Source organism: Streptomyces sp. NPDC001070 (assembly GCF_053598835.1).
Genome location: NZ_JBSFLB010000008.1, coordinates 177171 through 233501, shown reverse-complemented (window position 1 = coordinate 233501; position 56331 = coordinate 177171). Strand labels below are relative to the sequence as shown.

At 74.5% G+C, this 56331-nt stretch carries 46 protein-coding genes and 1 pseudogene (1 of these 47 cut by a window edge); 25 read left to right on the top strand and 22 right to left on the bottom strand.

Features of this window, described 5'->3' with window-relative positions; genetic code table 11:
• Positions 1–164: 164 nt before the first annotated feature.
• Together ACWDAS_RS12990 and ACWDAS_RS12985 are read left to right on the top strand one after the other, a co-directional pair.
• Positions 165–491 carry a hypothetical protein gene (locus tag ACWDAS_RS12990; RefSeq protein WP_450389191.1) on the top strand — a complete coding sequence of 109 codons (327 nt, stop codon included), beginning with the start codon at positions 165–167 and terminating at the stop codon, positions 489–491.
• Between the two features lie 21 nt (positions 492–512).
• A complete protein-coding gene (locus ACWDAS_RS12985; protein ID WP_450389190.1) occupies positions 513–1640 on the top strand; it encodes a DUF6745 domain-containing protein in 1128 nt (375 codons plus the stop codon).
• Here ACWDAS_RS12985 and ACWDAS_RS12980 read toward each other — a convergent pair.
• Together ACWDAS_RS12980 and ACWDAS_RS12975 are read right to left on the bottom strand one after the other, a co-directional pair.
• On the bottom strand, positions 1616–2539 hold the full coding sequence (locus tag ACWDAS_RS12980) for a carbohydrate kinase family protein (RefSeq protein WP_450389188.1): 924 nt from the start codon (positions 2537–2539) through the stop codon (positions 1616–1618). The two genes, ACWDAS_RS12985 and ACWDAS_RS12980, sit on opposite strands and share 25 nt — an antisense overlap.
• A gap of 32 nt (positions 2540–2571) precedes the next feature.
• A complete protein-coding gene (locus tag ACWDAS_RS12975; RefSeq protein ID WP_450389187.1) occupies positions 2572–3117 on the bottom strand; it encodes a PadR family transcriptional regulator in 546 nt (181 codons plus the stop codon).
• Between the two features lie 97 nt (positions 3118–3214).
• Between ACWDAS_RS12975 and ACWDAS_RS12970 the strand changes: the two genes are divergently transcribed.
• The gene (locus ACWDAS_RS12970; RefSeq protein ID WP_450389186.1) at positions 3215–3784 is read left to right on the top strand and encodes a hypothetical protein; all 570 of its coding nucleotides are present in this window, start codon (positions 3215–3217) and stop codon (positions 3782–3784) included.
• Positions 3785–3874: 90 nt separating this feature from the next.
• On the opposite strand, the gene ACWDAS_RS12965 is transcribed toward ACWDAS_RS12970, so the two are convergent.
• Genes ACWDAS_RS12965 through wecB form a run of 4 tightly spaced genes read right to left on the bottom strand, consistent with a single transcriptional unit; the run spans position 3875 to position 9570 of the window.
• Positions 3875–6037 carry a glycosyltransferase family 1 protein gene (locus ACWDAS_RS12965; RefSeq protein ID WP_450389184.1) on the bottom strand — a complete coding sequence of 721 codons (2163 nt, stop codon included), beginning with the start codon at positions 6035–6037 and terminating at the stop codon, positions 3875–3877.
• Positions 6034–7851 carry a hypothetical protein gene (locus ACWDAS_RS12960; protein WP_450389182.1) on the bottom strand — a complete coding sequence of 606 codons (1818 nt, stop codon included), beginning with the start codon at positions 7849–7851 and terminating at the stop codon, positions 6034–6036. The genes ACWDAS_RS12965 and ACWDAS_RS12960 overlap by 4 nt, the downstream gene beginning before the upstream one ends.
• Positions 7851–8492, bottom strand: a complete 642-nt coding sequence (locus ACWDAS_RS12955) for a class I SAM-dependent methyltransferase (RefSeq protein ID WP_450389180.1) — start codon at positions 8490–8492, stop codon at positions 7851–7853. The genes ACWDAS_RS12960 and ACWDAS_RS12955 overlap by 1 nt, the downstream gene beginning before the upstream one ends.
• Entirely contained in the window at positions 8485–9570 is a 1086-nt protein-coding gene (gene wecB, locus ACWDAS_RS12950; protein ID WP_450389178.1) for a non-hydrolyzing UDP-N-acetylglucosamine 2-epimerase, read from the bottom strand. The genes ACWDAS_RS12955 and wecB overlap by 8 nt, the downstream gene beginning before the upstream one ends.
• A 38-nt stretch (positions 9571–9608) precedes the next feature.
• Between wecB and ACWDAS_RS12945 the strand changes: the two genes are divergently transcribed.
• From ACWDAS_RS12945 to ACWDAS_RS12935, 3 genes are read left to right on the top strand one after another with little or no spacing between them, the layout of a single operon-like run.
• Positions 9609–11063 (top strand): glycosyltransferase, encoded by a 1455-nt coding sequence (locus tag ACWDAS_RS12945; RefSeq protein WP_450389177.1) that lies wholly within the window; start codon positions 9609–9611, stop codon positions 11061–11063.
• 18 nt (positions 11064–11081) lie between these two features.
• A complete protein-coding gene (locus ACWDAS_RS12940; protein ID WP_450389175.1) occupies positions 11082–12341 on the top strand; it encodes a nucleotide sugar dehydrogenase in 1260 nt (419 codons plus the stop codon).
• A complete protein-coding gene (locus ACWDAS_RS12935; protein WP_450389173.1) occupies positions 12341–13498 on the top strand; it encodes a glycosyltransferase in 1158 nt (385 codons plus the stop codon). Before ACWDAS_RS12940 ends, ACWDAS_RS12935 begins: the two co-directional genes overlap by 1 nt.
• Here the strand turns inward: ACWDAS_RS12935 and ACWDAS_RS12930 are convergent.
• Together ACWDAS_RS12930 and ACWDAS_RS12925 are read right to left on the bottom strand one after the other, a co-directional pair.
• The gene (locus ACWDAS_RS12930; RefSeq protein ID WP_450389171.1) at positions 13485–14909 is read right to left on the bottom strand and encodes a hydrolase; all 1425 of its coding nucleotides are present in this window, start codon (positions 14907–14909) and stop codon (positions 13485–13487) included. The genes ACWDAS_RS12935 and ACWDAS_RS12930 overlap by 14 nt on opposite strands.
• 166 nt (positions 14910–15075) lie before the next feature.
• Positions 15076–16107 carry a saccharopine dehydrogenase family protein gene (locus tag ACWDAS_RS12925; protein ID WP_450389169.1) on the bottom strand — a complete coding sequence of 344 codons (1032 nt, stop codon included), beginning with the start codon at positions 16105–16107 and terminating at the stop codon, positions 15076–15078.
• Positions 16108–16335: 228 nt separating this feature from the next.
• Between ACWDAS_RS12925 and ACWDAS_RS12920 the strand changes: the two genes are divergently transcribed.
• Positions 16336–17229 carry an alpha/beta hydrolase gene (locus ACWDAS_RS12920; protein ID WP_450389167.1) on the top strand — a complete coding sequence of 298 codons (894 nt, stop codon included), beginning with the start codon at positions 16336–16338 and terminating at the stop codon, positions 17227–17229.
• A 335-nt stretch (positions 17230–17564) separates the two neighbouring features.
• On the opposite strand, the gene ACWDAS_RS12915 is transcribed toward ACWDAS_RS12920, so the two are convergent.
• On the bottom strand, positions 17565–18020 hold the full coding sequence (locus tag ACWDAS_RS12915; RefSeq protein WP_450389165.1) for a hypothetical protein: 456 nt from the start codon (positions 18018–18020) through the stop codon (positions 17565–17567).
• Positions 18021–18069: 49 nt separating this feature from the next.
• Between ACWDAS_RS12915 and ACWDAS_RS12910 the strand changes: the two genes are divergently transcribed.
• Complete coding sequence (locus tag ACWDAS_RS12910) at positions 18070–18261, top strand: hypothetical protein (protein ID WP_450389163.1); 192 nt, start codon at positions 18070–18072, stop codon at positions 18259–18261.
• Between the two features lie 480 nt (positions 18262–18741).
• Here the strand turns inward: ACWDAS_RS12910 and ACWDAS_RS12905 are convergent, their stop codons facing one another.
• From ACWDAS_RS12905 to ACWDAS_RS12895, 3 genes are read right to left on the bottom strand one after another with little or no spacing between them, the layout of a single operon-like run.
• Positions 18742–19809, bottom strand: a complete 1068-nt coding sequence (locus ACWDAS_RS12905) for a maleylacetate reductase (protein WP_450389162.1) — start codon at positions 19807–19809, stop codon at positions 18742–18744.
• Complete coding sequence (locus ACWDAS_RS12900) at positions 19806–20672, bottom strand: dioxygenase family protein (protein WP_450389160.1); 867 nt, start codon at positions 20670–20672, stop codon at positions 19806–19808. The genes ACWDAS_RS12905 and ACWDAS_RS12900 overlap by 4 nt, the downstream gene beginning before the upstream one ends.
• 11 nt (positions 20673–20683) lie before the next feature.
• Complete coding sequence (locus tag ACWDAS_RS12895; RefSeq protein WP_450389159.1) at positions 20684–22441, bottom strand: FAD-dependent oxidoreductase; 1758 nt, start codon at positions 22439–22441, stop codon at positions 20684–20686.
• Between the two features lie 69 nt (positions 22442–22510).
• Here ACWDAS_RS12895 and ACWDAS_RS12890 point away from each other — a divergent pair, with 69 nt between their 5' ends.
• The 3 genes from ACWDAS_RS12890 (at position 22511) to aroQ (ending at position 24969) form a co-directional block, all read left to right on the top strand.
• Entirely contained in the window at positions 22511–23656 is a 1146-nt protein-coding gene (locus tag ACWDAS_RS12890) for a helix-turn-helix domain-containing protein (RefSeq protein WP_450389157.1), read from the top strand.
• A 61-nt stretch (positions 23657–23717) separates the two neighbouring features.
• Positions 23718–24479 carry a pirin family protein gene (locus tag ACWDAS_RS12885; protein ID WP_450389155.1) on the top strand — a complete coding sequence of 254 codons (762 nt, stop codon included), beginning with the start codon at positions 23718–23720 and terminating at the stop codon, positions 24477–24479.
• A 22-nt stretch (positions 24480–24501) separates the two neighbouring features.
• Entirely contained in the window at positions 24502–24969 is a 468-nt protein-coding gene (gene aroQ / locus ACWDAS_RS12880; RefSeq protein WP_450389153.1) for a type II 3-dehydroquinate dehydratase, read from the top strand.
• A 10-nt stretch (positions 24970–24979) separates the two neighbouring features.
• Here the strand turns inward: aroQ and grpE are convergent, their stop codons facing one another.
• Positions 24980–25675 carry a nucleotide exchange factor GrpE gene (gene grpE / locus ACWDAS_RS12875; RefSeq protein ID WP_450389151.1) on the bottom strand — a complete coding sequence of 232 codons (696 nt, stop codon included), beginning with the start codon at positions 25673–25675 and terminating at the stop codon, positions 24980–24982.
• On the bottom strand, positions 25672–27540 hold the full coding sequence (gene dnaK, locus ACWDAS_RS12870) for a molecular chaperone DnaK (protein ID WP_450389149.1): 1869 nt from the start codon (positions 27538–27540) through the stop codon (positions 25672–25674). The genes grpE and dnaK overlap by 4 nt, the downstream gene beginning before the upstream one ends.
• Before the next feature lie 146 nt (positions 27541–27686).
• Here dnaK and ACWDAS_RS12865 point away from each other — a divergent pair, with 146 nt between their 5' ends.
• From ACWDAS_RS12865 to ACWDAS_RS12855, 3 genes are all read left to right on the top strand, one after another.
• Positions 27687–28532, top strand: coding sequence for an NUDIX domain-containing protein (locus ACWDAS_RS12865; protein WP_450389148.1), 846 nt, complete (start codon positions 27687–27689; stop codon positions 28530–28532).
• 52 nt (positions 28533–28584) lie between these two features.
• Complete coding sequence (locus tag ACWDAS_RS12860) at positions 28585–29094, top strand: O-acetyl-ADP-ribose deacetylase (protein WP_450389146.1); 510 nt, start codon at positions 28585–28587, stop codon at positions 29092–29094.
• A 178-nt stretch (positions 29095–29272) separates the two neighbouring features.
• Positions 29273–29638, top strand: a complete 366-nt coding sequence (locus ACWDAS_RS12855; RefSeq protein WP_450389144.1) for a four-helix bundle copper-binding protein — start codon at positions 29273–29275, stop codon at positions 29636–29638.
• 171 nt (positions 29639–29809) lie between these two features.
• Here ACWDAS_RS12855 and ACWDAS_RS12850 read toward each other — a convergent pair whose 3' ends face one another.
• Genes ACWDAS_RS12850 through ACWDAS_RS12840 form a run of 3 tightly spaced genes read right to left on the bottom strand, consistent with a single transcriptional unit; the run spans position 29810 to position 33512 of the window.
• Positions 29810–31345, bottom strand: a complete 1536-nt coding sequence (locus tag ACWDAS_RS12850) for an ATP-dependent DNA ligase (RefSeq protein WP_450389142.1) — start codon at positions 31343–31345, stop codon at positions 29810–29812.
• Between the two features lie 48 nt (positions 31346–31393).
• Complete coding sequence (locus tag ACWDAS_RS12845; RefSeq protein ID WP_450389141.1) at positions 31394–32530, bottom strand: site-2 protease family protein; 1137 nt, start codon at positions 32528–32530, stop codon at positions 31394–31396.
• A gap of 37 nt (positions 32531–32567) precedes the next feature.
• Complete coding sequence (locus ACWDAS_RS12840; RefSeq protein WP_450389139.1) at positions 32568–33512, bottom strand: AraC family transcriptional regulator; 945 nt, start codon at positions 33510–33512, stop codon at positions 32568–32570.
• A 440-nt stretch (positions 33513–33952) separates the two neighbouring features.
• Here ACWDAS_RS12840 and ACWDAS_RS12835 point away from each other — a divergent pair, with 440 nt between their 5' ends.
• Positions 33953–34603 (top strand): DUF4360 domain-containing protein, encoded by a 651-nt coding sequence (locus ACWDAS_RS12835; RefSeq protein WP_450389137.1) that lies wholly within the window; start codon positions 33953–33955, stop codon positions 34601–34603.
• Between the two features lie 131 nt (positions 34604–34734).
• Positions 34735–36120: an FAD-dependent oxidoreductase gene (locus ACWDAS_RS12830; RefSeq protein ID WP_450389135.1), complete on the top strand. Its 1386-nt coding sequence runs from the start codon at positions 34735–34737 to the stop codon at positions 36118–36120.
• Here the strand turns inward: ACWDAS_RS12830 and ACWDAS_RS12825 are convergent.
• Positions 36107–36961 (bottom strand): alpha/beta fold hydrolase, encoded by an 855-nt coding sequence (locus ACWDAS_RS12825; protein ID WP_450389134.1) that lies wholly within the window; start codon positions 36959–36961, stop codon positions 36107–36109. The genes ACWDAS_RS12830 and ACWDAS_RS12825 overlap by 14 nt on opposite strands.
• A gap of 100 nt (positions 36962–37061) precedes the next feature.
• On the opposite strand from ACWDAS_RS12825, the gene ACWDAS_RS12820 reads away from it, so the two are divergent.
• From ACWDAS_RS12820 to ACWDAS_RS12805, 4 genes are all read left to right on the top strand, one after another.
• Positions 37062–37688 (top strand): GNAT family N-acetyltransferase, encoded by a 627-nt coding sequence (locus tag ACWDAS_RS12820; RefSeq protein WP_450389132.1) that lies wholly within the window; start codon positions 37062–37064, stop codon positions 37686–37688.
• 130 nt (positions 37689–37818) lie between these two features.
• The gene (locus tag ACWDAS_RS12815; protein ID WP_450389130.1) at positions 37819–39669 is read left to right on the top strand and encodes a DUF2264 domain-containing protein; all 1851 of its coding nucleotides are present in this window, start codon (positions 37819–37821) and stop codon (positions 39667–39669) included.
• Positions 39670–39676: 7 nt separating this feature from the next.
• Positions 39677–40108, top strand: a complete 432-nt coding sequence (locus ACWDAS_RS12810; RefSeq protein ID WP_450389129.1) for a PPOX class F420-dependent oxidoreductase — start codon at positions 39677–39679, stop codon at positions 40106–40108.
• A 301-nt stretch (positions 40109–40409) separates the two neighbouring features.
• Positions 40410–41576 carry an MBL fold metallo-hydrolase gene (locus ACWDAS_RS12805; protein ID WP_450389127.1) on the top strand — a complete coding sequence of 389 codons (1167 nt, stop codon included), beginning with the start codon at positions 40410–40412 and terminating at the stop codon, positions 41574–41576.
• A gap of 135 nt (positions 41577–41711) precedes the next feature.
• Here ACWDAS_RS12805 and ACWDAS_RS12800 read toward each other — a convergent pair whose 3' ends face one another.
• The 4 genes and pseudogenes from ACWDAS_RS12800 to ACWDAS_RS12785 all read right to left on the bottom strand — a co-directional run.
• A complete protein-coding gene (locus ACWDAS_RS12800; protein ID WP_450389237.1) occupies positions 41712–41993 on the bottom strand; it encodes a beta-galactosidase small subunit-related protein in 282 nt (93 codons plus the stop codon).
• Between the two features lie 30 nt (positions 41994–42023).
• Positions 42024–42563 carry an AAA family ATPase gene (locus ACWDAS_RS12795; protein ID WP_450389125.1) on the bottom strand — a complete coding sequence of 180 codons (540 nt, stop codon included), beginning with the start codon at positions 42561–42563 and terminating at the stop codon, positions 42024–42026.
• Between the two features lie 290 nt (positions 42564–42853).
• Positions 42854–44755 carry a tetratricopeptide repeat protein gene (locus tag ACWDAS_RS12790; RefSeq protein WP_450389123.1) on the bottom strand — a complete coding sequence of 634 codons (1902 nt, stop codon included), beginning with the start codon at positions 44753–44755 and terminating at the stop codon, positions 42854–42856.
• 216 nt (positions 44756–44971) lie between these two features.
• Positions 44972–45211, bottom strand: a pseudogene (locus ACWDAS_RS12785) (transporter substrate-binding domain-containing protein); the annotation flags it as partial.
• 192 nt (positions 45212–45403) lie between these two features.
• On the opposite strand from ACWDAS_RS12785, the gene ACWDAS_RS12780 reads away from it, so the two are divergent.
• The 5 genes in view from ACWDAS_RS12780 to ACWDAS_RS12760 are tightly spaced (at most 5 nt apart) and all read left to right on the top strand, a layout consistent with a single transcriptional unit that may run on beyond the window.
• Complete coding sequence (locus ACWDAS_RS12780; RefSeq protein WP_450389122.1) at positions 45404–46258, top strand: DUF4132 domain-containing protein; 855 nt, start codon at positions 45404–45406, stop codon at positions 46256–46258.
• Positions 46255–51255 carry a hypothetical protein gene (locus tag ACWDAS_RS12775; RefSeq protein WP_450389120.1) on the top strand — a complete coding sequence of 1667 codons (5001 nt, stop codon included), beginning with the start codon at positions 46255–46257 and terminating at the stop codon, positions 51253–51255. The genes ACWDAS_RS12780 and ACWDAS_RS12775 overlap by 4 nt, the downstream gene beginning before the upstream one ends.
• On the top strand, positions 51252–52421 hold the full coding sequence (locus ACWDAS_RS12770) for an AAA family ATPase (RefSeq protein ID WP_450389118.1): 1170 nt from the start codon (positions 51252–51254) through the stop codon (positions 52419–52421). Before ACWDAS_RS12775 ends, ACWDAS_RS12770 begins: the two co-directional genes overlap by 4 nt.
• 5 nt (positions 52422–52426) lie before the next feature.
• Positions 52427–56293 carry a DUF5682 family protein gene (locus ACWDAS_RS12765; protein WP_450389117.1) on the top strand — a complete coding sequence of 1289 codons (3867 nt, stop codon included), beginning with the start codon at positions 52427–52429 and terminating at the stop codon, positions 56291–56293.
• A protein-coding gene (locus ACWDAS_RS12760) for a hypothetical protein (protein WP_450389115.1) crosses the window boundary here: on the top strand, positions 56290–56331 show its start. It continues 1752 nt past the right edge of the window; only the first 42 of its 1794 coding nucleotides appear in the window; the start codon lies at positions 56290–56292; the stop codon falls past the right edge of the window. The genes ACWDAS_RS12765 and ACWDAS_RS12760 overlap by 4 nt, the downstream gene beginning before the upstream one ends.

Sequence of the window (56331 nt, the reverse complement as noted above, 5' to 3'; positions counted from 1 at the left end):
CCCGGGGTGGACGGACGCGGTGCTCTGCTCGCGAAGAGTTCTACCAAGCCGATCCGACAGCGCCTGCCGCGGGCTGTGCACAGGCGGTCCGGAGGCGTTGTCACACCCCCCGCGTAGCGTCGTGGACATCGGGTCGGCGGGTGCCGACGGGAAGGGAGACACGCATGTACCGGCAGGGGGACGTCCTGATCGTGCCCGTCCCGGAGGCGGCCGTGCCGCCGGGCACGGACCGGCTGCCGCGGCAGCCGAGGGACGCGCGCGGGAGGCTGGTGCTGGCGCTCGGCGAGGTCACCGGGCACGCCCACGCGGTGGTCGGGCCGGGGACGCTGGTGCGGGAGGCCGGGCCGTTCGGGGCCGCGTACCTCCATCTCCCGGACGGCGGGCGGGTGGTGCACGAGGAGCATGCCGCGATACCGCTGCCGAAGGGCTGGTACCGGGTGGTGCGGCAGCGCGAGTACGTGCCCGGCGCGGTGCGCGTCGTGGCGGACTGACGAGGGCGGGGGAGCGGAGCGATGGCGACGGTGGCGGACGTGACGTCGACGGAGACGGCGTTGACGGAGGCGGCGTTGACGGGGACGGTCTCGACGGGGACGCGCGACACGGCGGCGGGCGATACGGCGGCGAGCGACGCGACGGCGGTGTGGCGCGAGATCGTGGCGGCGACCGGACCGGCGGACCGGGCGGCGGCGGAGGAAGGGGTGCGCCTGGCCTACCGGCTGGCGGGGCTGCCCGAGCCGGAGCGGATCGTGTGGGCGGGCTCGCCCCGCGAGGCGGCGGCTCTGGCCGTGCGCCTGACGGCGGAGGGCGCGGCGGGGCGCAGCGTTCGCGACGCGGTGCGGACCCGGCCGTGGGCGGCCGCTCGGGAGCGCGTCGCCGACCGGCTCGGACCGGCCGGCTGGGCGGAGCGCTGGGCCCTGACGGGCGCCCAGTTGTGGGACACCACGGTGTTGCTGACGGAGCGGATACGGACCGGTGTGGTCGACACCGCCTCCGGCACGCCCGGCGGCGAGCAGGCCGTGCGCCTCGCGCTGCTCGACGCCGTGCTCGGGCAGCACGACGCGGCGTGGCTGGCCGCCTTCGACGGCCAGGAGGGCACGGAGGCGCTGGCCGGCATAGCCGCGGTCGCCAGGAGCGCCGGATGGTGGTGGCCGTACGAGCGGGCGGCGGTCGTCGCCGAACGGCCCCTGGAGCTGCACCGGGACGAGGCCGGCCGCCTGGACCGGGGGGACGGTCCCGCGCTGCGGTTCCCGGACGGCTTCGCCCTGCACGCCTGGCGGGGCATGCCCGTGCCCGCCGAATTCCTCCACGGGCTGGCCGGCCTGACCCCGCGCCGCATACGCGAGGAGGAGAACGCCGAGCTGCGCCGGGTGATGCTGGAGCACTACGGCTACGAGCGCTATCTGGAGGAGTCCGGGGCCGAGCCCGTGCAGCGGGACGCGGCCGGGGTGCTGTGGCGGATCGAACTGGAGGGGGACGAGCCGCTGGTGATGGTCGAAGTGGTCAACTCGACGCCGGAGCCCGACGGCACCCACCGCACCTACTGGCTGCGGGTGCCGCCGCGGACCCGGAGCGCCCGGGAGGGCGTCGCCTGGACCTTCGGACTGGAGGAGGACGACTACGCGCCGGAAAGGGAGACCTGAGCCGACTCCAGCGTGGCCGCGTCGATGAGGGCGAGATTGCCCTCCGCGGTGCAGGTGTACGCGCCCGCGATGGTGCCGAGGCGGGCGCACAGGTCGAGGTCCAGTCCGCGCATCCGCCCGTGGAGGAAGCCGCAGAGGAAGGCGTCACCCGCGCCGTTGGAGTCGACGACCGGGGCGTGCGGGACGGTGGCCGGGATGTGCCGGGGCGTGCTGCCCCCGTCGCGCGCGAGCAGATAGGCGCCGCCCGCGCCCGCGGTGGCGATCACGGCCTGGGCGCGGCCGTCGCGCAGGATCCCGCGCATGACGTCCGCGATGCGCTCGCCCGCTCCTGCCGCGCTGAGGAAGACAAGGTCGGAGCGGCGGGCGAACTCCCGCTGGTGCTCGGCCAGCCCGTCCCAGTCGTGCAGGTCGGTCGAGACGGGCAGGCCCAGCTCCTCGATGTCGTCGTAGAGGAAGCGCGTGAAGTGCGAGATCGACAGGTGCACATGCCGGGCCCGGCGCAGGTGCGGCAGGTAGAACTCGCGCGGCATCCGCAGGTCCGCCGGGTCGCGTCCGTCGTAGAAGGACATGCGGCGGCCCGTGGCGTCCACGAGGTTGACCGCCCGCCGGGTGCCGGCGGGGGAGATCAGCGGCTCGAAGTCGACGTCGCCCTTGGCCAGGCGTTCCCTGACCATGGCGCCGATCCAGTCCTCCCCGACGAAGTCGAGGAACTTCACGTCCATGCCGAGCGCGCGGCAGCCCAACGCCACGTTGCCCCCGGTCTGGCCGGGCCACTCCCGGACCGGCTCCACCCCGAGGGAGTCCACGAGCGGTACGGGCAGGCTGTCCACCCGCACCACGGTGTCCACTCCGGAACCGCCCACGACGAGGATGTCGTACGGCGACTCTTCTGTGGTCATGCGCACCTCCAGTACACCACCCCGGCGCCATGCTACGGGCGCTCGGCGCCCTCCGGCTCCCGATCGCGGATGTGTTCGGCCGCCCACGCGGCCCACTCCTGCTGCATCCGGGTGAAGCGAAGCCCCCACTCCAGGGTCAGCCGGCCGTAGAAGGCGAGGTCACCGCCGGTGTCCCAGTCGACCGAGCGCTCGAGCTCCAGCAGTCCCTCGTGGCGCTCCGCGGCCAGGGCCCCCTCGCGCTCCACATAGGCCCGGGCCCGCTCCTGGTCGACCTGGTTGAGGAAGAAGACCCGCAGCAGCGCGTCGCTGCGCCGGTTGCGCTGCGGCTCGACCTCGGTCAGCCAGTGAAGCAGCTCCTGGCGGCCCGCCTCGGTGAGCGCGTACTCCTTGCGTCCGCGCGGCCCCTCGGCGGCGACGGTCACCAGTCCGGCCTCGGCGAGCCGGTTCAGCTCCGTGTAGAGCTGGCTCTGGGTGGCGGGCCAGACGTTGGCCAGGGACGTCTGAAACGTTCTGAGCAGGTCGTATCCGCTCGCCGGATGATCGGCGAGGAGTCCCAGGACGGCGTGGCGAAGGCTCATGACCCGCATCCTAACATTCCACTGTTGACATGTCGCGAGTGGAGCTTCTAGCTTTGACATGTCAGAGATGGAATGTCGAGGGGAGCGGGGTCCGGTCATGGGGTACCTCCGCAGTTTTCTTCCGTGGATCGCCTTCGCGGTCGTCGCCACCGAGATCGACTGGCGCTTCGGGGCGCTGGCCGGCCTCCTGCTGTCGATCGGGCTGGTCGTGCTGGACCGCCGAGCGGGCCGCTCGCCGGACCAGATGGTCATCGAGCTCAGCTCCGGGGTGTTCTTCGCCCTGCTGGCGGCGCTGGCCTTCGCCGCCCCGGACTCGCCGCTCGAGCCCTACAACACGGCGCTCTCCCTCGGCTGGCTCGCCCTCACCGCCTGGGGCTCGCTGGCCGTCCGCCGGCCCTTCACCCTGGGCATCGCCAAGACCATGGTGCCGCCGGAGGTCTGGGGAAACCGGGTCTTCCTCCGCACCAACGTGATCATCACAGCGGTCTGGGCGGTGTCCTTCACCGTCAACGCCGCTCTCCTGGCCGTCCTGCTCGCCGCCGCCCCGCACGCGCTCGCCGCGATCATCGCCGTCAAGGTCTGCGGGTTCGCCGTCCCGGCGGTCTTCACCGTGCGCTACAGCCGTGCCGTGGCCGCCCGCCGGCAGGCCGCGGCCGTCTCCGCCTGACCGCCGCGGGCGGCGCAGAGCCGGAAGGAGACGGGGTCGGCGGTGAGTGATGTGGCGCGGCGCGCGGGTGATCCTCGCGGCCCCGGGGCATCACGGCAGCGGGGCGGTGACCAGCTGCGTCCACGCGGTGCGGACCTTGTCCAGGCCGAAGGACTCCCGCAACCAGTCGCGGGCGCTGGCGCCCGCCTCCTCCCAGCCGTCGGCCGCGAGCGCGGCGATGGCGTCGGCCATGGCGGCGGGGGAGTCATGGATCCAGCGGCGCTCGTAGATCGCGTCGGCGCCCGGCCAGGGCAGCAGGGCGGGGACCGCGCCGGAGGCCATGCCCTCGGCCGGGGCGAGGTGGAAGCTCTCGTCGTCGCTGGTGGAGAGGACGAAGCCGATGCGGCGCAGCCAGCTCGCCACGTCGGGGCCGAAGTCGTCGAAGACCACCGCGTCCTCCAGCGGACCGGACTGCACGCGCCGCAGGATCGCGTCGTAGTGCGCGCGCTCCTCGGGCTTGTTCCAGATCCACCAGTAGTCCCAGGGCATCTTGGACTTCACCGACAGCCGCCAGCGCGGATCCCGGGCGCGCAGCGCCTGGAGCACGTCCAGGCCGAGGTCGAGCCGTTTGCGCGCGGGCGCGATGCCGATCATGCCGAGCCGGTAGCGGGCGTCGGCGGCCTTGGGCCGGTCGAGTTGGCGGTCGTCGACCCAGTTGGGGATCGTGACGAGCTTCGCCTGCGGCCAGCCGGTGCGCTCACGCGTGAGCCTGGTGTAGTGCGGGCTGACGCACACGACACGGTCGACGGCGTCGATGTCGACCTGGGCGGGGTAACCGGCGTACAGCTCGAAGCGGTGCAGCCGCACCAGCAGCCGGGAGCCGCGCCGCTTGTGGCGGCTATACCAGACGGCCGCCGGGCCGCACCACTCCACGACCACGACATCGGCCCAGGCGGCGAGTTCACGGCTCGCGGCGGCGTCGTGCCGGGCCAGCGCCTCCCAGGCGTCGACGCGCACCTCCACCCGCGGGAGGGCCTGGAGGTGGTCCAGCAGCCGCGTGAAGAACTTCAGGTCGTGACCGGCCACGACGACCCGCAGCGGACGGTCACGTCCGCTGAGCGCGGCCGGCGCGGCGGGCAGGGCCCGGTCGACGAGGCCGCGCAGCCGCTCGGCGGCCCGTTCCAGCGAGAAGTGCGCGGCGGCCTCGCGGCAGCGCCGGGCGGCCGCGCGGTACGCCTCGGGGGAGCGGGCGGCGGTGACCACCGCCTCCGCCGCGTCGTCGAGGGTGCCGCGGCCGGGTACGAAGAGCGGGTAGTCGGTGCCGAGCAGCGCCTCGTGCGCGGGGGTCCGGTTGAGCACGACGGGCAGTCCGAGCGTCCCGAACTCCAGCACCTTCGTGGACAGTTCCAGGCTCGCGTCCAGTTCCGGCCGGCGCCAGCCGAGCCCGAGGTCGCAGCCCGCGGCGATGCGCATGGCCTCCTGGCGCGGGGTGCCGCCGTGGTGCACCACGCCGGGCGCGGTGCGCAGTGCCCGCTCCATCCGGGCGTGGAATGCGGGGTGCCGCGGGTCGTCGTGGATCTTGTCACCGACGGTGTGCAGCTCCGCCCTGACCCCCCGCGCGGCCAGCGCGCCCGGCAGTTCCGTCATCTCCAGGGTGTTCCAGAGCGGCGCGAACTTGCCGGTGTACACCATGCGCACGGGGTCACCGGCGGCCTCGTGCCCCGGCACCGGGAAGTCCGGGACGGGGACGCTCGGCGGGTACAGCACGCACTTCCCGCACGCGGCCGGCACCCACGCCTCGATGAAGCAGCGCAACTCCTCGGTCTGGCAGAGCAGATGGCGGGACGCCTCGGCGATCCGGGCCAGCTCCTCGACGGCCTCGCCCGTCATCTCCGCGGCCGACTGCGGGATGTCGGTGAGATAAGCCCAGATCCGCCCGTCGAAGGCGCCGTCGGCGACGATCTGCGTCACCAGCCGGCGGCCGCGCAGCACCAGCAGGTCGCACCACTCGACCTCGTCGAGCTCGCGCAGCACCCGTGAGGCCTGGACGGGGGAGAGCACATGACCGGTCGGCACGAGGGACACACCCGGCAGCTCCGCCAGCGGATCGACCAATCGCCCTGTGCGCACCGGCGCCTTGAGCACCAGCCGGGTCCCGCAGCCGGCCCGCGCCAGCGCCTGCACCATCGACTGCGCCCACACCGCCGAACCGTCGATGAGATTGAGGTCCACGTCCCCGTAGACCATCGCCCTGACCGTGCGCGTGCCCGTCATCGGACCTCCTCCGGGCGGATCGTGAAGAGCCGCCCCGCCCCGGGGGACGGCCAGAGCGTCCCGCGCACGAGGGCCGGGCGGAACCCGTTGACGTGCGGCACAAAGCCGGCGGCGTCCGCGCTGTAGCCCACCGCGTCCGCCCCCGAGCACTCCTGGGCGCACATCAGGTCCAGCAGATGGGCGGACGAGCGTTCCTCCGCGAGGTCCGACCAGTCCGCGATCCACGGCGCGCTCGGCCCGTCCGCCGTGGCCCGAACGGCGACCCCGCCCGCCGTCAGCTCCGCGAAGGCCGTCCCGGGAGCGGGCACCAGCACCTCGGCGGGCCGGTGCCGCTGGGCCAGCACCTGCGCGACCAGACGCGACACCTCGGCGTCGTCGCGCGGATCGGCCAGCACGGCCACCCGCCGGGCGTCCAGCGGATCCGCGGCCCCCGCGATCCGGGCGAGCTCCGACAGCCGGACCCGGGTGGCCCGGGAGGTGAAGATCTCCCGCAGGTCGGCGCGGTCCACGGCCACCGGGTCGAGCCGGGCCGGCTGCACGCCGGTGTCGCCGTCGAGCACGGCGTCCCAGGGGAAGCGGGCCAGGCCCGGCGCGGCGGAGGCGGGGGCGTCCCGCCACAGCACGGCGATACGGCCGAGCGCGTGGGCGGTGGCGAGGAGTTCGGCCAGCCGCCGGTCCAGATCGGGGGCGGTGCCGGTGCCGGTGTGCGCCCACGGCCCGGCGGCGCAGGCACTGAGCTGGACCACGAGCACATCCGGGTCGGTGCGTTCGGCGACCTGCCGGGCATCGTGCGGCAGCACACGGTTGACGACGGCGTCATGGGCGAAGTCGGCCGCCGTCGCGGCGTCCAGGATCCCGGCGACCACCAGCCGGTCGCGGGGGCCGGCCGTGAACGCCCGGTGGGCGAGGTGCAGGTGTCCGCCGGCCGGCTCGGCCGCCCCGGCCGTACCCGCCACCGGGGCGGCGCCCGGGGCGGCGCCCGGGGCGCCCGGGCGGCCGCCCTTGCCGCGGCCGCGCCACATCCCGTACAGCTCGCGCGGCAGCCGTGCCGAGCCGCGCAGCGGTGAGCGGGCCGCCGAGACCAGCGCCCGGCCCACCCGCAGCGAGGTCGAGCCCTGGAGCATGGCGACCCGGGCCTCGAGCACCCCGATCCGCTCCCGTGCGCGCCGCAGCTCGGCCGCGAGCCGGTCGCGTTCGCGTGTCACCGACGCCGCCCGTTCGCCGCCGGTGCCGTCCTGCAGCGCCTCCAGGGCGCGGCGGTCCTCCTCGTGCCGCCGTTCCAGCTCCAGCACCCGGGCCCGCTCCGCGCGGGACACGAACCCGGCCAGCACGTACTCGCCGGCGAGCCGCAGGGCGGTGGCCTCCCCCTCGGGCACGGGCCGCCCCGCCGGGTCGAGGAGCGGCAGCAGCGCCTGCGTGCAGGTGAAGACCGCGCCGCCGTGCAGGTGCTCATAGCCCAGCCCGGCGGCCCGCAGCACCTGGCAGCGGTGCGCCACCAGGGCGTCGAGCAGCCGGTGGTAGGGCAGCTCGGCGCCGGTGTGGCCGAAGACGATCAGCCCCCGGCCGCCGGGCCGCATGCGCCGCAGCGCCGCGAGGCACCCTGCCTCGTCCCCGTGCCGGCCGGGGTCGGGGCCGTACGAGAGCAGGGCGAGCCGTCCCTGACCGACCGGGTCCTCGTCGCCGGGCGAGGAGCGGCACAGCCGCACGCCTTCGGGCAGGTGCAGATACGGTTCGAGGGGGATGCCGCCGCCGGTCGCGTCGACGACCTCGGTCACCCCGTCCAGGTGCGGGTGGAGCAGATCGAGCAGGCGCATCACGAGGTCCTCGCGAAGACGTGGAATCCGACCCTGTTCTCCCGGAAACCGTACGGGGTGAACCCCTGGTACCGCAGACCCAGCGGTTCCACCGCGGAGCGGTACTCGGCGGCCGGGCGGTGCAGGATGTAGTCGCCGCGCGGAACGCGGCCGGGCGCGTCCTCGTCGGTGACGACCAGCCGGCCGGTGAGCCGGACGAGGGAGGCGAGATTGAGCAGCGCGGCCTCCCAGACCGCGTCGTCGAGCACATGGAAGAGCACGTCCACGGCGAGCACCGCGTCGTACAGCCACGGACTGCGCCACGCCGTCAGCTCGGCCACCGCGTAGCGCGGGCCGCCGCCCAGTGTGCGGCAGTGGTCCACGGCACAGGGGCTGGCGTCGATCGCGTCGACCAGGTGGCCGCAGCGGGCCAGGGCCCGGGCGAAATGGCCCTTGCCGCAGCCCGCGTCGAGCACGAGCAGCGGGTCGTTGGCGCGCTCGGAGTCGCCGGTGATGCGCAGCACCTCGGCGACCCGCAGCGCGTAGAAGATCTCATTGCCCGGCCGGTCGAGGCCGATGTGGCCGCCGGAGGCGAGCTCGTCGTGCTCGCGGTGGCGGCTGTCCCAGTAGGCGAGCGGGTCACGCAGGCGCGGATCAGACATGGTGGTCCAGCCACTCGGTGATGACGCGGGCGATGCGGGGCCCGGAGCGCCCGTCCCACAGCGGGGGGCCCTCGGGCGCGGCGGCTTCGCCGTCCAGCGCCTTGAGCAGGGCCGGGACGAGTCCGTCCGGGGTCACGAGGCGGTTGGTGCCGTGGGTGACCGTCACCGGCCTCTCGGTGTTCGGGCGCAGCGTCAGGCAGGGCACGCCCAGCACCGTGGTCTCCTCCTGCACTCCGCCCGAGTCGGTGATCACCGCCGAGGCGCCGCGCAGCAGCCCCATGAACTCCAGGTAGCCGAGCGGCTCCAGGATCCGGATCCCCGGCGTGTCGCCGATCCCCGCCGCCTCCAGCGCGGCCCGCCCGCGCGGGTGCAGCGGGATCGCCAGCTCCAGGTGGGTCGCGGCCTCGCGCAACGCCCCCACGGCGGCGGCCGCGGCGGCCGGGTCGTCCACATTGGCGGGGCGATGCAGCGTCACCACGCCGTAGCGCCCGTGCAGTCCGTGCGCGGCGCGGGCGGCCTGCGGGTCGAACCGCGGCAGATGGGCCATCAGGGTGTCGATCATCGGGTTGCCGACGAAGTGCACCCGCGCGGTGTCCACGCCCTCGTTCGCCAGGTGGCCGACCGCCTCCGGGCTGGTGACGAGGAGCAGGTCGGCGAGCTGGTCGGTGAGCCGCCGGTTGACCTCCTCCGGCATCGTCATGTCGAAGCTGCGCAGGCCCGCCTCGACGTGGGCCACCGGAAGCCCCAGCTTGGCCGAGACCAGGGCGGCGGCGAGCGTGGAGTTGACGTCCCCGTAGACCGTCACCAGGGCGGGGGCGCGGGCCGACAGCTCGTCCTCCAGGGCGGTCAGCAGCGCGGCGGTCTGCCGGGCGTGGCTTCCGGAGCCGACGCCGAGGTCGACGTCCGGCCGGGGCAGGCCGAGCTCCCGGAAGAAGACGTGCGACATCCGCTCGTCGTAGTGCTGTCCGGTGTGCACCACCGACTGCGGCTGCCCGGCGGCGCGCAGCGCGGCGACGACCGGGGCGGCCTTGACGAAGTTGGGCCGGGCACCGACCACATGGACTACCGAGCCGAGCACGGTGCCTCCCGTTCACTTGCCGCGCTTAGGGTGGGATTGTGCGTCGTCGTACTCTTCGTGCCCTGATTCTCGCCGCCTCCGTGGCGGTCCGTCATCTGCGGGACGACCCGGTGCGCGCGGCGGGGCTCGCCCTGCGGATCGCCCCGGGACCGGCGCGGCGGCCCGCCCGGTGGGCGCTCGCCCGGCTGCCCGAGCGCGACCCGCACCGGGCGCGCGGCGGGGCGTCCGCGTACGGGCCGCGGGGCGTGCCCCTCCCGGCCGGGGTGCCGGGGACACCGGTGCCGGGGCGCGTGCTGCACCTGGTGACCAACTCCCTGCCGTACCGCAACGCCGGCTACACCGTGCGGACCCATGCCATCGCGCGCGCCCAGCGGGAGGCGGGCCTGGACCCCCATGTGGTCACCCGGCTCGGCTTCCCCGTGGCGCAGGGCGTCTGGGACGGCCGCCCCGCGCAGGTCGTGGACGGGGTGCCCTACCACCGGCTGCTCCCCGTCCGGATGCCCGCGACCGCGGCCGCCGCTCTCGCCCGCAACGCCGAGCTCGCCGCCCGGCTCGTCGAACGGCTCCGCCCGGCGGTGCTCCACGCGGCCACCGATCACCCGAACGGCCGAGTGGCGCTCGCACTCCGCGAATCCTTCGGGCTGCCGGTCGTCTACGAGGTGCGCGGCTTCCTGGAGGAGACCTGGCTGACCCAGGGACCCGGCCGCGACCGGGACAGCGCGTCGTACCGCGAACGGCGCGCCCTGGAGACGCACTGCATGCGGGCGGCCGACCTGGTGCTCACCCTCGGTGAGGCCATGAAGGAGGAGATCGTCTCCCGGGGGGTCCCCGAGGAGCTGGTGCGCGTCGTGCCCAATGCCGTCGACGACGTCTTCCTCCGGCCCCTGCCCGACGCCCGCGAGCTGCGCGCCCGGCTCGGCATCGCCCCGGACGAGGTGGTCGTCGGCACGGTCTCCACGCTCACGCCGCACGAGGGCATCGGCACCCTGCTGCGGGCCGGCGCCGAACTGCGGCGCCGGGGTGTGCCGCTGCGGCTGCTGATCGTGGGGGACGGGCCGCTGCGGCCCGCGCTGGAACGGCAGGCGGCCGGGCTCGGTCTGGGGGACGGCGCCCTGTTCACGGGCCGCGTGCCGCATACCGAGGTCAGGGCCCACCACGCCGTGCTGGACGTCTTCGCGGTGCCCAGGACGGAGGAGCGCGTGTGTCATCTCGTGACCCCCCTCAAGCCGGTGGAGGCGATGGCGAGCGGTCTTCCCATCGCAGCAAGTGATGTCAGGGCAATGGGTGAACTGGTCGAAGACCAGGTGAACGGAAGGCTAATTCCTTCAGGAGACGTAAATGCCTGGGCAGATACGCTCGAAGTATTGCTCTATAGTCCAAATCGACGACGGATGATGGGCGACGCCGCCCGCGCCCGAGTGGCCCGCGACCGCACGTGGGCGCACATCGCCGGGCGGACGCTCGACGCCTACCGTGGTCTGGGGGCCGTATAGCGCTCGGGACGGTGCGGCATGACGGTGGATCTCGCAGTCGTAGGCCTCGGATACGTCGGGCTGCCCCTCGCCAGAGAGGCGGCGGCGGCGGGGCTGAGCGTCGTCGGGCACGATCTGGACCCGGGGGTGGTGGCCGCCCTCAACTCCGGCCGCTCGCACGTGGACGACGTCTCCGACGACGACCTGCGGCGCATGCTGGCCGCCGGATTCACCGCCACCACCGGCCCGGAGTGCCTGGGGGAGGCCCAGGTCGTCGTCATCTGCGTCCCCACTCCGCTCTCCGGGGACGGCGGGCCCGACCTCACCGCGGTCACCGGCGCCGCCGAGGCAGTCGCCGCCAGGCTGCGCCCCGGCGTCCTGGTCGTCCTGGAGTCGACCACCTACCCCGGCACCACCGACGAGGTCGTCCGGCCGATCCTGGAGGAGGGCTCGGGACTGCGGGCCGGTCCGGACTTCGCCCTCGCCTTCTCGCCCGAGCGGATCGACCCCGGCAACAGGACCCACGGCCTCCGCGACACCCCGAAGATCGTCGGCGGGCACACCCCCGGGTGCGCGGCGCGCGCCGTCGCCTTCTACGGCAAGCTCGTCGACACCGTCGTCCGCGCCAAGGGCACCCGCGAGGCCGAGATGGCCAAGCTGCTGGAGAACACCTACCGGCACGTCAACATCGCGCTCGTCAACGAACTGGCCGTACTCTGCCGCGAACTGGGCGTGGACATCTGGAACGCCATCGACTGCGCCGCCACCAAGCCCTTCGGCTTCCAGGCCTTCCGGCCCGGCGCAGGCGTCGGCGGCCACTGCATCCCGATCGACCCCAACTACCTCTCTTACAAGGTCCGCACGCTCGGCTACGAGTTCCGTTTCGTCGAACTCGCCCGCGAGATCAACCACCGGATGCCGGAGTACGTCGTGCGCCGCGCGCAGGACCTGCTCAACACGGCGGGGAAGCCGCTGCACGGCTCGCGGGTACTGCTCCTCGGTGTCACCTACAAGCCGGACATCGCCGACCGCCGCGAGAGCCCCGCCGTCCCGGTGGCCCGGCTGCTGCGCAGGCTCGGCACCGGGGTGTCCTTCCACGACCCCTTCGTGGACGCGTGGGACGTCGACGGGGACCCCGTCCCCCGGGCCGGCGACCTGACGGCCGCCCTGCGCGAGCACGACCTGACGGTCCTTCTGCAGGATCACAGCGCGTACGACCTCCAGGCGGTGGCCGACCAGGCACGCCTGCTGTTCGACACGCGCGGACGGATCTCCCGGCCGGATGTCGAGGTGCTGTGATGCACGTGCTCGTCGTGACCGTCGTGCACCACCCCGAGGACGCCCGCATCCTGCACCGTCAGATAGCCGCCCTCATCTCCCACGGGCACACCGTCACCTACGCCGCGCCCTTCACCGCGCGGGCGACCCCGCCGCGTCCCGGGGTGGAGGGCGTCGACCTGCCCCGGGCCGCCGGGCGCGACCGGCGCGCCGCCGTCCGCGAGGCCCGGCGCCTGCTCGTACGGCGTGGCCCGGCCGTCGACGCGGTCCTGCTGCACGACCCCGAGCTGCTGCTCACCCTGCCCCGCACGCTGCGGTACTGGCACCGCACCGGCGCCCGGCGGCCGGCCGTGGTGTGGGACGTCCACGAGGACACCGCGGCCGCGCTCGCCATGAAGAACTGGGTGCCGCGCCTGCTGCGCCCGCCGCTGCGCCTCCTCGTGCGCGCGGCGGAACTCGCCGCCGAGCGGCATCTGCACCTGCTGCTCGCCGAGGACGCCTACCAGGGGCGCTTCCGCCGCCCGCACCCCGTCGTGCCGAACCTGGTCACCGTTCCCGTGGGCCCCCCGCCGCCGCCCGGGGACGACCGCGTGGTGTACCTCGGGCAGCTGTCGCGGGCCCGCGGCGCCGAGGAACTGGTGGCCATGGCACGGCTGCTGGCCCCGGACGTCCGCGTGGAGCTCATCGGCGCCGCCGACGGCGACGTCCGCGCCCTGCTGACGGCCGCCGACCGGGACGGCGTGCTGCGCTGGCACGGTTTCCTGCCCAACGACGAGGCGCTGGGCCGTCTGCGCGGCGCCCTCGCGGGCCTGTCGATGCTGCGGGACGAGGCGAACTACCGCCACTCGCGGCCCACGAAGGTCGTCGAGTACATGGCCTACGGCATCCCCGTGGTGAGCACGCCGAACCCCCTCGCCGCCGAGCTGGTCCGCGGGCACGACTGCGGCCTGCTCGTCCCGTTCGGGGATCCCGCGGCGGCCGTGGCCGCCGTCCGCCGCCTGCGCGACAACCCCGAACTGCGCCGCACCATGGGCGCCCGCGGCCACGCGGCCGCGCGCGGCGCGCTGCACTGGCCCGACTGCGCCGGGCACTTCGTCACGAGCCTGGAGGGCTGGGCGGTGGCGGCGGCCACCGCCGCCACCGCGCGGGCCGGAGCGGCGCGGGTCAGCTCACCGTGAGCGAGGTGTCGTCGACGACGAAGGACGTCTGGAGCTGGGAGCCCTCGGTGCCGGTGAACTTGAGGGTCACCGTCTGCCCCGCGAACGCCGCCAGGCTGAAGCTCTTGAGCGCGTAGCCGGAGTCGGCGTTGAGGTTGGAGTAGGTGGCCAGGGTGGTCGTGCCGGCGGTGACCGTGAGCTTGTCGTAAGCCGTGGTCGTGGTGGTCTCGGCGGTGTCCACGTGCAGGTAGAAGCCGAAGGTGGCGGAGGCGCAGGCTGCCGGGACGGTCACCGTCTGGGAGAGGGTGTCGGTGTGCGCGGCGCCGTAGCCGTTCAGCCAGGCCTTGTAGGAGCCGGTACGGGCCGCCTCGCCGGCGTCGTCGGTGATGACGCCGCTGGACGCCGTCCACGTCGTGCCGCCGGACTCGAAGCCGGGGTTGCCGAGCAGTTGGGCGGCGGTGCAGGTGCCGCCGCCACCGCCGGAGCCCGTGCCGCCGGAGAGCCAGGCGGTGGCGTTGAGGGCGAGCGCCGCATTGGTGGCGGTGGAGTCGTTCCAGCCGTCGTAGAGGGTGTTGCCCGACTGGCCCGTGCCGTCGTCGACGGGGGAGCTGTCGCCCCAGAAGGCGACCCGGCCGCTGCCGAACGTGCTGGTGGCGAAGAAGGCGCCGGTGTTGCCGGAGTAACCGGTGCGGTAGAGCAGGCCCTTGACGGAGGAGTTGTCGGCCGGCTTGAGGGTCGCCGTGGTGCCGCTGGCTATGAGGCTCTTGGTGACGTTGCCGAAGGAGCCGTGCAGCACGGGGTCGGTGCTGTCGGCGATCGCCGCCGGGTGGTCGGAGCCGATGCTGAGGGAGTCGACGGAGAAGCCGAACGGGTCGGTGCTGTCGACCGAGTTGTTGCTCATCAGATCGTTGATGATCTCGACGGCGTCCTCGCCGTCGTTGTTGCGGTCGGCCCCGGTGTGGTCGGAGATGAGGAAGAGCCCGCCGCCGTTCTGCACGAACCTCATGACCGCGGTCTTCTCCGCCGCCGTGAGCAGGACGTTCGGTTCGGGCAGCACGAAGGTGTCGAAGTTCTGCAGGTCCGTGGCGCTGGAGGTGCCGTAGGTGATGGAGCCGCCCGAAGGCAGCGTCTTCAGCGCGTAGTCGCCGGTCCTCTGCAGGGCGACGCCCCAGGAGGACAGGGCGCCGGTCCAGTCCGTCTCCGCGGTGGGGGTGGAGTCCTGGCCGAGCGGGTCGGGCTGGCTGGTGCCGATGATCCAGTCGGCGTTGCCGGCTGTCTCCGCGTGGGCGTTGTCGAAGAGCACCCGGTGGGGGGTGGCCGCGTGAGCCGTGGGGGTGGCGGCCGCCTGTAGGGCGGTGGTCGCGAGCAGGGCGCCGAGGACGGCGGCCGCCGAGGCGGCCGTTCCGCGACGCGTCCTGGGGGATCCGAGCATCCGGCAGAACCTCCTGTGTGGGGGTGATCAGAGAGGCGGTGCGGGCGCCAATTCTGCACGCGTAGACCGGGGTTCGCACGCGTCATGGATGACAAACGGTTGAACGGTACATGGCGACTCTGGCGCGCGGCAACGGCCTGCCGCGATCTCCGGGGATCCGGGGCGGTCAGCTCGTGTGCGGCCCGTTGCGGCGCACTCCGTCCAGCTCCAGGACGAAGTCGGCGCCCAGCGCCGAGGACGGGGTCTGCGTGCCGTGCGGCAGCTCCGGCAAGCGGGTCACGATGCGCAGTACCGAGTCCACCGTCAGCGCGTAGCCGTTGGGTGTGGACAGTGCCGCCTGCGCCTCGGCACCGTGCGCGTCGCGGGCCCTGGCCCACACCTGCGCGCGCGTACGCGTCAGCGCCCGCTCGCCCGGTCCCCTCAGGAACCGGTCCACCCCGGCACGGGCCAGCCGCCGTACCGGGGCGATCCCCAGCACCCGCTCCACCAGCGGCGCGCCCGGCAGCCAGGTGTACGTCGAGATGTTCGGGATGCCCGTCGAGTGATAGGCCGTGCTGACGTCGCCCCAGGCGATCGTGGCGACCGTGCGCTCGCCGGTGCGGAAGGACGCCGTCACCCGCCGGTGCCCGAGCGGTACTTCGCGGATCACGCCGTCGACGCGGGTCCGGCCGCCGGCGCCCTTGTCCAGGGCTTCGAGCGCGGTGCGCGCCGTACCGGGGCTCGCGCCGCCACCGGCCACGAAGGCGATGTCGAGGTGCGTCGCGGTGGGCAGCGCGGCGGCCACGGTCGCGGCGAGGCAGTCGGTCGGCACCACGTCGAAGCCCGCCCCGGGCAGCAGGACCACCCCCGCCTCACGGGCCCGGGAGCCCATCGCGTGCAGCGCCTCCAGCACGTCGATCTCTCCGGTGATGTCGAGGTAGTGCGTCCCGGTGTCCAGGCACGCCTGGGCCATCGGCAGCGCCGTGGCGGAGAACGGCCCCGCGCAGTGCGCCACCGCGTCGACGTCCGCGAGCGCCTTGCGCAGCCCGGCCGCGTCGTCGAGGGCGACCACCCGGTGTTCCAGGCCCAGTTCGGCCGCGAGCGGCGCGAGGGCCGTGGCCGACCGCCCCGCGAGCACAGGGCGCTCCCCGCGGGCCACGGCCTCCCGTGCTACGAGGCGGCCGGTGTAGCCGGTGGCTCCGTACAGCAACCAGGTCATGCGCGTGTGCTCCCTCGCTCGGTGCCGCACCCCGCGGCGGGGCGTCCGCAGCCGAACCTACCGGTCGGTCACCGGGTCGTGCGCCGCCCGCGGTGAAAGCGCGGCGCGTCGCGATCGCCCGCGTGCCGTTGAACCGTTCCCGGCCGGCGTCCGTTACCCGGAGTAAAGGGCGCACGTGAGACGGACGTACGCCCCCGCCCCGCACTCGATCCCCGAGGAGCCCATGCCATGACCCCCACCACCTCGCCCCCGGGCGGCCGGACCGCCGCCAAGGTGGCCGCGGCGACCCGGATCGACGCGCGGACCTGGGATCTGACCGTCGCGTCGGCGGCGCTCGGCCGTCCCGTCCCGGTGAGAATCGTCCTGCCCGCGGACTTCGCGCGTGCCGACGGCCGCACCTGGCCCGTGCTGTACCTGCTCCACGGGCCGCAGGACGACCACACCGCCTGGAGCCGTGAGACGGGCGTCGCGGCGCTCACCGAGGGCCGCGACGTCATCCTCGCCATGCCGTACTGCGGCCCCGCCGGCCTCCCGACCCGCTGGCGCGACGGCTCCGACTACGAGACCTTCCAACTGCGCGAACTCGACGAGGTGCTGCGTCGAGACTACCGGGCCTCCGGCGTGCGGGCTGTGGCGGGCGTGTCGACGGGCGGGTACGGCGCGATGGCGCATGCCGCCCGGCACCCGGGGGCGTTCCGCGCCGCGGCGTCCTTCAGCGGCGTCCTGGACACCACCTTCGCCGGTGTGCCGGCCGCCCTGGAAGCCCTCCTCATCAGGGAGAGCCTCTACTCCGAATCGCTGTGGGGCGATCCCGTCCTCCAGTGGGACACCTGGCGCACTTTCAATCCCACGGCGCGCGCGGGGGGACTGCGCGGCACCGCGCTGTACGTGTCCTGCGGCAGCGGGGGCGGTCCCGCCGCGGGCGGCGCCGAGCTGCTGCCGGAGGTGCTGGAGAGCACCCTGTGGCCCGCCACCCATGTCTTCGCCACCGCCCTGGAGCTCAGGGACATCCCGGTGACGACCCACTACTACCAGGGCGGGCGCCATGAATGGTCCTACTGGCGGCGAGAGTTCGCCGCGGCATGGCCGCTGCTGGCCAGGGCGCTGAGCCTGACGGAGTGAACTCCCCGCCGCGTGAGGATGAGACGATGAGAGGGTGAGAAGGTGAGCGGGGTCCCCTAACGAGGGGGGCGCGCTCACTCGATCCGGTGGCGCTGCCCGTTCGGGACGTACCGCCGGCGTGCGAGTCGCGTTGCAAGGGGACATGGACAGCAGCACATCCTCGACCCGCGGATGCCTTCTCCAGGGGCACACGGAGCACCACCGGACGTTCGCCGAACTCACCGGCGCCTACTGGATGGACCCCCCGATCTACTCGGAAGTCCTGGCCGACTGGCGTGCCCGCGGGCGCGCCGTCCCCGGGGCCGCCAGGGCGGACGGCCCGGGGGCGGGCGGGTTCAGCGCCGGCAGTCTGCCGCAACTGCCGCCTGGAACAGGGCGAGTTCCACCGCGGTAGGCGTGTGCAGCGCGCCGCTGCCGTCGGGCGGTACGAGCCACCGCAGGGCCCCCGCGGCCCGGTACGGGGGCGGGACGGCGATCCAGGCGCCTCGGCCGGCGTAACGGGTTCCGGTGCCCACCCATCTGCTGACGGGGTCCGGCGGGAGGAAGAAGCCGACCCGGCGGGCGGCGGTGTCGGCGAGGGTGGGCCCGGGTTCCGAGCGGGGAAGGCGCAGGAGCGCGTCGAGGGCGAGCAGGCCGAGTTCCTCGGGCACGCTGAGCACGTCCCAGAAGCGTCCGGCGGGCAGCAGGACGGTTCCGCTCTCCCCGTGCTCCCATTCCCGTTTGCATGCCCGCGGATCCGCCGCGGCGGCGGCCAGCCACTCCATTGCCTGATTCGGTGCCGCATTTCTCATACGCTCAACCTTGGTAGATATTTCTAACCGGCGGAAGGGGTGGCGGGGCGTGGCGTTTTGGGACGCGAAACGCCTGTTTTCCGTACGCCTGTGCGGCGTTGCGGCGCGGGCCCGTCGCCTCCTGCTCGGCGGGCCGAGCGACGGCGTGGCGCTGGACCGCCTGGTGAGGACGGCGGAACGGCTGGACTACGGCGGCGGTCCGCCCGTGGCGGCGGACCGGGAGGCGCGGCGGGAGGGCTGACGGCATTCGCCGCGCCGGAGGAAGGCGATCACGCCGGGAATTCCCGGACCCTCCCGGGAATGCGTTCGCTCAAGCGGCCGGAAAGCGGAAACGCGTTCGTGTACGTTGTGGAAGAACTCCGGCGCCGCATTCCGAACGCCACGGCCCTGGGCAGCGGTTCGCGTCGCGCGCCGGAAGCCGTCGTCACATCGGCTCCCGGGGCCGCCCGTTGTGCCGGGGGGCCGGGGCACCCGGGGCCGGCCGCCGGGGGAGTTCACCGGAGCCGGGGCCGGGGGGCGTCCCCGCGGTCCGATGCGCCGCGAGGCGGGGAGCGGCAGGTCGTCCCAGCGGCGGGCCGCTCCGGTGATGCGACGGCGCGAGGGCGGTGGCCGCCGCGCCGGGCGCGGACAGGGCACGGGGCCGACGCGCAGGGAGTGCCCCGTGCCGCGTCCGCCCCGTCCCGTGTCCGTCCCGCATCCGCCCTCACGGACGGGGGACCGGTCAGCCCGTCGGCGGCGCGCCTTCGTACGCGGCCGTCAGCACCGCCCGCAGCTCGCCCGCGTCCGCCGTCCGCGGGTTCGCGTACGACGCCGCGCCCACCAGCTCGACCACGCGGTCGATGCCCGCGGCGGGCAGGCCGACCTCGGCCAGCGAGCGCGGTGCGCCGAGCCGCCCGCCGAGGTCCCACAGTTCGCGTGCCGGGTCCTCGGTGGCCAGCGCACGGCGCAGCGCGGCCATCGCGCCGGGCGCCGCGGGGGCGTTGAAGGCGAGGACGTACGGCAGCAGCACCGTGTGGGTCTCGGAGTGCGGCAGATCGAAGGCACCGCCGAGCACATGGGCCAGCTTGTGGTGCAGCCCCATGGTGGTGGCCCCCAGGCACGCCCCGCACAGCCAGGCCCCGTACAGGGCGCGGCCGCGCGCGTCGAGACCGCCGGGGTCCGCGACGACGCGGGGCAGGGCCTCCGCCAGGGCGCGCACTCCCTCCTCGGCCATCAGGGAGACGATGGGGGAGGCGTCGGGGGCGTACAGCGACTCCACCGCGTGGGCGAGGGCGTTGACGCCGCTGGTGCCGGACAGGGCGGGCGGCATCGACAGCGTCAGTTCGGGGTCGTAGACGACACTGCGCGGCAGGACGCGGCGGTCGCGCCCGGTGCGCTTGACGCCGTCCTCCGTCAGCCCCCACACCGGGGTCATCTCGGAGCCCGCGTACGTCGTCGGCACGGCGAGCAGCGGCAGCCCGGTGCGCAGCGCGACGGCCTTGCCCAGGCCGACGGCCGAGCCGCCGCCGACCGCGACCAGGCCGTCGGCGTCGAGCTCCCGGGCCACCGCGACGGCCTCGTCCGCCACCTTCACCGGCACGTGCATCACCGCGCCCGGGTGGATGCCCGCGCAGGCCCCGCCCAGGGACGCGGCGACGGCGCCCGCGGTGTCCAGGCCGTGCCGGCCGGACAGCACCAGCACGCGGCGCAGGCCGAGGCGCTCCGTCTCCTCCGCCACGGCCGTGGTCGCGGCCCCGGCGCGGAAGACGACCCGCATCGGCAGCGCCTCGTGGACGAACTCCGTGCTCATGACGGCTGCAGCACGATGTCGAAGGTCGCCAGCCGGAAGGGGTTCGCCACTCCGTACTCGGCCGCCCGCTCCGGGTCGTCCACCTCGGCGAACTCCTGGACCAGGCTCTTCTTGACCGCGAACACCGCGTCCGACTCCAGGTAGGGGCTGTCCTGGACGAAGATGTGCGTGGTGACCGGCTGATGCCCCTGGGCCGCCGCGATGAAGTGGATGTGCGCCGGCCGGTACGGATGCCGCAGCGTGGCGCCCAGCAGATCGCCGACCGGGCCGTCCGTCGGGATCGGGTAGTGCGCCGGCACGACCGTGCGGAACCGGAAGCGGCCCTCCTCGTCGGCGGTGAACAGCCCGCGCCCGTTGCCCTGCGGCTGCTCGCCGGGCTGCTGGACGTCGTAGAAGCCGTGGTCGTCGGCCTGCCACACGTCCACCTTCGCCCCGAGCAGCGGAGTGCCGTCCACGGACACGACGCGCCCGGTGACCACGCACGGCTCACCCGAGCCGATCATGTCGATCGCGTCGCCGAACTCACGGTCCGGGGAGTCGACCATGTGGAACGGGCCGAGCACGGTGGAGTCGGTGACCCCTTCCCCGGCCGTCTTGCGCTGGTTGATCGTCTCCACGAGCATCGACACGCCGAGCACGTCGGACAGCAGGATGAACTCCTGCCGTGTGTCGGTGCTCTTCTGCCCGGTGCGGGTGAGGAAGTCGATCGCCCACTCCCACTCCTCCATCGTGGGCTCGACGTCGCGGACGAAGTCGTGGAGGTACCTCGTCAGACTGCCCAGGATCTCCCGCAGCCGCGGGTCGGGCGTCCGCGCGAAGCTCTCCACGACGGCCGGAGTGGCGCTCTCTTCGGTGAAGTCCATGGTGCTCCTTGTCAGTCCCGTCCCAGGATGCGCCGCAGCGCCCCGCCGAGCGCGGTCCGCGCGTCGGCCTCGTCCTCGGCCCCGTCCGCCTGCCGGAAGGCGACGTACAGGTCCGGTCGCACGAGCAGGACGCCCGCGTCGCCGGTGCCGCGCAGTCGCGCCCAGTCGCCGTACGGGTCCTCGTAGTCCCGCCCGGGGCCGATCACCGCGGTCGCGATGTCCAGCCCCAGTTCCGCGCCCAGCGTGCGGGCGGCCTCCACCCATGCCTCGCCGCCGATGCCGGTGAGCAGCGCGAACCGGCCGCCGCCGCCGAGGTCGAGGGTGGACAGGGTGCGGGTGCCGGCCGTCAGCCAGGCGTGCGGCACCTTGGCGCCGGGGCGGCTGCTCGGCTGGTGGTACAGCTCGGGGTCGCGGTCGAAGCCGGGGTCGGCGGTGCCGTCCGGGACGACCGCGGCCGACACGTAGCGCTGGTTGAGCTCCACGCCGTGGGCGTTGAACTCGTACCGCTTGAAGTCGATCGCCTCGCGCAGCCGCGCGCGCCGCTTCTCGCCGGCCGGGGTCGCGTCCTTGCGGGCGTCGATGTTGGCGAGCAGCTGTTCCGGGCTCTGCGGGGCGAGCAGGTCCAGTGCCTCGAAGACCGGGGCGGTCTCGCCTATCGACTTGTTGGCGCGGGTGACGATCTGCTTGCCGACGGGCGCCCGTTCGGCGGTGTAGGTCTCGAGCAGCGAGGGCTCCGCGGCGCCGTCCAGGACCAGCTTCAGCTTCCAGGCCAGGTTGTACGAGTCCTGGATGGAGGTGTTGGAGCCCAGACCGTTGGACGGCGGGTGCCGGTGGGTGGCGTCGCCCGCGCAGAAGACCCGGCCGTTGGAGTAGGTCTCGGCGTACATCTCGTTGACCGTCCACGCCGACGAGGAGCGGATCGTCACCGGGACCTCGTCGTCGCCGATGAGCTGGCGGACGACCGACAGGGCGTACTCCTCGGTGAGGTCCGGCGGCGCGGCCTGGACGTCGTAACCCCACACGATCAGCCACTCGTTCCACGGCTTGACGTTGCGGATCAGGCCCGCGCCGATGCCGCCGACGGTCGCGCCGGGGGTCAGCGCCCAGTAGAGCGTGCCGGGGCGGTGGGCGACGTACTTCGTCAGGTCGGCGTCGAAGACGATGTTGATGCTGCCCGCCACGCCCATCTTGCCGCCCATCGGCAGCCCGGCGTCCTCGGCGACCTTGCTGCGTCCGCCGTCCGCGCCGATCAGGTACTTGGCGCGGATGGCGTACTCGTCGCCGCGCAGCCGGTCCTCCACGACGACGGTCACGCCGTCGGCGTCCTGCTCGAAGGACTTGTAGACGGTGCTGAAGCGCAGCTGCGTGCCGCGGGCGACGGCGGCGTCGACCAGCACGGGCTCCATCCAGTTCTGCGGCATGTCGCACATGCGGCTGGGGCTCGCCAGGTCGTGCGCGGCCTGGACCTCGGGGTCGTTGCCCCAAGAGCGCAGCCGGCCCAGTTCCTCGCCCGCGAGGCTGGTGCAGAAGACCGTGTTGCCCATGAGGTGCTGGGGTGTGGCCTTCGCGACGACATCCTGCTCGACGCCCAGGTCGCGCAGCACCTCCATGGTGCGCTGGTTGGTCACGTGCGCCCTGGGGGTGTCGGCAAGCCTGCCGTAGCGGGTCACGACGATATTGGGCACTCCGTACGTGCTCAGCGCGAGTGCGGCACTCGCCCCTGCGGGCCCACTGCCCACGATGAGCACGTCCGTCTCGATGGTCTCCATCAACGCGGCTCCTTGACGGATAATTGAAATGGCAACGAAACGATCGTGAATCAGAGAGAGGCCGCTGGCGTGTCTCAATCCGATACATCCCCGGAAGAGCTGCTGCTCGGCGCCTATCTGCGGGAGCAGCCGAACGCCCGGCCGGTGGTCGCGGCCGACGGCAGGACGCGGATCGTGAGCGTCGAGGCGGCCCGGCGGCTGTCCGACGAGTCGCTCGCGCTGCTGGAGCGCCGGGCCGGCGGGATGGTCCGCGACGGCAGGACCGAGGGCTACGAGCTGCCGCTGCCGGACGGCGGCTGGAGCGCCCGGCTCGACCCCGTCATGGACTCCGGCGAGGTCATCGGCGCCGTCGCGGTCATGTCCGCGACGACGGTCGGGGCCGGCGGGCAGCCCGCCGCCCCCGAGCCGCGGCTGCCCGGTCTCGCGGGCGGGTCCCACTCCTGGCGCGCCGCGGCGGCCCGCGCGGTACGGCTCGCCGACGAGCCGGGGCCCCTGCTGCTGGCGGGGGAGCCCGGTACCGGCAAGACGACGCTGGCCCGCGCGGTGCGGACGGGTGCCGTGGAGCTGGACGCGGCGCAGGTGACCGGGGCGGCGGCCCGTGAGTGGGTGCGTCGACTGGCCGTACGCCCGTTCCCGGGCCGGGCGCTCGTCCGCCATGTCGAGGCGCTGGACGCCGGCGCCGCGGCCGCGCTCGTGGCGCTGCTCGAGCAGCGGCCCTTCACGCCGCTGACCGCCACCCACACCCCGGAGGACCGTACGGGCCCGTGCACGGACCGCCTGCTGGGCCGGCTGGCGGCGCGCTCGGTGTCCGTACCGCCGCTGCGCGAGCGTCCCGAGGACCTTCCGGTGCTGCTCGCCGCCCTCAGTCCGCGCCCCGCCCCGGGCTACCCGCCGCTGACCTGGACCGCCGAGGCCCGGCGCACCCTGGAGCGGCACTCATGGCCCGGCAATGTCGCCGAGCTGGCGGTCGTCGTCCGGACGCTCGCGGAGGAGCGCAGGCTGAGCGGCCCGGTGCGCCCCGAGGAACTGCCGGACGCGGTGCGCGGTGGTGCCGGCGGACGGCGGCTGGGCAGCCTGGAGCGGGCCGAGCGGGACGCGATCCTGGAGGCGCTGCGCACCCACGGCGGCAACAAGGCGCGGGCGGCGAAGGCGCTGGGCATCGCGCGGGCGACGGTCTACCGCAAGCTGCGCAGCTACGGGATCCAAGGAATATAGTTCGAGATTCAACATGTTAGGTTGGGCGACAGGCACTGAACCCCGCAGAAGGAGCTCCCCGATGGCCACCCAGCTGGATGTCCGCCGCGCCGGCCAGCGGTTCCACACCCGCGCCGGCTGGCTCGACTCGCACCACTGCTTCTCCTTCAGCCACCACTACGACCCGAAGAACACCCACTTCGGCCTGCTCCTGGTCTCCAACGACGACGTCGTCGCCCCCGGCACCGGCTTCGACACCCACCCGCACCGGGACATGGAGATCATCACCTGGGTGCTCGACGGCGGCCTCGTCCACCAGGACTCCGAGGGCCACAACGGCGTCATCTACCCGGGCCTCGCCCAGCGGATGAGCGCGGGCACCGGCATCCTGCACAGCGAGAAGAACGACTCCTGGAAGCTGACCGGCGCCCCCGAGCACAAGGACCCGGTGCACTTCGTGCAGATGTGGGTCTTCCCCGACGAGCAGGGCATCAAGCCGGGCTACGAGCAGCTCGACATCAACGACGAGCTCGCCCGCGGCGGCTGGGTCACCGTCGCCTCCGGCATGGACCGCGACCGCGAGCAGCGCGCCATCTCCATCCGGCAGAAGCACGCCGCCCTGCAGGCCGCCCGCATGGCCCCGCAGCAGGTCCTCGCCCTGCCCACCGCCCCCTTCGTGCACCTGTACGTCGCCAAGGGAGAGGTCGCGCTGGAGGGCGCCGGGCTGCTCGCCAAGGGAGACGCCGTGCGCGTGACCGGGGCCGAGGGCCAGCGGCTCACCGCCGGTGCCGAGGGCGCCGAGGTGCTGGTCTGGGAGATGGACGCGGCCGTCACCTTCGGCTGATCACGTGGTAGACCTTGGGGCCATGACCCGTTCTCTCGCCGAGGCGCCGATCATGGTCCTCAACGGTCCCAACCTCAACCTCCTCGGTCAGCGGCAGCCCGAGATCTACGGCTCGGAGACCCTCGCCGACGTCGAGGCGCTGTGCGCCGGGACGGCGGCGAGGCACGGGGGAACGGTCGACTGCCGGCAGAGCAACCACGAGGGCCGCCTGATCGACTGGATCCACGAGGCACGCGAGCACCACGCGGGCATCGTGATCAACCCGGGCGCCTACTCCCACACCTCGGTGGCGATCCTGGACGCGCTCAACGCCTGCGACGGGCTGCCGGTGCTGGAGGTGCACATCTCCAACATCCACCGGCGTGAGGCGTTCCGGCACCACAGCTACGTCTCGGCCCGCGCCGACGGCGTCATCGCCGGCTGCGGCGTCCAGGGGTACGCCTTCGCCGTCGAGCGGATCGCCGCCCTGCTGCAGCCCGGCGTCGGCTGAACCGCCGCGCTCAGGCCTCGCCCGGCTGCCAGTCCGGCCACTCGCCGGGGTGGTCGGCCCAGTGCACCTGCTCCGGGTCCGACACGTCGATGTCAGGGAAGGCGCGCCGCACCCGCAGCTCGAACTCCTCGCGCTCCAGCTGCTCCCATCCGACACCCTGGATGTGCACCCGGCGGTAGCGGTGGTCCGATCCGAGCGGGGCGATGTCGACCCTGTGGCTTGTCTCCATGCCTCCAGGGTGCACCCGCCCCGGTGCCGCCGCAGGTCCGGTGACCACCACTTCGGCCGGGCGCAGCAGGTGCCCGCCGACCCGGTAGCCGGGCCGTACGACCGAGCCGCAGACCAGGCGGTCGGCGCCGGCGGCGCCGACCGAGCCGACCGCCTCGTGCCGTAGCGGGTCGAAGGGCTCGCCCGGCTCGCCGAAGGAGCGCAGGCCCAGCTCGGCCAGATGCGTCTCCAGCACCTCGACCACGGCGCGGAAGCCGCCCGTCACCTCGCCCAGGTCGCGTGCCCGGTCGATCGCGTCCAGCACCGGCAGCAGCCCGTGCAGCACGTTCGCAATGGCGATCTCGCGCACCGCCAGCCGGTCCCGGTGCACGCGTTTGCGGTAGTTGTCGTACTCGGCCTTGAGCCGCTGCAGGTCCGCCGTGCGTTCGACGAGCCGCGCCCGCAGCTCGCCGCCCGGGGGCGGACCGGCGCGGTTCACGCCGTGCCTCCCTCCCGCTTGTCGTCGTCGACGATCTCGGCGTCCACCACGTCCTCGTCGCCCTCCGGCGGTGCCGCGTGCGGGCTCCCCGACTGCCCCGCCGCGGAGCGGTCCGCCTGGGCCTGTGCGTACATCGCCGTGCCGATCTTCTGGGCGGAGGCGGTCAGCCGCTCCGTCGACTGGCGGATCGCAGCGGTGTCGTCGCCCTTCAGCTTCTCCTTCAGGTCCGCCGCCGCCGACTCGACCTCGGACTTCAGATCGCCGGGGACCTTGTCGGGGTTGTCCCGCAGCAGCTTCTCGGTGGAGTAGACGAGACTCTCCGCGTTGTTGCGGGTCTCGGCCTCCTCCCGGCGCCGGTGGTCCTCCTCCGCGTACTGCTCGGCCTCGCGCATCATGCGGTCGATGTCGCTCTTCGGCAGCCCCGAGCCGCCGGTCACGGTCATGCGCTGCTCCTTGCCGGTACCGAGGTCCTTGGCGGAGACGTGCATGATGCCGTTGGCGTCGATGTCGAACGAGACCTCGATCTGCGGGATGCCCCGCGGCGCCGGCGGCAGCCCGGTCAGCTCGAACACACCCAGCTTCTTGTTGTACGCGGCGATCTCCCGTTCGCCCTGGTAGACCTGGATCTGCACCGACGGCTGGTTGTCCTCGGCCGTGGTGAAGATCTCCGAGCGCTTCGTGGGAATGGTCGTGTTGCGCTCGATCAGCTTGGTCATGATGCCGCCCTTGGTCTCGATGCCGAGGGACAGCGGGGTGACGTCCAGCAGCAGGACGTCCTTGACCTCGCCCTTGAGCACACCGGCCTGCAGCGACGCGCCGATCGCCACGACCTCGTCCGGGTTGACGCCCTTGTGCGGCTCCTTGCCGGTCAGCGACTTCACCAGCTCCGTCACGGCGGGCATCCGGGTCGAGCCGCCGACAAGGATGACGTGGTCGACGTCGGCCACATTGATCCTGGCGTCCTTCACCGCCTGGTGGAACGGGCCCTTGCAGCGCTCCAGCAGGTCCGCCGTGAGCTGCTGGAACTGGGCGCGGGTGAGCTTCTCGTCCAGGTGCAGCGGGCCCTCGGCGGACGCCGTGATGTAGGGCAGGTTGATCGTCGTCTCCGTGGACGAGGACAGCTCGATCTTCGCCCGCTCGGCCGCCTCGCGCAGCCGCTGCAGCGCCATCTTGTCCTTGGACAGGTCCAGCCCGTACGCGTTCCTGAAGCGCTCCACGAGGTGGTCGACGATCCGCTGGTCCCAGTCGTCGCCGCCCAGCTCGGTGTCGCCGTTGGTGGCCTTGACCTCCACCACGCCCTCGCCGATGTCCAGCAGCGAGACGTCGAAGGTGCCGCCGCCCAGGTCGAAGACGAGGATCGTCTGGTCGTTCTCCTTGTCCAGGCCGTAAGCCAGGGCCGCGGCCGTGGGCTCGTTGATGATCCGCAGGACGTTCAGGCCGGCGATCTCCCCGGCCTCCTTGGTCGCGGTGCGCTGGACGTCGTCGAAGTACGCGGGCACCGTGATCACCGCGTCCGTCACGTCCTCGCCCAGGTACGCCTCCGCGTCCCGCTTCAGCTTCTGCAGCACCCGGGCCGAGATCTCCTGGGCCGTGTAGCGCTTGCCTTCGATGGTGCCGGACTCGGGGAACCGCCAGTCGGGGTCGCCCATGTGCCGCTTGACCGAGCGGGCGGTGCGCTCCACGTTGGTCACGGCCTGGCGCTTGGCGATCTCGCCGACGAGGACCTCGCCGCCCTTGCTGAAGGCCACCACCGAGGGCGTGGTCCGCGCGCCCTCCGTGTTGGTGATGACGCTGGGTTCACCGCCCTCCAGCGCGCAGACCACCGAGTTGGTGGTGCCGAGGTCAATACCGACCGGACGTGTCATGTCAGCTCGCCTCCTCCCCTCCAGAGTGCGACGTCGGAAGGCGGACCACCAGACGGCCTCCCGCGGTCCCCCGCCGGGCATCCGGCGGGCAATGTTCGCGGAATATTCGCGGGGCACCGGCGGTGCGCGCTGCTAGCGTCGGCGGGATGTCCTCACTGCATGCGGGAGTGATCCTCTTCCACGATCAACAACTCGCCGTACACAGCGACTTGAGCCTGCCGCGAGCGCCCGTTCCGCCGCGCGGCGACCCCGCCGCGGTCGCCCGCGCGGCAGCCCGTACCGCCCTCGGCGTCGACGTCCGGATCGACACCGCGCCCTGCCTGGAGGTGCGCGCGACCGGGGGGACCCAGCTGTACTACAGGGCCGCCGCGCCGCTGCCGCCCGGCCCCGCGCCCGCCCGGCTGCTCAGCCGGTCCGAGGCCCTGCACCTGCCGCTCGCGCCCTGGACGGCCTGGGAGGCCATCCTGCGTTCCTGGGACGGACCGCCCTGGTGGCGGGGCCGCCTCGTACTGGAGGATCCCCTCGGCCGGCCGCCCAGGCGGACCCGGGCCGGCGCCGTGATCATCCGCGACGGGCGCATGCTGCTCATCCGCTACCGCCACCGGCGCGGCGACTACTACGAGATCCCCGGCGGCGGCGTGGAACCGGGGGAGACCCCGGAGGCGGCCGTCCTGCGCGAACTCGCCGAGGAGACCGGGCTGACCGGCACCGTCGGACAGGAGATCGCCCGGGTGGACCGGGTCCACCGCGGCTCGCACCCCGGGTACTACTTCCTCGTCGAGGCGCACGGCGAGATCGGCCCGCGCTCCTCCCTCGACCTGGAGAAGGGCGCCGACCCCGCCTGGGTCCCCGTCGAGGACCTGCGGCACCTGCCGCTGTGGCCCAAGCGGCTGGGCTGGCGGATCGCCCACTGGCACCGGGAGGGCTGGCCGAAGCCGCCCGCCGAGTTCAGCGACTCGCTGCTGGACCTGCGGGTTCCCTGCGACTGGTGACCGCGGCGGAATGCCCGGGCGGCCGCGCGGCGGCGGTGGCAGGATCACCGGTATGGCACACATCACCCTGGTCCGGGGAGACATCACCGAGCAGTCCGTCGACGCCGTCGTCAACGCCGCCAACTCCTCGCTGCTCGGCGGCGGGGGTGTCGACGGCGCCATCCACCGCCGTGGCGGGCCGGAGATCCTCGAGGAGTGCCGCGCGCTGCGCGCCTCGCGGTACGGGCGCGGCCTGCCGACCGGACAGGCCGTCGCCACCACGGCCGGCCGGCTTCCGGCCCGCTGGGTGATCCACACCGTCGGTCCGGTGCACACCACGGGCGAGGACCGGTCGGACCTGCTCGCCTCCTGCCACCGGGAGGCGCTGCGGGTCGCCGACGAACTGGGCGCGCGGACGGTCGCCTTCCCGGCGATCTCCACCGGCGTCTACGGCTGGCCCATGGAGGACGCCGCCCGTATCGCCGTCGAGACGGTCCAGGGGACGGAGACGGCGGTGGAGGAGGTGTGCTTCGTCCTCTTCGACGAGGCGGCCTACGCCGCCTTCGCCGCCCGGCTCGGCTGACGGCGGCCCGGCGCGATCACCCCGACCGCGCCGGACCGCACCGCGTCCAGGACCACGCCTTCCGGGGGCGAGCAACCGCGGAACCGCAGATTCCGCCCCGATGGCGTTCCCGTTGCCGGGGGCGTACGACGGGTGGTGAGGGGCCGGACGGACCGGCCCACCGCGCCGAGGAGGCATCATGCAGCAGCCCGGAACCATGACCGCGATGAGCAAGGAAATGCAGGCCTGCGTGGACGCGTGCATGGCGTGCCACACCATGTGCGAGGAGACCATGAGCTCGTGCCTGCACATGGGCGGCGGCCAGGCCGAGATGCAGATCATGCGCGCGCTCATGGACTGCACGGAGATGACCCGCATGTGCGCGGACATGATGATGCGCCGGTCGCCGATGTCGGCCGAGATGTGCGCGATGTGCGCCAAGGCCTGCGAGATGTGCGCCGAGGCGTGTATGACCATGCCGGACAACCCGCAGATGAAGCGATGTGCCGACTCCTGTCGCCGCTGCGCCGAGACATGCCGGGCCATGGCGGGCGCGACCGCCTGAGCGCACGGGTCCGCCGCACATCCCCGGCCGCCCCTCAGGCCCCCGGTGGCCGCCGGCCGGGAGAGCGGAGGCGACCGTGGACCCTCGCGGGGTGGCGCCGCCGGTCCCCGGGCCGGCGGCGCCACCGTGACCCGTTCGGACCAGACGGCAGGGGTGACGTGGTCCGCGTCCTCAGCGCCGCAGCGCCAGCACCGTCTCGACGGTGTCCGCCGCGTCGGCCGTCTTGTCCTCGCGGTAGCGCACGACGCGGGCGAAGCGGAGCGTGACACCGGCCGGGTAGCGCGTGGAGCGCTGGAGGCCGTCGAAGGCGATCTCCACGACGAGTTCCGGCCGCACCCGTACGACCCACCCGTCGTCGCTGACGGCCAGTTCCCGCAGGCGCTCGGTCTGCCAGGCGAGCATGGCGTCGGTCAGGCCCTTGAACGTCTTGCCCAGCATCGCGAAGGTGCCGTCGGGGCGGCGGGCGCCGAGATGGAGGTTGGACAGCCTGCCGGTGCGCCGGCCGTGGCCCCACTCGGCGGCGAGGACCACCAGGTCGAGGGTGTGCACCGGCTTCACCTTGAGCCAGGCCGCCCCGCGCCGCCCGGCGCTGTACGGGGCGACGAGCGCCTTGGCGACGATCCCCTCGTGGCCGCGTTCCAGAACCTGGTCCGCGAAGTCCCGGGCCGCCTGCCGCGTGGCGGGGTCGCCGGGATCGGCGGCCACCAGCCGGCGCACCCGGCGCGGCTCGGGCGCCACCCGGGCCAGTTCGCAGTGGCGCGCGGCGGTGGACAGCTCCAGCAGATCGCGGCCGTCCACCGACAGCAGGTCGAAGAAGACCGGTGCGACGGGCAGGGTCTCGCGGGCGGCGGCGACGTCCAGGCGCGAGCCGACCCGGGAGGAGGTCTCCTGGAAGGCGCGCGGGCGGCCGTCCTCGCCGAAGGAGATGACCTCGCCGTCGAGTACGGCCTCCTCCACGGCCAACTCCAGTGCCGTGGCCACGACTTCGGGCAGCCGGCCGGTGATCTCGTCCAGGGTGCGGGTGTAGACGCGCACGTCCGCGCCCTTGCGGTGCACCTGGACGCGGATCCCGTCCAGCTTCTCCTCCAGCGCGCACGGGCCGAGCCGGTCCAGGGCCTCGTCCACGTCCTTCGCGGTCTGGGCGAGCATCGGCTGCACCGGCCGTCCCACCTCCAGCCGGAACGCCGCCAGCGCGCCGGGCCCGCCGGCCAGCAGCGCCCGCGCGACGGCCCCGAGCGAGCCGCCGAGCATCACCGCGCGGCGCACGTCCTCCGCGGGCGCCTCCGTCGCCCGGGCGAGCCCCTCGACCGCGAGCGCGTCCAGCGCCCCCTGCCGCAGTTCCCCGCCGATCAGCCCCAGCAGGAAGGCCTGTTCCTCCTCCGTGGCCGCCTCCATCAGCTCCGCCACCAGCCGTTTGCGCGTCGCCGCCGCCCCCTTGCCGGTCACCGCCGCGATGCGGTCCAGCGCCTCGTGCACCTCGCGTACGGTCAGCCGGGGCGCCGTGGCGGGCTCCCGCCGCTCCCGCAGGGTGCTCCAGCCGACCCCGGTACGCCGCTGGGGGAGCCGTCCCGCCAGATACGTGATCACCACGGGCGCCTCCTCGGGCTCCGCGGTGCGCAGCAGCCGCGCCAGCGCCGCCACCTTCTCCGACCGGGCGGACGTGGCCGCGATCTCCCGGGACGTACGTGCGAGCTCCGCGAGCAACATGGCTCCATCGTGGACCGGCCGCGCCGCGGACGCACCCGTCCCGCGGGGTCAGGACGGGGGCCTGCCGCCCGTCATCCGGCGGCGCTGGACGAGCCGGGAGATGTCGCTGCCCGTCACGATGCCCACGGGACGGCCGCCGTCGACGACGATGACGCGGACGCCCCCGGGGCCGGGGCGGAGACGGTCCAGGGCGTCGTTCACGGGTTCGTCCGGGGTGCCGGTCGTGCACTGGGACAGGGGTACGGCGACGTCGCGGACCCGGACGTCGGTGCGGCGCTCGACGGGCACCGACGTGAGCCGCCGCAGGTACACCACCCCGCTGAGGCGGCCGTCGAAATCGAGCAGGGGCAGGACGGAATGGCGGGAGCCCACCGCGACCTCGTCGATGAAACGGTCGACGGACAGCCAGTCGGGGCCGGTGACGACCGGGGCGGACATGGCGTCGCCGAGCCGCACGCCGCGCAGGGCGGAGTTGATGACCGCGCGCTGGCGCTCGGCGCCCGCCGTGAGGGCCATGAACAGCCCGACCAGGGCCAGCCACAGGCCGCTCGGCACCCCGCGGGCGAAGGCGAGCCAGCCGCCGACCACGAAGAGGAACCCGAGGATCTGCCCACCGCGCCCGGCCGCCTGGTCGGCGCGGTCGCGGTCCCCGGTCCGCCACCACAGCAGCGCCTGCAGCACCCGCCCGCCGTCCAGGGGCGCCGCGGGCAGCAGATTGAAGACGCCGAGCAGCAGGTTCGCCCAGCCCAGCCAGACCAGCAGGGCCGCCGGTACCGAGCGGTGGGCGGCCGCGTCCACGCCGATGCCCGCGCCGAGCGCCGCGCCGCCGATCACCAGACTGGTCAGTGGACCGCTGACCGCCACGAGGAAGGCCGCGCCCGCCGAGCCGGGCCGTCCCATGCGTGTCATACCGCCCATGGCCCACAAGGTGACGTCCTCGACGGACAGATGCTCGTGCCGTGCCGTCGCCGCGTGGGCGACCTCGTGCGCGAGCAGGCTCGCCATCAGCAGGATCGCGCCCGCCGCGGCCGCGACCGTGTAGACGGCCGCCGACAGCCCCGGGATCCACGCGGGCAGGGTCACCCGGCCGAGTCCCCACGCGAGCAGCACGACGAGGACGGGGACGCTCCAGTGCATCCGCAGCGGCACCCCGAACACCCGTCCGACCTGGACCGAACCGTTCATGACTCCTCTCTCCAGTGTCACCCCGCGCGGGCCGGTGTCACCCCTTCCGGGCCGCGCCGAGACGGTGCTCCCGGGGGCTGACGCCCCGTACCCGCTTGAAGGCCGCGCTCAGCGCGAAGGGGCTGCCGTAGCCCACCCGGCGGGCGACCGCCCCGAGCGTGGCGTCCGGCTCGCGCAGCAGATCCGCGGCGAGTGCCAGCCGCCAGCCGGTCAGGTACGCCATCGGCGGCTCGCCCACCAGCTCTCCGAAGCGGCGGGCCAGCGCCGCCCGCGACACGCCCGCCTCGGCGGCGAGCCCCGCCACCGTCCACGGGTGGGCCGGGTTGTTCTGCAGCAGCCGCAGCGCGCGGCCCACCACGGGGTCGGCGAACGCCCGGTACCAGGCGGGGGCCGCTTCACCGCGCCGCGCGAACCAGGTCCGCAGTACGGAGATCAGCACCAGGTCCAGCAGCCGGTCCAGCACCGCCTCCTGCCCCGGTTCGTCCTTGACGATCTCCTCGGCCAGCAGTGCCGGCAGGGGGCTCTCCCAGTCCTCCGCCGGGAGCACGAGCAGCGGGGGCAGCGCGTCCAGCAGGCGCCGGCCGACCTCGCCGCCCACCCGGTAGGTGCCGACCAGCATGACGTCCGGCCCCTGGGCCCGGTTGCCCCACGTCCGCACCCCCAGCGCCATCACCTCGGCCAGGTCGTGCCCGTCCGCGGTGCGGCACACCTCGCCGGGGAGGATCCACGCCTGCGGCGGGGTCGAGGGGAGGTCGGCGACCGTGTACGGAGCGGGGCCGCGCGCGACGGCGACGTCCCCGGGGCGCAGCCGCACCGGTGCCCCGTCCTCGGGCAGGAGCCACGCCCCGCCGCGTGCGACCGTCATGACGCACAGCGGCGCCCGGTCCTCGATCCGTACCGACCACGGCGGCTCCATGACCGTGCGCAGCAGGAACGCACCCCGCGCGCGGGGTCCGTCGAGCAGACCCGTGAGTGCGTCCATGCCGTCCAGCGTAGACGCTCGCGTATGGGGTCGTGCCGATCAGCCATGGTCCGTCTCGTATCGTGAGCCTTGACTGGAGCCATGACGACGTCAAGCGGGTGCTGGGGCGCGGGCCGCGCGACTTCGGCGACTTCGCGCGCGGGGCGGCCGCGGCGGGGGAGTGGCGGGCGCGAGCCGGCGGGTCCCCGCCCGCCCCGCCCGGGGCGCGCACGGGGCGGGGCGGGAGATGCGCGGCATGGCGGCGTGCGTCACTTCAGGTGACTGTCCGGATCTTGTGCGTCACTTCCGCGCCACTGGCGACGGAGCTCGGCCATTCCTGTGGGAAACCTGTGGGGATTCTGTACGCGAACGGTGACGCGTGATGTCGTGTACGCGACATCGGAACGGGGTGCACGACCCGGTGTCGCCGATCCCTCAACGACCTGAAGGGAATCCCCCCCATGACGTTACGTGCGATAGCCGTGAGCGGTGTGGCGGCCGCCTCGCTGCTCGGCTCGCAGGCCTGGGAGCCGGGAGGCGCCACCCCGCCTCCGCCGGACCGGATCGTGATCGCCGTCGCGACCGTCAACGGTTCGGGCTGCCCGGCCGGCACGGCCGCCGTCGCCGTCTCCCCGGACAACGAGGCCTTCACCGTCACGTACAGCGCCTACATCGCCCAGGTGGGGCTCGGCTCCAGGCCGACCGACTTCCGCAAGAACTGCCAGCTCAACCTCAACGTGCACGTGCCGCAGGGCTTCACCTACGCGATCGCCGCCGCCGACTACCGCGGCTTCGCGCACCTGGAGCGGGGCGCCACCGGCGTGGAGAAGGCCAGTTACTACTTCCAGGGCTCGCCCGAGACGAACGCCATCAGCCACACCTTCCGGGGCGCGCTCGACGACAACTGGCAGGCGACCGACAGCGTCGACGTCGCCGCGCTGGTCTGGGCGCCCTGCGGCGAACTGCGCAACTTCAACATCAACACCGAACTGCGGGTCAGCGCCGGCAGCTCGGACCCGTCGCGGACCACGAGCTTCATGACTATGGACTCCACCGACGGCAGCATCAAGACCACCTACCACCTCGCGTGGAAGGAGTGCCCCGGCGCATAGCGTCCCGGGGCCCGGACCGGGCCCCGCGGTCCGGTCCGGGACCAACCCAGCGTGGAGGACATTGAGTTGACCCCCGGGCGGGCTTCCCGGAAGGCTGGGGCCCCGTAGCCGGCGGACAGGGGGGAGCACGCATGGGCGGCGGGGACGCGGTGGTGATCGGCGGCGGCCTGGCGGGGATGCTGGCGGTACGGGCGCTGCTGGGGCACGCGGAGCGGATCACGGTGGTCGAGCGGGACCGCTACCCGGACGGCCCCGGATTCCGCAAGGGCGTGCCGCAGGCCCGGCATCTGCACATCTTCCTCACCGCGGGACAGGAGGCCCTAGACGAACTGCTCCCCGGCACCGTCGCGGAGCTCGCTGCGGCCGGCGCCCGCACGCTGGAAGTCCCCCGCGACCTGCTCACCTGCGGGGCGACGGGCTGGCAGATCCGCTTCCACGAGGGCCGCCACCGGTTCGTGAGCTGCACCCGGCCCCTGCTCGACCACGTCGTGCGCCGCCGTGTCCTCGCCGCGGCCGTCGCTTCCGGCACCGAGGTGGAGGTGCTGGAGGCCACCGAGGCCGTCGCGCTCCTGGGCTCCGCGGAACGGGTCACCGGCGTCCGCGTGCGGACCCGCGGCGAGCGGCGCGAGGAGCGGGAGATCCCCGCCGCGCTCGTGGTGGACGCCGCCGGGCGCGCGTCGAGGGCGCCGCGCTGGCTGCGGGATCTGGGCCGGCCCGCGCCGCGCGAGGAGACCGTCGACGCGAGGCTGCAGTACGCCACGCGTGTGCTGCGGCTGGCGGAGCCGCCCGACGCCGGGGTCTACATCCCCTACCGCAGGGACAACTTCGCCGGCGGCGGGCTGCTGCCGGTCGAGGACGGCACCTGGCTGCTGACGGTCTCGGGGATCGGCGGGCTGGAAGCGCCTTCCGGCGAGGCGGAGTTCGCCGAATTCACCGCCCGGCTGGTGCATCCGTACATCCACGAACTGGTCAGGAAGGCCGAGCCGCTCTCCCCGGTCCACGGCTTCCGTGAGACGTCCAACCGCCGCCGCCATTACCACGCGCCGCAGGGCGTCCCCGAGGGCTTCGTCGCGACCGGCGACGCGGTGTGCTCCTTCAACCCGGTGTACGGGCAGGGCATGACGGTCGCCGTCCTCGGCGCGCTCGCCCTGGGCCGCGTCCTGGACGAGCGGGGCGGCCTTCGGCCCGGCCTCGCGGCGGCCGCGCAGCGCGCCGTGGCCCGCGCCGCCGAGGCCGCGTGGATGATGGCGGCCGGGGCGGACCGCCCGTACGCCGAGGCCGGGAGGGCCACCTCCCCGGGCCTGTCCGAGCGCGTGCAGGGCTGGTACTTCGAGCGGCTGCTGGCCCGGGCCGCCGTCGACCCCGTCGTGGGCGCGGTCTACCGCGACGTCGTCACCCTCACCGCGCCGCCGACGCGGATGTTCTCCCCGGTCGTGGCGCTGCGCACGGTGCTGCTGCCGCGCCGTCCCGCGCTCGCCGACCCGCCGCCGGCGGTCACCGCGCTCACGGGGCGGTGATGGCGTCCGCCACCCGTGCGGGCTCGTCGACCTGCACGTAGTGGCCGGCCCCGGTCAGCAGGCGCAGTTCGCTGTGCGGGAAGATCACGGAGAACTGCCGGGCGACGCGGGTGTTGAGGTAGCGGTCCCGGGTGCCGAAGACCACCCGGACCGGCGGCTGGAACTCGCGCATCTCCGGGATGCGCCTCCGGCGGCTCAGCACCGCCCGCAGCAGCTCGTCGTTGAGCCGCCAGAACGCCGCACGCGCGGCGGGGAACTGCTCGTAGAGACGGGCCACGTACGGGTCGCGCACCTCGGGGTCGCGGATGAACCCGCCCACCTGCCAGGCGTAGAGCCGGCGGTCCAGGTCGGGCCTGCGCCGGACGACGGCGCGGGCGGCGGTGCGCAGCAGTGGGGTGGAGTACAGGGCGATCGCGGGCGGGCGGCGCAGGGCGGGCGTCCAGTGGTAGTAGGTGTTGAGCAGGACGAGCCGGGCCACGCGGTCCGGGTGGTCCAGCGCCCAGTCGATCGCGGGCGGCCCCGAGGCGTCGTGCGCCACCAGCACCAGGCGCCGGGCGCCGAGGCCCGCCTCCAGGGCGCCGGTGATGGCCGCCAGGTCGTCCACCTGCTGCGCGACCGTGTAGGGGTGGCCCGGCGGCTTGTCCGACCGCCCCCAGCCCAGGAAGTCGAACCGCACGACGGGCAGCCTGCCGGCCAGGTGCGGCAGCAACCGGTCGTAGAGGCGCGTGCTGTCGGGGAAACCGTGCATCAGGACCGCCGGGGTGCCCGGGCCGGGCGTGATCTCGGCATACAGCCGGTAGGGGCCGTGCGAGACGGCCAGCACCTCGGTGGGCGGAGCCATGGCGACCTCCCTCGGCTGTGTGGGGCGGGCACCTCGTTCAGCGTAACGCCGGACGTCGCGGGGGTTGTGGGAGCGCTCCCAAGGCGGTCATCATGCCCGCATGACCCCACGAGCCGTGATCCGCCCCTACCGCCCGGAGGACCGGGCCGCCCTCTACGACATCTGCGTGCGCACCGGCCACGAGGGCGGCGACGCGCGACACCTCTACGCGGACCAGGAGCTGCTGCCGGACATCTTCGCGGGGCCTTACGCCTGTCTGGAGCCCGAACTGGCGTTCGTCGTCGACGACGGGATGCGCGCCGTGGGCTACATCGTCGGCACCGCCGACACCGCCGCCTTCGTGCGGCGCTTCCGGGTCGAATGGCTGCCGCGGCTGGAGCACCGCCACCCGAAGCCGTCGGGGCCCCTGGTCACGGCGGACGACGTGATGGCGGACCTCCTGCACCGGCCGGAGCGGATGATCGTGCCGGAACTCGCCGCGTACCCCGCGCACTTGCACATCGACCTGCTGCCTGACCATCAACGCCGGGGATACGGGCGCGAGCTGATGGAGCGTTTCCTCGCGGCCCTCTCCGGCCAGGGCGTCGGCGCCGTCCACCTCGGCATGGTGACCGCCAACACCGCGGCCCGGGCCTTCTACGACCGCGTGGGCTTCCACGAGCTCCCGGTTCCGGACCCAGGCCCCCTCACATACCTCGGACGCGAGACGTCGGCGATGGCGCTGTGAGCTGCGCGGCGCCGGTGGGGCGGATGCGACCGGGGCTCCGTACGCGCACTAGAAAGCGCTTGCCGCCCGGCGGTAGGGTCCACCACGGCGCCACACCGCGCCCCGCTCCCGGAAAGGCCGAACGCGACTCGTGACCCGAACCGCGCCCACGCCCCCGCACCCCTTCACCCTGCCGCCCGAGGACCGGGAGCTCAGCCCGTACACCGGGTGGACACGCGCCCACTGGGAGGCGGTCGCCGACGGGCTGCTCGCCGCCGTCGCCCCGCACGCCACGCCCGGCGGGGCGCTGTACCACCTCCCGGGCGACCGGCACAGCCAGTCGGGCGCCCGCTCGGACGGACTGGAGGGGTACGCCAGGACCTTCCTGCTCGCCGCGATCCGCTTGGCGGGCGCGGGCGGTGACGACCCGTCGGGGCTGCTGCAGCGGTACGCCGACGGCCTGGCCGCGGGCACCGCGCGCCCCGGCGGCGACGGGCCGGAGGACTGGCCGGTCGTGGCCGACCGCACACAGCCGCTGGTCGAGGCCGCGTCCATCGCCATCGGACTGCGCCTGACCCGCCCCTTGCTGTGGGACCGGCTCGACGAGCCCGTCCGCGAACGCGCCGGAGCCTGGCTCTCCCGGGCGGCCGCCGCGCGGGCCTGGCCCAACAACTGGGAGATGTTCCCCGCCACCGTCGGCGGCTTCCTCGGCGACCGTGAGGCCGTCGCCCGCGGCCTGCAGCGGATCGAGCGCTGGTACGTCGGCGACGGCTGGTACACCGACGGCGACCTGCGCGCTTTTGACCACTACAACGGATGGGCCCTGCACCTCTACCCCGTGCTGGAGGCCTGGTTCTCCGGCGACGCCGACCTGCTGGACCGCTACGGCGAGCGGCTGCGGGTCCATCTCGCCGACTACGCCCGCCTCTTCGGCGCCGACGGCTCGCCCGTCCACCAGGGCCGCTCGCTCACCTACCGCGTGGCCACCGCCGCACCCCTGTGGCTCGGCGCCCTCACCGGCCACACCCCGCTCGGTCCCGGCACCACGCGGCGCCTGGCCTCCGGCGCCCTGCGGCACTTCCTCGACCGCGGCGCGGCAGGCCCCGACGGGCTGCTCTCGCTCGGCTGGCACGGCCCGTACGAGGGCGTGCTGCAGGACTACTCCGGGCCCGCCTCCCCGTACTGGGCGAGCAAGGGATTCCTCGGTCTCCTGCTGCCGCCCGGCCACGAGGTGTGGACGGCGCCCGAGGAACCGGCCCCCGCCGAACGCGCCGACGCCCTCACCGCGCTGCCCGCGCCCAACTGGCTGATCCAGTCGACCGCCGCGGACGGCGTCGTACGCCTGCACAACCACGGCAGCGAGGACACCCGCTACGCACCCCACTACGCACGCCTCGCCTACTCCACCGCCACCGCGCCCCTGACCGGGGACGCGCCCGACAACCACTTCGGCCTGCTGGACGCCGGGGGCGGCGTCACCGCCCGCACGGGGCTGACCCCGCTCGGCGCCGGCGAGGGCTGGGCCGCCTCGCGCTCCCACGCCGGCGACCGGGTACGGATCGTGAGCCTCGTCCTGGCCCGGGGCGCCGCCGAGATCCGCGTGCACCTGGTCAGCGGCGCGCCCGCCGGCACCCCCGTCCGGCAGACCGGCTGGCCCGCGGGCGAGGGCCTGCGCTCCGAACTGCTGCCGCTGCACGGGCTCTCCGCCGCCCCCGGCCTGCCGCCCGCCCCGACCGCGTGCGCCGGGCACGCCGTCACGCCCGTCCTGACCGGCGAGACCACCGAACACGGAGGCAGCCGCGGCGACCTCTTCCTCTGCGCCGCCCGGCTGACCGGAACCGCGGAGCCGGGACCGCTGCTCACCCTCGCCGAGACCGAGGTGATCGTGTCGCATGCGGGCGGGCACGAGGTGACCGTCACCTGGGCCGACGGCGCGACACACCGGGCCTGGCTCACACCCGCGGACGCGGTCGTGGAATCCTCGCTCCCGGACGCTCGTTGAGGCTGCCATGAGTGACAAAGACCTCCTTCGACTGCTCGCCGACACCAACGGGGGCGTGCTGGTCACCATCAAGCGCGACGGGCGCCCCCAGCTGTCCAACGTCAACCACCACTTCGACCCGGACACGCGGATCCTGCGGGTCTCCCTCACCGACGACCGCGCCAAGACCCGCAACCTGCGGCGCGACCCCCGGGCGAGCTACCACGTCACCACACCGGACCGCTGGGCCTGGACCGTCGCCGAGGGCACCGCGGAGCTCACCCCCGTCGCGGCGGACCGGAACGACGCGACCGTCGAGGAGCTGATCGACCTCTTCCGCGCCGTGCAGGGCGAGCACCAGGACTGGGACGACTACCGCCGCGCCATGGTCGAGGACAAGCGCCTCGTGCTGAAGCTCCACGTCGAGCGCGCCTACGGCCAGCCCCGCTCCGGTTCATAGCGCCCCCCGGAAGCCGTCCCGGTGGCTTCCGCCGCCGCGCGTCCCCGAGGGGGCGGGCGGCGGCCGGCCGGCGCCGGTGGCACCATCGTGAAAGGAGGCAACGATCCGCCCGACCGGACGGAATTCCCGGTCAGCCCGTCCCACCGGTCCACGGCGGCCGTCGCCGGGCCCTTGGCGGCCGATCTCACAAAGGGGCGCGGAACCGGAATGACAGGTGTAGGAGTTGTCGCTGTACATACTGGTTCTGCCGGGGCCGGACGGCTCACGGCACGTTCGTGACCGCCGATCAACGGGAGGTGCCGTGTCCGGCTCCAGTCCGAAGCGTTCCCCGCTCTCCACTCTCATCCCCGCCTTCGGGGACAACCCGTACGGGGAGAGGATGGAGCGCATCCGGCGGTCGCCGAACTTCGCCGACGGGGTCTTCACCAACCCCGTGGGCGCCCGCACGGTGCCCTCCGGGTCGATGCTGAGGTTCGCCCGGACGTACTTCCGCAAGGAGGAGCGGGTCCGCAGGGCCCCCGCCGGGGACATCCCGCTGCACGGCACCACCCTCGCCGACCTCGCCGCGCCGCCCGCCTCGGGTCTGCGGCTCACCTGGATGGGCCACTCCACCGTCCTCACCGAGATCGACGGGCGGCGCGTGCTCTTCGACCCCGTCTGGGGCGAGCGCTGCTCCCCCTTCTCCTTCGTCGGCCCCAAGCGCCTCCACGAGCCGCCGGTACCGCTGAAGGAACTGGGCGAGGCCGACGCGATCGTGATCTCCCACGACCACTACGACCACCTCGACATGCCCACGATCAAGGCGCTCGCCGGGACCGGCACCCGCTTCGTCGTGCCGCTGGGCGTCGGCGCCCACCTCGAGCGGTGGGGCGTCCCGGTGGACCGCATGACCGAGCTGGACTGGCACGAGTCCACACAGGTCGCCGGGCTCACCCTCACGGCGACCCCCGCGCGGCACTTCTGCGGCCGGGCGATCCGCAACACGCAGCACACCCTCTGGGCGTCCTGGGTCGTCTCCGGGCCCGAGCACCGGGTCTACCACAGCGGCGACACGGGATACTTCCCCGGCTTCGCCGAGATCGGGGCGTCGTACGGGCCGTTCGACGCCACCATGGTGCAGATCGGTGCGTACAGCGACTTCTGGCCCGACATCCACATGACCCCCGAGGAGGGCGTCCGCGCCCACCAGGACCTGCGCGGGGGGCTGATGCTCCCGATCCACTGGGGCACGTTCAACCTGGCCCCGCACCCGTGGGAGGAGCCCGCCGAGGGCACGGTCGCCGCGGCGCGCGCCGTGGGGGCCAAGGTCGCGGTTCCGCGACCCGGCGAGCCTTTCGAGCCCGCGGCCGGGCTCCCGCTCGACCCCTGGTGGCGGGCGATCGCGCACGGGGCCTCCGCGCGCACCTGGCCCGCCCTCAGCGACGACGCGCGGCCGGCCGCGCCGCAGCCGGACAGCGCGCCGGCGTAGTGCGCGGTGCCGCGAGGGGGCGGGTGCGTATCCCGCCCCCTCGCGGCGCCAGCCGTCGCCCGCCGACCGCGTGAGCCAGGCCGCCGCCGCCAGGCTCGCCGCCGACAGGACGAGCCGCAGCAGGGGGACGTCACGTCACCGACCGTCAGCGAGGGTGGTGAAGGTGAAGCCGGAGGAGACGGGGGCGGCCTCCAGCCGGTACCGCGGCAGCACGCCCGGCCCGCAGGACTGGCTGCCGATCCCGTGCTGGGCGTGGTCGAGATCCACCCGCAGCGTGTCACCGGGCACCAGGTCGGGCGTGTGGCCGGCGGCGTCAAGTCCCTCGCTCGTCCAGTGCCGCGCGGTGAGCCGGAAGGGCGGGGCGCCCTCGATCGCCGGCCCGGTCCCGCCCTCGCGGCGCAGCCGCACCCAGCGGATGTCGGCGCGGGTGAAAAGTCGTGCCAGGGATCAGCCGCCCACGATCCGGCGGGCGAGCGCCTCGACGTCCACCGGGCGTGTCGTGTCCACCCGGTGCACGCTGCCCAGGCCCAGCGGCTCGGCCATCTCGGTCCAGAACCGCCACTCCTCCTCGGGGAAGCGCGCGCCCTCCGTGTGCACCGGATGCCGCGCCGACGCCCGCTCCCGGAACCTGCGCCGCGCGGTGTCCGCCGGCACGGCGCACCACACCTCGTGGACCTCGGACGCGCCCGCCCGCGCCAGCCCCGTGGCCACCACGGGCCGCATGTGCGCCAGCCAGGGGCTCTCCAGCACCGCCCCGACCGGTGCGTCCGCCAGCAGCGTCCACAGCGTCTCGCCCGCCGCGACACCGAGCGCGCGGCTCCACTCCCGCGCGCCGCCGTCCGCCGGGCGCAGCCCGGCCAGCGCGTCGGCCAGCGTCTCCTTCACAGAGTCCTTGCTGAACAGGGGGAGCTCCAGTTCGCGGGCGAGCATCCGGGCGAGGGTCGTCTTCCCGGCTCCGGGCAGTCCGTTGATCAGTACGGCCAACATGCCGCGACCATAGCGACGCCGCCGACGAGCTGACCGAACGCGCCGCCGAACTCGGCGACCTCGAGGAGCTGCCGCGCCTGTCGGACGCCGGCAACGCCACCGCGACCGGTCAGCTCATCGAGCCGGCCTCGGAACCGGCGGCCCGGGCGAGCTGCGGTGCCTGTCCGACGCGGCCGATGACACCGCCACCGACCAGCTGATCGAACTCGCCGCCGAGCGGGACGACATGGACGAACTGCGACGACTCGCGGGCGGGGGCAGCGTCACCGCCGCCGAGCAGCTCATGGAGCTCACGGCGGAGTGACCGCCCCCGCCGGCCGCGTGGCGGGATCCTCCGTGACGTGGATCCCCGCGAACCTGGCCCAGTTGATTCCGATGTCCCCCCAGGGCCCCGCGGGTTCCTCCCCGAGGCGGCCGGTGAACAGCGGGCGCAGGTCGGTGTCGCGTTCGGCCCAGGCCGCCGAGAACTGGCTGCGGGTGACCCGGAGGGTGGTGTTGAGCTGGGCCACGGCCGCGCGGGCGCAGTCCTCGCGCCATTCGTCGGGAGTCCAGGTGACGGAACCCGTGGGGGGCTCGGCACGCAGTGCGAGGCTCAGGAAGCAGGCGGCGTTGTAGTTGACGAGGTATCCGGCGGCGGCCCGGTTGGAGCCGCGATGCCGGGGTGCCGCACCCGCGGTGCGCGCCCCCGCGTGGTCGGCGCCGCCGGAGTGGTCGCCGCCGTTTCCGTGATCGGCGTAGAGCAGGCGGCGGATCCCCCAGTCGCGGCCGCCCCGCACCCGGCCCCAGCGCGCCCAGCCTCCGGTGACCTCGCTCGCCACGTCGCGGAACGCGCCCCGCAGGTCGTCGGGTCGCGGCGAACGGTCCTCCCGCAGCACCTCGGCCGCGTGGGCGATCCGTACGGCCCCGAGGAAGGAGCGGCGGCGGGTGCGCAACGAGGGGCGGGGCCGCTCCATGGTCCACCACTGCCGCCAGTAACGGCGTTCGCCGAGGTTGCGTCGGCCGGGGAGCCATGTGCGGGCGTAGCGGCGGGCTATGGCGCGCCGGGACAGGCGCTTCAGGAGCAGTGCCAGATGGTCGCGCGAACGGGGCTCGCCCCCCGCCGGCGGCGCCCCTTCGGCTTCCCCGCCGCGGCTCTGCTCGGCGCGGGCGATGGACAGCCGGTAGGCGGTCTCAATGTGCTCCGGCCACAGCTGGACGCAGTACGTGTAGATCTCGACGGCCTTGTCGATGTGGACGGCGCGGTCGTCCACCTCGCGGGTCTGGCCGATGAGCTCCTGGACACCGGCCTGGTGGAGCCGGACCGTGAGGTTCCCCGGGACCAGTTCCGCCGCCTTCTCGTAGTGTTCGAGGGCGTGCACGTAGTGGCCGTCCTCCTGGGCGGTGTCGCCGTTCCGCTTCGCCGCCAGCGCCTCCTCCTGCGCCTTGATGCCCATACGGTAGAAGCGGTACGAGTCCGGGTCGTCGCCCCAGCTCTCCCAGCGGGGGATGCGGTCCTGTGAGCGTGGATCCCCGAGGATCTTGACGGTGCAGTAGCAGGCGATCCGCTCGTACAGCTCCCCGTCGCTCTCGCGTGCTCCGTCGCCCCCCGCCGCGGTGGCCGCGTTCTCCATGATGGTGGCGGCCACCACCGTGTTCTTCGGCATGTACAGGATCCGTACGGAGAAGCGGGGCGGCATGTTGTCGGGCGTCAGGCAGTGCAGCATCACGTGGTACGCCCGGGGCCGGAAGAAGGCGAGGCGCTTCATCACGTCCACCCAGCCGTGCGGCGAGGAGGCGGTCTCGGGGGCCGGGTCGGGGCCGATGGTGGTGCCGCTGCCGGGAGTGAGGACACCCGGGCCGAGCGCGTCGGCGGCCATCTGCTCCGTGATGTACGCGGCCAGTTCGGCGGTCCGCGGGGACCCGTGGCTGTGACCGTGGTCCGCGCCGGCGTGGCCGTTTCCGTTGCCCCGGTGGCCGTTGCCCTGGCCGCCGAGCAGACCGCGGTCCTCGCACACCACCACCGGCAGCAGCCGGTTGCCCCGGTAGCGCAGCAGCAGCCCGGACCCCATTCGCACGAGGCCGATGAGCACGATGACCGCGAAGATGCCGAGCACCCACACGGCGGTGCCGCCGGACTGATCCCAGAAGGAGGAATCCCAGAAACCCCCGCCGCCGGCGGGCTCGGGTGCGGGCGCGGCGAATCCCATCCCCATGGCACATCCCCCCGTCAAATCCCCCTTTGTGTGCTCTTATTGATCCCCGTAACCGGAGATCGTCAAGCTCGCACGGGGTGGGGAATCGTCAACGCCTCCGCCTGGTGGGGCATTACGTGACGGAACGGATGGGTCGTGCGAGAGGGGCCCGTCAGGCGGGCGGGGCGAGCAGCGTGCCGGACTGACCCGCACGGCGCAGCGCCTCGGCGACGAATCCTCCCGGGCGGGCTCGACGGCCAGGAAGCAGAGGTCTGCCCGGCCCTCCGCCATCGCCTCGAACGACTTCCGCGCCGCGTCGAAGCAGACCGGCTCCACCGGCACGTCCAGCCGGGAGCCCACCTCACGCGCGATGTCGACCGTGACACCTCCGGGGTCCGCCGCGGTGCCCTGGGCCAGCACCGGATTGCCCAGGTTGATCGACGCCCGCAGAACTCCGGTCGGCGCCGGATCCTTCACGACGGCAGCAGGCAGGTTCTTCACGGGGCGGAGTGCAGACCGGCGTCCCGGTCGCCGGTCGGGCCCCTGCCGCCGCCCTGCCGCGCCCCTCCGGTTGCGGGCCCGCGCTTCGTCAACAGGGTGGCGGCGGCGTTGTCAGTGGCCTCGCCTAATGTTCCGGTCACTTGATCACGGCGGTGCAGGGAGGCACGCATGGGGTGGGTCACGGCGGGCGACTACGAGGTCGCCCTCGACGACGGGAAGGTCGTCTGCCGCAACGCGGCGGGCCGCCGGCTGAAGTCGGTGCCGGCCAGGCTCGCGGACGACCCGGCGGTGGTCGGGCTGCGGCAGCTCGCCGAGTGGCTGGAGCGGCATGAGCGCCAGTGCCTGGCCGACGTCGAGCGCTGGATGGTCCGTTCGCTCCCCGTGCCCCTCGCCGTGATCGGCCGCGTGTGGCCCGACCCCGCGTGGCGGGGAGCCCTGCGCGATGTGGTCGTCACCGGGGAGGACGGTCAGGTCGCCGGCTTCCTGCGGGACGCCGAGCCCGGCCGTGGCCTCGGCCTGGTCGACCTCGACGGCGACACCGTGCGCATCTCCCCCGAACTGGTCCGCATCCCGCACCCCGTGCTCCTCGACGACCTGGAGGAGCTGCGCGAGTTCGCCGTCGAGCTCGGAGTGGAGCAGAAGGCGCAGCAGCTCTTCCGCGAGGTGTGGCAGCGCCCCGCCGGCCTCGACGCCGAGGGCACGCTCGTCGAGGAGTACACGGGCGGCACCTTCAAGGAGCTGCGCTTCCTCCACGGCCGTGCCACCTCCCTCGGGTACCGGGTGCGCGGTGGGCACTCCGTCTGCCCGGTGCTGGAGGACGGCCGGGCCGTCGAGGCCCGCATCTGGATCGGCGACTACGACGGCTGGAGCGAGACCGAGACCGGACCCCTGTCCTGGACCGACACCGCGGGGCGCGCCCTGAAGCTCGGTCAGGTCGGCCCGGTCGCCTGGTCGGAGGGCATGCGCATGGCGGCCGCGCTGTACGCGGGACGCGACATCGAGGACGAGGAGAAGGCGGCATGACCATGTACGACAGGGCCGCCACGGCCACCACGGCCGCACTGCTCGACGCGGGCGCCGTGCTGCCGCCCGGCACCACCACGCGCGAGGACGCCGACACCCTCACCGTCCGCGCCTACACCCACCCCGTGCTCGACGACCGGCAGGTCGTACGGCTCGTCCCCGGCACCCTCGGCGCGGCCGAGGACCTCGCCCTGGAGTTCCTGGGCCTGACCCGTGAGGCCGAGGCGCCCGAGGTGGGCCAGGTGCGCCGGGAGACCCTCGGCTTCCCCGCCTGGGCCCTGGTCAACGACCCGGCCAACGGCCACCACGCGCTCGCCCTGGTCAAGGACATCGAACGCCTCGCCCGGATGGCCAAGTCCCGTGCCGGAGCAGCCAAGGACGGCTTCGACGCGCTCGCCGAGCGTCTCGGCCGTGCCGTGCCGCACTTCCTGCCCACCTTCCACGAGCAGGCGGCCCGCGTCTTCCTGCAGCACGAGAACACCACCTACGCCGCCGCGTTCTTCGGCAAGGCCCGCGCCGCCGAACGCGTCCACGGCCTGACCGTCGACGAGGACCGGCAGCGCGCCGTCTTCCTGGAGTTCGCCTTCGCCGGCGCGCTCACCGTCAAGGCCCTCAAGGAGCACGTCAAGGACCTTGCCCGGCGGCTGGATCCGGCCGAGGCCTGGCGGCAGTTCCGGCAGCTGACCGTGGAGCGCTGCGCCGCCGGGATGCCCCCGTACGCCTCCCTGCCGCAGGACGCCAGGAGCCTGCTCAAGGCCGCCGGCCTGAACCGGGTCACCGAGGAATGCGCCTTCGTCGCCGACCTCGTGGCCTCGCCCGCCGTCGTCCGCGCACCCGGCTCCTTCTGGACCGCCTACCGCGCCACCCTCGCCGTCCTCGCCGAGCGCGAACCGGCCGTGCGGGCACGACTGCTGGAGATCATGCCGGCCGGGCTCGGCCGCGACGCCGAGGGCGACGAGCTCTGGCTCGCCCTGCTCGCCGAGACCGGCGCCGACACCCTGCTCACCGGTGAGGCGGGCGAGGACGCCGAGGCCGTCGACGCCGCGGACTGGCTCAGCCGCTGGTCCTCCCACCGCAAGCACGGCTCCGCGAGCTCCGACCGCTCCCCGGCCACCCTCGACCTCGTCGCCCGCATGGCACCGCGCCTTCGGGCCGACGGCCGTCCCGTCGACCTCTTCGCGGGCCGCTGGCACGCCGGCGCCGAACTCGACCTGCTCGACCTGTGCGCCGCGGAGCGCGTGCCGCTGGCCGTGCCCGCCGAGGACGTCGCCGTACACCTGCCGCTCCACCGCTGGCTGAGCTCCACCGACCCTGCCCGCCGCGATCTGGCCGCCACCGCCGCCGACCCGCGCCTGCGGCTCCTGCTGCACAAGGCGATCGGCAACCTCGGCGAGGACCGGGGCCTGCCCGACGTGCTGGAGGCCCTGGCGGCCCACCCGGTGCTCGCCGCCGTCCTGCGCGAGTGGCTGGACGAGGCCGCCGGCCGGTTCGTCCGTGCCGCGGGCCTTCCCGCCGCCCGTACCGCCGTCGGCCGGCTGCGCCCCTTCCGCTCCGTCGCGGCCCGGGTCAACCCGGCGGCCGTGGCTCGCGTCGCCGGACACGAGATCGCGCCGCTGCTCGGCCGTACGCTCCGCGAGGGCATCCTCGACGAGCTGGGGTGGCCCGCCCTCGACGAGGGCCTGCGGCTGCTCGACGCGGCGGTCGCCAAGAACAAGGACAACACCCTGATCGTCGCCGAGGCCTGGCCCGCGCTGATCCTCGCCCGCGGGGACAAGGCCGTCGTCGTCGGTCCCGACAAGGTGCTCCTCGACCACGACCTGCGCATCCCCGCCGGACTCGACCGCTGGAACCGCCCCCACTTCCGCTGGGCCGACGGCGAACTCCTCGTGATGTGGCGGCAGGACGGCAAGCAGTCCGGCTACTGGTCCGCCCGCCCCTCCGAGGTGTTCACCCTCGGCGGCGAGCAGCTTCCGCACTGGTGGCACGGCCAGGTCGCCGCCCCGTCGATCCCGCTGCCCGGCGGCGGCCGTGCCACCGGCGGCCGCACCCTGCACGCCGGTGACACCGTCCTGCCGCCCAGCCGCCCGGTCCTGAGCGACGGCACGTCCCACTGGCGCCAGGGCAAGCAGGGCCGCCACCAGGTCTGGATGGAGTACGACCCGGCCACCGGGACCCACGGCCGCGCCTCGCTGCCGGCCTTCCTGCGCTCCGGCATCCTCGACGGCGCCCGGCTGAGCCAGGACGAGTGCGAGGTACTGCCGCTGCAGCCCGGGCTCGAACAGAGCCCGTTCGGCACCGACGGCACCGTCCTGGGCCGCTGGGTCCGCGTCGAGGGCGAGGGCGCCGAATCCCGCACCACCGCCGGCACACCCGACGGCCGCACCGTCGTCTTCCCCACCAGGAAGTGGCGGTGGACGCGGAGCATCCCGCTCGGCGCGCTGCGCCTCCCGGGGGGTGCCGAGCCCGTCGCCGCGCTCCTCCACCAGAAGGTCTCGCTGTACGCGGCCGGTGACGCCACCTGCGACGACGAGCTCGGCAGCGTGCCGCTCGCCGAGCAGGGCGGCGAGTTCGCCGCCGGCACCCGGTTCGTCCCGCCGCTCGCGTACTGGCACGCGCTGCGTCCGCGCGACGAGCGGGCCTCGGCCGTGCTGCGCGCCCTCACCGACGAGCAGGCCACCGAGCTGCTGCGCGCCACCGCAGAGGCCCTGGCCGAACACCAGGCGCAACGTCAGGCGGCCACCGGCAAGGAGTACACCGGCCCGACCGCCGAAGCCGCCGCGCGGGCCGCCGTCGCCGCCGCCCTCCCGGCCCTCACCGACGAGCGGCTCCTGATCGGCGTCACCGCCATCGTCCGGGGAACGCTCCGCCACGCGGAGTCCGTCGCCTCCTTCGTCGCGCCCCCGGCCGAGCGGCCCCGGCAGTCGCTGCGGCGCAGCGAGGGCATGTTCGCCGACTACAAGCCGCAGCACGGCGACGACACCACCCTGCGGTCCGCGACGGAGGGCATCGCCGACCAACGCAGCCATTCGTGGTGGGGCGGAGGCCCGCAGTGGAGCGTGCTGCGCCAGATCCGCGCGGTCAACCACGTCCTGTCCGGCAAGGAGGCCGACGGCAAGCCGCTGCCGGACCGGGCCAAGCTCGGCGCGCCGGGCGCCGGCTGGCGCAGCGAGGAGCACACCGTCCCCGGCATCGGCATGGTGTGGTTGTCCGTCCTCGCCGTGCTGCGCCCACTGGCATACCGCGCCGCGTCGCCCGTCACCGGTGGCACGACACGAGAAGGACTCCTCCTGCTCTTCGACGCGATCACCGAGGGCCCGCTGGCCGTGCCGGGGGCCGGCCTCCGCGAGATCGTCCTCGGTGAGAAGCACGACAAGCAGCAGCGTGCGGGCCAGGTTCTGCGCAAGGACGGGCGCACCGTCGTGATCCTCGGCTGCCGGAACGTCGACGGCGATCGCAACCGCGTGAACTGGCTGGCCCTCGACCACGACCCCACCGGGGCGTTCGGCGCCGTCGCCCACTTCACCCTGGAGGTGGAGACCGACCGCGCCCCCGCCTTTTCCGCCGAACGGCTCGCCGCCGTCGCCCGTCTCATCCGCGACAGGGGCGCCGCGCCCTGGCGCCCCGAGGCCCCCGCCGTCCTGGCCGCGGCAACCGGCGGTGGCCTCGGCCCCGTCCAGGCGGCCCTGCTGCTCGCCGGGCGGCCGCAGGAACCGGGTGCCGAAGCGCTGGCCCTCATGGACCTGAAGGTCAGTCAGAAAAACCTCGGCAACGGCCTGCTGAGCTCACTCTCCCAGCAGGACCACGCCGCCGTCGTCGGGGCCCTGCTCCCCGACGATCCCGCCGTTCTGTGGAGCAGCGGCCCCGACACGACCGCCGCCGGCCGCATCTGGGACGAACGCCTCGGCTCCGTGGTCCGCCTGCCGGAGGACGTCGCCGCGGAACTCGCGGGAGTGCCGACCGCGTCCGCCGAGGCCGTGCTCAACCCCACCCGCACTCCCTGGCTGAGCCGCACCACGGTGCAGCGACCGGACAAGGACGGCGGCCTCGTTCCCGCCGATCCCTCGGCGCTGCCCGGACGGTACGACATCTCCCGTTCCGTCGCCGTGCTCGCCGGTCTCGCCTACGGGCTGCCGTACGGGCACCCGCTGCGCGCCGCCCTGCCGGAGGGCCTGGCGGCCCTCCGGCGGCGCGTCGCCGACCCCGGCCTCCTCCTCGACCTCGACGTCGCGTGGACGGAGAAGGGCGGCCCCACCGCCGTCCAGATCCGCAAAGCGCACGGGCTGCCCGCCACCGGCGGCGCCGACGCCCACGGCCTGACCCATGTGGGCGACGCGCTGGTCCTCCGCCCCTGGTACGGCGACACCGAGACCGTGCTCGTCCGCCCCGCCGGGCTGACCGGGCCCGAGGACTCCGTCTTCGGCCTCGTCGAGGGGCTCGTCGGCGTCCAGCGCGCGGGCGGGATCCAGGCGTTGCACACCGTGTTCGGCGACGAGCTGGCCCGCGCCGTCGCGGCGGACGGCGACCCCGGCGCGGCCGTCGGGCACGCCCAGGACCCGACGTTCTCCGTGCCCGCCCTCGTCACCGAGGCCGCCGCGGCCCACGGACTGAGCGAGGACGCCGCCGCGCTCTACCTGCAACTGCTCGCCCTGCCCGACCCCACGGACCGCAATTGCGCCCGCTGGACCGGCTGGAAGCCCGCCCGCATGAAGAAGGCACGCGCCGAACTGGCCGCGACCGCCCTCGTCGTCGAGGCCAAGCGGTCCCGGGCCGGCCGCACCCTCTTCCTCCCCTGCGGCTGGCGCGAACTCAAGGCGCCCGCCCTCCCCGTGGAGACCTGGAAGGAAGGCCTCTACCCCGTCCGCGACCACGCCGCCGTCGTGCCGATGCTGCCCGTGCCCGAGCTGTTCGCCCGCGCCTGGGACCGCGTCCGGGCCGGCGACGCCCCGGCCTTCGAAGAACTCACCACCCGTGCCACCCGGAAGGGCCGCCGCCGATGACCACCACCGCTCCCGGCCCCGCCGCGCGGCAGAGCATCCCGCCCGAGGACCGCTACGCCACCGAGCTCGCCTTCCTCGCCGCCCACGACAGCGGACCGCGCCCGCCCGCCTGGCGGCTCACCCCGCGTGCCGTCGTCACCTTCGTCATGGGCAGTGACGGCCGGGCGCTGCGCCTGCCCGAGGACGCCGAGGTGCCCGAGGGCGTGCCGCGGCGCCTCGTCGTCGAGGGGAAGTTCGTCGGCGACCGCGCCCTGGTCGAACGGTGCGTCGTCACCCTCGCCGGGGAGCGCGGCCTGCTCCTCGTCGGCGAGCCCGGCACCGCCAAGTCGATGCTCTCCGAGCTGCTGTCGGCCGCGGTCTGCGGCACCAGCGGCCTGGTCGTCCAGGGCACCGCGGGCACCACCGAGGACCAGCTCAAGTACGGCTGGAACTACGCCCTGCTGCTCGCCCAGGGCCCCAGCCGGCAGGCACTCGTGCCCTCGCCGGTGCTCACCGCCATGACGCGGGGAGCGATCGCCCGCGTCGAGGAGGTCACGCGCTGCCTGCCCGAGGTACAGGACTCCCTGGTCTCCCTGCTCTCCGAACGGCGCATCGCCGTGCCCGAACTCGCCGGTGGCGAGGGCGCCCTGGCGCACGCCGCGCCCGGTTTCAACCTCATCGCCACCGCCAACCTCCGTGACAAGGGCGTCTCCGAGATGTCCGCCGCCCTCAAGCGGCGCTTCAACTTCGAGACCGTCGGCCCCATCGGCGACCTCGACGCCGAGACGGCGCTCGTGCGCAGCCAGTCCCGGGCCGCCGTCGAACGGGCCGGAGCCCCGTACCAGGTCGACGACGCCGTCCTGGAAGCCCTCGTCACCGCCTTCCGGGACCTGCGCGAGGGCCGGTCCGCCGAGGGCTGGGAGGTCGAGCGGCCCTCCACGGTGATGAGCACCGCCGAGGCCGTCGCCGTCGCAGGCGCGCTGGGCCTGGCCGCCGCGTACTTCCCCGGCGACCGCGACGTGCTCGGCCTGCTCCCCGGCCACCTCCTCGGCGTCGTGCGCAAGGACGACCCCGCCGACGCCGCCCGGCTGCTCGGCTACTGGGACGGCCCCGTACGGCGCCGCGCCGAACAGGGCTCCCCGACCTGGCGCACCCTGTGGGACCTGCGCGCCGTCCTGGAAGGCTGAGCACCGTGGCCCTCACCCCGGACGAGGCCGTCGCGGCCCTCACCGGCCCCGCGGCGCCCTACCTCGTGGGCGTACGGCACCACGCCCCGTCGCTGGCGGCCGCGCTGCCCGCCCTGCTCGACGAGGCCGAGCCGGACGTGCTGCTCGTCGAACTCCCCGGCGAGATGCAGGAGTGGCTTCCCTGGCTCGCCCATGAGGAGACCCGGGCGCCCGTCGCCCTCGCCGCCGCCCCCGGCGACGGGGGCGGCGGCCCCGCCTTCTACCCCTTCGCCGACTTCTCGCCCGAGCTCGTCGCCGTCCGCTGGGCCGCCCGGCACGACGTTCCCGTCGTCGCCTGCGACCTGCCGCTGGCCGACCGGGCGTGGGGCGCCGGACGGGCGACGGCGGCGAGGGGGGCCGGCCCCGGGCTCCACGCCGCCCTGCGCGCCCGGCTCACCGGCCGCCCCGGCGACGACCTGTGGGACCGCCTCGTCGAGGCCACCGCCCCGGGCTCACCGCCCGAGGCCCTGCGCCGCGCCGCCCTCCTGACGGGCTGGGCACTGCGTCAGGACGCGGCCGACGGCGGGGGCGTCCCCGAACTCGACCTGCGCCGCGAGCAGTGGATGCGGGCCCGTATCGCCGACGCCACCGCGGACGGCCGGCGCGCGGCCGTCGTCGTCGGCGCCTTCCACGCCCCCGCACTCGTCCCGGCCGAGGCGTGGCCCGCCGGTACCGCGCCGCTGGCCGGCCCGGAAACCCCGCCGCCACCGGCGAGCGGCGCCGCCTGGACGACCTCCCTGATCCCTTACGCGTACCCGCTGCTCGACGAACGGTCCGGCTACCCGGCCGGCATCCGCGACCCCGAGTGGCAGCACATGGTGCTCCAGGCGGCGGGCGACCCGGCGGCGACGGACGACGCGCTCACCCGCGCGGCCGTCCGCATCTGCGCCGAACTTCGCGCCCAGGGCCACCCCTCGGGCCCGGCCGACGCGCGCGAGATCAGCCGCCTCGCCGGTGACCTCGCCCGGCTCCGCGGACTGCCCGCGGCCGGCCGCGGAGAGCTGGTCGAGGCGGTGCAGACCGTGCTGGCCCAGGGAGAGCCGTACGGCCGGGGACGGGCCGTCGCGCGGGCCATGGAGCGGGTGCTGGTCGGCACCCGCGGCGGACGCCCGGCGCCGGACGCGCCCCGCAGTGGGCTCGCCCCCGCCGTCGAGGCCGAGCTCGCCGGACTGGGCCTGCCCGGCCCCGGCGCCCCGGCCGCCACGCGGGACCTGCGGCTCGACCCGCTCCGTTCCGACCTCGACCGCCGCCGCGAACTGCTGCTGCGCAGGCTGGCCGTGTGCGGCGTGCCGTACGCCGAGCCGAAGGACGTCACCGGAGCGGGCGGCACCGAGGGCCTCACCACCCGCTGGGAGGTCCGCTGGACGCCCGCCACCGCGGCCATGCTCATGGCAGCCGGGGTCCGCGGCGTCACCGCCGCCCAGGCCGCCGAGGGCGTGCTGCGTGAATGCCTCCGCCAGGAGCGGGACGAAGGCGGCCCCACAGCCGCGCAGAGCCTCACCGGCCTCGCGCTGGCCGCGGAATGCGGGCTGCCCCCGCTCGCCGGAGAACGCCTCGCGGAGACCGCCGACGTGCTCCCCGCCTCCGGCACACTCCCCGAACTCCTGGCCGGACTCGCCCTGCTGGACCGGATCCGCGCCGGGCACATCCCCGGGCTCCACCCCGAGGAGGCCCGTACCGCCGGCGCCGCCGCCGTCGCCGAGCTGCTGACCGCGGCAGCGGTCCGCCAGGTGGACGGCCTGACCGGTTCCGATGACCCCGCCGACGCGCACGCGCTGCTCGAACTCGCACACCGCGCCGACCTCCTGGGCGGCGTCCGGCTCACCGACGCCCTCGCACGGCTCGCCGCGGACGGCTCCCCGCTGATGCGCGGAGCGGCCGGAGCCGTCCGCGTCCTCCTCGGCCACGAGACGCCCGGGGCGCTCGGCGCCCGCGTCGCCTCCTGGGTCGACGCCGCGGGCGACCCCGACTCCCGGGCCGCCCTCACCGCCCGGCTGACCGGACTGCTGACCGCCGCGGGCCCGCTGCTGGAGGCCGCGTCCCCCGCGCTGGAGCCCTTGCTCGACCGGGTCGGCGATCTGCCCGACCGGGCCTTCCTGTCCCGGCTCCCCGCCCTGCGCGGCGGCTTCGACTCCCTCAGCCCGGCAGCCCGCGACCGCCTCCTCGCAGCCGTCGAGGAACGCCTGGACGCCGAGGGCATCGCCGACACCTCGGGCGTCGACCCCGTCGCGCTCGCGACCTGGACGCGCGCCGACCTCGCCGCCCGCGCGGCCCTGAACCGGCTCGCCCTCCTCCCGCCGCGCGCGCCGGCAGCGGCGGCACCCGACGGCGCGACGCCGGCCGCGGGCGAGACACCCGACGCGGCCGGGCCAGCCCTCGTCGCAGCGCGGGCGGCAGACATCGGGCCAGGCGCGGTGCGGGAGCCGGCCGCCCAGGGCCGGTCCGAGGCCCCACCGGCCGCCGCGCTCGGCACGTTCGCAGCGCCGGAATCCGGCACCGCGCCGGGTGCCGCGAAGGAGCCGGCCGCCGGCGCGGCCGACGCCGGCAACGCACCGCCCGGGCGCCGAACTGCCGCTTCCGGCGGCGCCGAGGGCTCCACGGGCCCCAGGGCGACGGCGGTCACTGCCGTGTCCGCCGACGCCGGGCCGGGAGTGCGACTGCCGGCCGCCGGGGCGGCCGGTGACCCCGGCGCGGCTCCGGAGGCCGCCGGGCGCACGCTCGCACCCGCCGACCGCTGGCGGCTCGTGCTCGGCCGGCGCGGCGACCGGCTGCCGCGCTCCGCCGCCGCACTGGCCACCGCGCTCGACGAGCTGTACGGCAACGGCCGGGGCGAGGGCAGCCGCGGCGACCTCGGCGGGCACGGCACGGGAGGCGGCGACCGCGGCGGCCGGGAGGCGCCCTACCCCGGGGTGCGGGAGTGGTCCGAGGAACTGGCGGCGCTGTTCGGGCCCGGCATCCGCGAGGAGGTGCTGGCGGCCGCGGCCGCCTCCGGCCGCAAGGACGTCGTCGCCGAACTCGACCCGGACAGCGTGCGGCCCTCCGTCGATCTGCTGCGCACCGTCCTGCAACACGCCGGCGGGCTGCCCGAGGCCCGGCTGGCCGCGCTGCGCCCGCTCGTACGACGTCTGGTCGAGGCGCTCACCCGGCAACTGGCCACCCGGTTGCGCCCCGCGCTGCACGGCACCGCCCTGCCGCGCCCCAGCCGTCGCCCCGGCGGCGGCCTCGACCTGGCCCGTACGCTGCGGGCCAACCTGGCCACCGCGCGGCGCGGCCCCGACGGCACCGTCCAAGTGATCCCGGAACGGCCGGTGTTCCGAGCCCGCGCCCAACGGGCCGCAGACTGGCGGCTGATACTCGTGACGGACGTGTCCGGGTCCATGGAGGCCTCCACCATCTGGGCCGCGCTCACCGCCTCCGTCCTGGCCGGGGTGCCCACCCTGTCCACGCACTTCCTCGCGTTCTCCACCGAGGTCATCGACCTCACCGACCACGTGCAGGACCCGCTCTCCCTCCTCCTGGAGGTCAGCGTCGGCGGCGGCACCCACATCGCCGCCGGACTGCGGCACGCCCGCGAACTGGTGACGGTGCCCTCCCGCACCCTCGTCGTGGTCGTCAGCGACTTCGAGGAGGGCTATCCGATCGGCGGCCTCCTGGCCGAGGTCCGCGCCCTGGTCGGGGCGGGCTGTCACGTGCTGGGCTGCGCCAGCCTCGACGACGCCGGGCGCCCCCGCTACTCCACCGGCGTGGCCGGGCAGCTCGTCGCCGCGGGCATGCCGGTCGCCGCCCTCAGCCCCCTCGAACTCGCCCGCTGGGTAGGGGAGAAGATCACATGAACCACCGACTCCCCCCGGTCGCGCCGGCCGTGACCGCG

What these genes read in the sequence shown, in the direction of transcription:
- ACWDAS_RS12980 (WP_450389188.1), bottom strand. Translation starts at nt 2,539, where the DNA reads ATGACCACAGAAGAGTCGCCGTACGACATCCTCGTCGTGGGCGGTTCC.
- ACWDAS_RS12825 (WP_450389134.1), bottom strand. Translation starts at nt 36,961, where the DNA reads ATGGCTCCGCCCACCGAGGTGCTGGCCGTCTCGCACGGCCCCTACCGG.
- ACWDAS_RS12955 (WP_450389180.1), bottom strand. Translation starts at nt 8,492, where the DNA reads ATGTCTGATCCGCGCCTGCGTGACCCGCTCGCCTACTGGGACAGCCGC.
- ACWDAS_RS12850 (WP_450389142.1), bottom strand. Translation starts at nt 31,345, where the DNA reads ATGTTGCTCGCGGAGCTCGCACGTACGTCCCGGGAGATCGCGGCCACG.
- ACWDAS_RS12885 (WP_450389155.1), top strand. Translation starts at nt 23,718, where the DNA reads ATGGCCACCCAGCTGGATGTCCGCCGCGCCGGCCAGCGGTTCCACACC.
- ACWDAS_RS12820 (WP_450389132.1), top strand. Translation starts at nt 37,062, where the DNA reads ATGACCCCACGAGCCGTGATCCGCCCCTACCGCCCGGAGGACCGGGCC.
- ACWDAS_RS12795 (WP_450389125.1), bottom strand. Translation starts at nt 42,563, where the DNA reads ATGTTGGCCGTACTGATCAACGGACTGCCCGGAGCCGGGAAGACGACC.
- ACWDAS_RS12990 (WP_450389191.1), top strand. Translation starts at nt 165, where the DNA reads ATGTACCGGCAGGGGGACGTCCTGATCGTGCCCGTCCCGGAGGCGGCC.
- ACWDAS_RS12925 (WP_450389169.1), bottom strand. Translation starts at nt 16,107, where the DNA reads ATGACCTGGTTGCTGTACGGAGCCACCGGCTACACCGGCCGCCTCGTA.
- ACWDAS_RS12975 (WP_450389187.1), bottom strand. Translation starts at nt 3,117, where the DNA reads ATGAGCCTTCGCCACGCCGTCCTGGGACTCCTCGCCGATCATCCGGCG.
- ACWDAS_RS12780 (WP_450389122.1), top strand. Translation starts at nt 45,404, where the DNA reads ATGGGGTGGGTCACGGCGGGCGACTACGAGGTCGCCCTCGACGACGGG.
- dnaK (WP_450389149.1), bottom strand. Translation starts at nt 27,540, where the DNA reads ATGACACGTCCGGTCGGTATTGACCTCGGCACCACCAACTCGGTGGTC.
- ACWDAS_RS12940 (WP_450389175.1), top strand. Translation starts at nt 11,082, where the DNA reads ATGACGGTGGATCTCGCAGTCGTAGGCCTCGGATACGTCGGGCTGCCC.
- ACWDAS_RS12895 (WP_450389159.1), bottom strand. Translation starts at nt 22,441, where the DNA reads ATGGAGACCATCGAGACGGACGTGCTCATCGTGGGCAGTGGGCCCGCA.
- ACWDAS_RS12970 (WP_450389186.1), top strand. Translation starts at nt 3,215, where the DNA reads ATGGGGTACCTCCGCAGTTTTCTTCCGTGGATCGCCTTCGCGGTCGTC.
- ACWDAS_RS12770 (WP_450389118.1), top strand. Translation starts at nt 51,252, where the DNA reads ATGACCACCACCGCTCCCGGCCCCGCCGCGCGGCAGAGCATCCCGCCC.
- ACWDAS_RS12775 (WP_450389120.1), top strand. Translation starts at nt 46,255, where the DNA reads ATGACCATGTACGACAGGGCCGCCACGGCCACCACGGCCGCACTGCTC.
- ACWDAS_RS12865 (WP_450389148.1), top strand. Translation starts at nt 27,687, where the DNA reads ATGTCCTCACTGCATGCGGGAGTGATCCTCTTCCACGATCAACAACTC.
- ACWDAS_RS12845 (WP_450389141.1), bottom strand. Translation starts at nt 32,530, where the DNA reads ATGAACGGTTCGGTCCAGGTCGGACGGGTGTTCGGGGTGCCGCTGCGG.
- ACWDAS_RS12840 (WP_450389139.1), bottom strand. Translation starts at nt 33,512, where the DNA reads ATGGACGCACTCACGGGTCTGCTCGACGGACCCCGCGCGCGGGGTGCG.
- ACWDAS_RS12860 (WP_450389146.1), top strand. Translation starts at nt 28,585, where the DNA reads ATGGCACACATCACCCTGGTCCGGGGAGACATCACCGAGCAGTCCGTC.
- ACWDAS_RS12855 (WP_450389144.1), top strand. Translation starts at nt 29,273, where the DNA reads ATGCAGCAGCCCGGAACCATGACCGCGATGAGCAAGGAAATGCAGGCC.
- ACWDAS_RS12835 (WP_450389137.1), top strand. Translation starts at nt 33,953, where the DNA reads ATGACGTTACGTGCGATAGCCGTGAGCGGTGTGGCGGCCGCCTCGCTG.
- ACWDAS_RS12915 (WP_450389165.1), bottom strand. Translation starts at nt 18,020, where the DNA reads ATGAGAAATGCGGCACCGAATCAGGCAATGGAGTGGCTGGCCGCCGCC.
- ACWDAS_RS12905 (WP_450389162.1), bottom strand. Translation starts at nt 19,809, where the DNA reads ATGAGCACGGAGTTCGTCCACGAGGCGCTGCCGATGCGGGTCGTCTTC.
- ACWDAS_RS12935 (WP_450389173.1), top strand. Translation starts at nt 12,341, where the DNA reads ATGCACGTGCTCGTCGTGACCGTCGTGCACCACCCCGAGGACGCCCGC.
- ACWDAS_RS12830 (WP_450389135.1), top strand. Translation starts at nt 34,735, where the DNA reads ATGGGCGGCGGGGACGCGGTGGTGATCGGCGGCGGCCTGGCGGGGATG.
- ACWDAS_RS12960 (WP_450389182.1), bottom strand. Translation starts at nt 7,851, where the DNA reads ATGCGCCTGCTCGATCTGCTCCACCCGCACCTGGACGGGGTGACCGAG.
- ACWDAS_RS12900 (WP_450389160.1), bottom strand. Translation starts at nt 20,672, where the DNA reads ATGGACTTCACCGAAGAGAGCGCCACTCCGGCCGTCGTGGAGAGCTTC.
- ACWDAS_RS12930 (WP_450389171.1), bottom strand. Translation starts at nt 14,909, where the DNA reads ATGCTCGGATCCCCCAGGACGCGTCGCGGAACGGCCGCCTCGGCGGCC.
- ACWDAS_RS12920 (WP_450389167.1), top strand. Translation starts at nt 16,336, where the DNA reads ATGACCCCCACCACCTCGCCCCCGGGCGGCCGGACCGCCGCCAAGGTG.
- aroQ (WP_450389153.1), top strand. Translation starts at nt 24,502, where the DNA reads ATGACCCGTTCTCTCGCCGAGGCGCCGATCATGGTCCTCAACGGTCCC.
- ACWDAS_RS12965 (WP_450389184.1), bottom strand. Translation starts at nt 6,037, where the DNA reads ATGACGGGCACGCGCACGGTCAGGGCGATGGTCTACGGGGACGTGGAC.
- ACWDAS_RS12985 (WP_450389190.1), top strand. Translation starts at nt 513, where the DNA reads ATGGCGACGGTGGCGGACGTGACGTCGACGGAGACGGCGTTGACGGAG.
- ACWDAS_RS12810 (WP_450389129.1), top strand. Translation starts at nt 39,677, where the DNA reads ATGAGTGACAAAGACCTCCTTCGACTGCTCGCCGACACCAACGGGGGC.
- ACWDAS_RS12790 (WP_450389123.1), bottom strand. Translation starts at nt 44,755, where the DNA reads ATGGGGATGGGATTCGCCGCGCCCGCACCCGAGCCCGCCGGCGGCGGG.